This window comes from Paenibacillus sp. LRG-1 (genome assembly GCF_057220305.1).
Genome location: NZ_CM170126.1, coordinates 115,343 through 173,013 on the forward strand (window position 1 = coordinate 115,343; position 57,671 = coordinate 173,013).

Genomic DNA, 57,671 nt, shown 5'->3' on the forward strand with positions numbered 1-57,671 from the left:
AATCGTATTTACCATGTAAATACTAGGTTAAGCTACAAAGAGCACACGGAGGATGCCTAGGCGCCAGGAGCCGACGAAGGACGTGGCGAACAACGATAAGGCCTCGGGGAGCTGTAAGCAAGCTTTGATCCGGGGATGTCCGAATGGGGAAACCCGGCTGTCTTCATCGACAGTCACTTTCTGCTGAATACATAGGCAGAATAGAGGCAGACCAGGGGAACTGAAACATCTAAGTACCCTGAGGAAGAGAAAACAATAGTGATTCCGTCAGTAGCGGCGAGCGAACGCGGATTAGCCCAAACCAAGGAGCTTGCTCCTTGGGGTTGTGGGACGTCTCACATGGAGTTACAAAGGAACCGGTTAGATGAAGAGGTCTGGAAAGGCCCGCCAGAGAAGGTAAAAGCCCTGTAGTTCAAAACTTGTTCTCTCCGAGACGGATCCCGAGTAGTGCGGGGCACGTGAAACCCCGTATGAATCCGGCAGGACCATCTGCCAAGGCTAAATACTCCCTGGCGACCGATAGTGAAGCAGTACCGTGAGGGAAAGGTGAAAAGCACCCCGGAAGGGGAGTGAAATAGATCCTGAAACCGTGTGCTTACAAGAAGTCAGAGCCCGATCTATGGGTGATGGCGTGCCTTTTGTAGAATGAACCGGCGAGTTACGTTCCCGTGCAAGGTTAAGGTGAAGAGCTGAAGCCGCAGCGAAAGCGAGTCTGAATAGGGCGACTTGAGTACGTGGACGTAGACCCGAAACCGGGTGATCTACCCCTGTCCAGGGTGAAGGTGCGGTAACACGCACTGGAGGCCCGAACCCACGCATGTTGAAAAATGCGGGGATGAGGTGGGGGTAGCGGAGAAATTCCAATCGAACCCGGAGATAGCTGGTTCTCCCCGAAATAGCTTTAGGGCTAGCCTCGGAAAAAAGAATCGTGGAGGTAGAGCACTGATTGGGTGCGGGGCCCGCAAGGGTTACCAAGCTCAGTCAAACTCCGAATGCCATAGATTTAGTTCCGGGAGTCAGACAGTGAGTGCTAAGATCCATTGTCGAAAGGGAAACAGCCCAGACCATCAGCTAAGGTCCCCAAGTGTGTGTTAAGTGGGAAAGGATGTGGAGTTGCACAGACAACCAGGATGTTGGCTTAGAAGCAGCCACCATTGAAAGAGTGCGTAATAGCTCACTGGTCGAGTGACTCTGCGCCGAAAATGTAACGGGGCTAAACACACCACCGAAGCTATGGCTTGATGCTTGCATCAGGGGTAGGGGAGCGTTGAATGCGGGTTGAAGGTGTACCGTAAGGAGCGCTGGACTGCATTCAAGTGAGAATGCCGGTATGAGTAACGAAAAGATCTGTGAGAATCAGATCCGCCGAAAGCCTAAGGGTTCCTGAGGAAGGTTCGTCCGCTCAGGGTAAGTCGGGACCTAAGGCGAGGCCGATAGGCGTAGTCGAAGGACAACAGGTCGAAATTCCTGTACCACCGTAATCCGTTATGAGCGATGGGGTGACGCAGTAGGGTAGTGACGCGGACTGATGGATGTCCGTCTAAGCAGTGAGGCTGGTGTGTAGGCAAATCCGCACATCGTAAGGCTGGGCTGTGATGGGGAGCGAAAATTGTAGTAGCGAAGGTCATGATCTCAGACTGCCAAGAAAAGCCTCTAGCCAGGAGAAGGTGCCCGTACCGCAAACCGACACAGGTAGGCGAGAAGAGAATTCTAAGGCGCGCGGAAGAACTCTCGTTAAGGAACTCGGCAAAATGACCCCGTAACTTCGGGAGAAGGGGTGCCTCGGTAGGGTGAATAGCCCGAGGGGGCCGCAGTGAAAAGGCCCAAGCGACTGTTTAGCAAAAACACAGGTCTGTGCGAAGCCGCAAGGCGAAGTATACGGGCTGACGCCTGCCCGGTGCTGGAAGGTTAAGGGGAGTGGTAAGCCTTCGGGCGAAGCTATGAACCGAAGCCCCAGTAAACGGCGGCCGTAACTATAACGGTCCTAAGGTAGCGAAATTCCTTGTCAGGTAAATTCTGACCCGCACGAATGGCGTAACGACTTGGGCGCTGTCTCAACGAGAGATCCGGTGAAATTTTAATACCTGTGAAGATGCAGGTTACCCGCGACAAGACGGAAAGACCCCATGGAGCTTTACTGCAGCTTGATATTGAATTTGGGTACGATCTGTACAGGATAGGTGGGAGCCGTTGAATCTTGAGCGCCAGCTTGAGAGGAGGCATCCTTGGGATACCACCCTGATCGTATCTAGGTTCTAACTTGGTACCGTAATCCGGTGCGAGGACAGTGTCAGGTGGGCAGTTTGACTGGGGCGGTCGCCTCCTAAAGAGTAACGGAGGCGCCCCAAGGTTCCCTCAGAATGGTTGGAAATCATTCGAAGAGTGCAAAGGCAGAAGGGAGCTTGACTGCGAGACCTACAAGTCGAGCAGGGACGAAAGTCGGGCTTAGTGATCCGGTGGTACCGCATGGAAGGGCCATCGCTCAACGGATAAAAGCTACCCTGGGGATAACAGGCTTATCTCCCCCAAGAGTCCACATCGACGGGGAGGTTTGGCACCTCGATGTCGGCTCATCGCATCCTGGGGCTGAAGTAGGTCCCAAGGGTTGGGCTGTTCGCCCATTAAAGCGGTACGCGAGCTGGGTTCAGAACGTCGTGAGACAGTTCGGTCCCTATCTGTCGTGGGCGTAGGAAATTTGAGAGGAGCTGTCCTTAGTACGAGAGGACCGGGATGGACGTACCGCTGGTGTACCAGTTGTTCCGCCAGGAGCACCGCTGGGTAGCTATGTACGGAAGGGATAAGCGCTGAAAGCATCTAAGCGTGAAGCCCCCCTCAAGATGAGATTTCCCAATTAGTAAGACCCCTTGAAGACGACGAGGTAGATAGGTTGGGGGTGGAAGTGCAGTAATGCATGGAGCTGACCAATACTAATCGGTCGAGGGCTTATCCTAAATAAAACGCAAATGAGTTTCGGATCCAGTTTTCAGGGTGTAACCTTGAAAGTATGTACAAGTGACATACAATAAGCGCATGGCTATTCATTCACACGATAAGTGATGAACCGAATAACCATACGGTAGAATTTACGATGTGAATTCATGTTTGGTGGCGATAGCGGAGGGGTTCCACACGTACCCATCCCGAACACGACCGTTAAGCCCTCCAGCGCCGATGGTACTTGGACCGCAGGGTCCTGGGAGAGTAGGACGTCGCCAAGCAACAAGTAAAGAGAACCATGATCTCATTGAGATCATGGTTCTCTTTGGTATATTACGGTACAAACCACTTATATAATTGCTTCCATGCTGCGACTCAAAGAGGAGATATGCTCTTGTAAATAGTTATTACCTTTGGAAACGCTTATTTTTAAAGGTTGTCCTTCGTAGGAGTACAGTTGTTTGTACAGGGAAATACTAAAGGTTAGGGCTATTGATGAAGGCTTGACACCCCTATACCGCTTTGCTAAGATTGCAATAATATATTTTCAGAGAGCCTTGATTTGTCCATGTCGGACAGACAACAAGACCAATACAGACTAAACAATTTGAAGGAGGATCATCTTGGTGTGGGAAGATAAATTCGGTAAGGAAGGCCTTACCTTTGACGATGTTTTGCTGGTACCTCGCAAGTCGGTGGTTCTGCCCAAAGAAGTAAGCGTGGCGACTCGTTTGAGTGATAACGTAAAGCTGAATATTCCTTTGATGAGTGCTGGTATGGATACTGTTACTGAGGCAGTGTTGGCAATCGCGATGGCTCGTGAGGGCGGTATCGGTATTATTCATAAAAATATGTCGATTGAACAGCAAGCGGTAGAGGTGGATCGGGTTAAACGTTCGGAGAGCGGTGTTATCACCAATCCATTCTCATTGACTCCGGATCATTTGGTATCCGATGCTGAAGCAGTTATGGGTAAATACCGCATTTCTGGTGTACCTGTTGTAAACGAAGAAAACAAACTGGTGGGTATTATTACTAACCGCGATCTTCGCTTTATTCACGATTTTAACCTTAAAATCAGTGAAGTCATGACGAAGGAAGAACTGGTAACTGCACCTGTAGGTACGACTTTACAGGAAGCGGAAGTCATTTTGCAAAAGCATAAAATTGAAAAGCTCCCTTTGGTCGATGATGAAAATTATCTCAAAGGCCTTATCACCATTAAAGATATTGAGAAAGCTATTCAATTTCCGAACGCAGCGAAAGATGCACAAGGCCGTCTTCTGGTCGGTGCGGCTGTCGGCATTTCCAAAGATACATTTGATCGGACTGAAGCACTTGTAAAAGCTGGTGTGGATATGATTGTTGTGGACTCTGCTCACGGGCATCATATTAACATTATTGAAGCAGTCCGCAAGCTGCGTGAAGCTTATCCTGATCTGACGATTGTAGCAGGTAATGTAGCTACTGGTGACGGAACGCGCGAATTGATTGAAGCTGGAGCATCGGTCGTAAAAGTCGGTATTGGTCCAGGCTCCATCTGTACAACACGCGTAATCGCAGGGATTGGTGTTCCACAAGTAACAGCAATTTATGATTGTGCAACAGTAGCACGTGAATATAATATTCCGATTATTGCAGACGGCGGTATTAAATACTCCGGTGAAATTACAAAGGCTATTGCGGCAGGAGCTTCTGCGGTAATGCTGGGAAGTCTTTTTGCAGGTACGGAAGAAAGCCCAGGCGAATCTGAAATTTATCAAGGACGCCGCTTCAAAGTATATCGTGGCATGGGATCTATGGCTGCGATGAAGCAAGGTAGTAAAGATCGTTATTTCCAAGATGACGACAAGAAATTGGTACCGGAAGGCATAGAAGGACGCGTTGCTTATAAAGGACCACTTTCCGACACTGTTCATCAGCTGTTGGGCGGTCTTCGTTCTGGTATGGGTTATTGCGGTACAGCTAATATTGAGGAGCTTCGTAACGATACAAGCTTTATCCGTATTACAGGCGCTGGTCTGCGTGAGAGCCATCCGCATGATGTGCAAATTACGAAAGAAGCACCAAACTACTCTCTATAAAGTTCGGCTGTAGTAGACTTGACGACAGGCAGAGCGTATTTCGCTCTGCCTGTCTTTTTTTAGAGATACCCCTGTGATAGAATAGACAAGTGTCCGCCTTTATGACGAAATTAGTGATGAATTAGGGCACGTAGGTCTTTTGGACGATTCCTACCAGTGAAGAAGATTCGAGCAGGAAATGCTCATGACAGGATACAACTAAGAAAACGAAATAAAACTGGATTTTATAACATTAAAACATTAATTACATTGGCCAAGTAGAGGCTGTAACCACCGTCTCGTTATACATAGCGGATCGGGTTGAGGTACGAGAGGAGTTTGTATTCATTTGAAAGCGAACAATTTAAAGCAAAATACAAAACGCAGCATGATTAAAAAGAGTGTGACTGCAGTCATGGTGCTTAATATGATGTATATGTCGGCATTGCCTGTTGTAGGAAATTTTGATCCGAGCGTGGCTACTTTTGCAGCTGGAGCGGCAACACAGGCAACCAATATTACGGGGACAGGTTCTATTAACCCCCCTAGTCTGGCACTACGTTCTGCCATTTTGATCGAGCCTTCCACTGGGCAAGTATTGCTGTCTATGAATCCAGATGAGCCACTTCCACCAGCAAGTATGACTAAAATGATGACAGAATACATCGTGGCTGAACAGGTTAAGCAAGGTAAACTCAAGTGGACGGATAAGGTTACGGTTAACGAGAATGCTTCTAAGAGCATTGGATCACGTATTTTTTTGGCTCAAGGGGATCAACATACGGTAGAAGAGCTTTATATTGCAATGGCGGTAGGTTCTGCTAATGATGCAACAGTAGCACTTGCTGAACGCGTATCCGGAACTGAGCAGGACTTTGTAAAACTAATGAATGAAACAGCTCAGAAAATGGGCATGAAAAATACGTATTTTATCAACTCGACTGGTTTGGACCGTGGTGATATGCCGAAAGGCTTCCAGCCGGATACAGACCGGGAAACTGTGATGACAGCGAGAGATGCAGCGACATTAGCTAGTAACATTATAAAGGACCACCCGGATTATACACGGTTTACCACAATTCAATCTTACAAATTCCGACCGACTGACAAAGCACCAATTATTAACTATAACTGGATGCTAGAAGCAAACAAAAATATTACTAACTTTAGAAAGTTTGCTTATCCCGGCTTGGACGGAATGAAAACGGGCCATACGAGCAATGCTGGAAACTGTTTTACAGGAACCGCTGAGCGCAACGGAATGCGTCTCATCAGTGTAGTTATGGGAGCAGATTCAGAGCCTCATCGTTTCACAGAGACAGCTAAAGTGCTGAACTATGGTTTTGATAACTTTGAAGTGAAGCAGGTTGTTGCTCCAAAGACGGTGGTTAAGGGTGTTGAGAATGTGCCTGTGACCAAAGGTACGGAAACAGAAGTACCGATCGTCACCAAGGATGCAGTAAGCTTTATTGTACCTAAGGGTGCGAGCAATCCTAAGGTAACCTTTACAACGAACATTACACCAGCAAGCTCTCTGGTGGCACCTTTGAAGCAAGGGGCCAAAGTCGGAACAATTACGTACACGTACAAGACAGACGGTGTGGATAAAGGGCAGACAAAAACCGTTGATCTGGTTACTACGACGGCAGTAGAAGAGGGCGGCTGGTTCCGAATGCTTTTCCGGGCAATCGGTGATTTCTTCGGAGATCTGTTCCAAGGAATTAAGAACCTCTTCTAAAAAAGCAAAGCTAGGCGACCTACCTTGTTTTTCATTACTTATTTTGCAGCTTGAAATGATTGTGTATTTGGCATTCGTGCGGTAAAATATTAAGTTAGAATCTAAACGTAACCCTTACAGGAGGCAACGACATGGAAACGGGAACTTCGCGTGTAAAAAGAGGTATGGCAGAGATGCAAAAAGGCGGCGTAATCATGGATGTCATGAACGCTGAGCAGGCTAAAATTGCAGAGGCAGCAGGAGCTACAGCTGTAATGGCTCTTGAACGGGTGCCTTCGGATATCCGTGCAGCTGGTGGGGTTGCTCGTATGGCTGACCCAACGATTGTGGAAGAAGTTATGAAGGTTGTTTCTATTCCTGTTATGGCTAAGGCTCGCATCGGTCACTTTGTAGAGGCAAAGGTACTGGAATCTCTCGGTGTTGACTATCTCGATGAGAGCGAGGTGCTGACACCTGCGGATGAAGTTTTCCATATTGATAAGCGGGAGTTCACCGTTCCATTTGTTTGTGGAGCCAAGGATCTGGGAGAAGCGCTGCGTCGTATTGGTGAGGGTGCATCTATGATCCGTACGAAGGGCGAACCGGGAACTGGGAATATTGTTGAGGCCGTTCGGCATATGCGTTTTATCAATGGTCAAATTCGCAAGGTGCAAAACTTGTCGAAGGACGAGCTGTATGCAGAAGCGAAAAACCTCGGAGTTGCTTATGAACTGCTGTTAGAAGTGCATGAGCTTGGCAAGCTGCCTGTGGTCAACTTTGCAGCGGGTGGTGTAGCGACACCTGCCGATGCCGCGTTAATGATGCATTTAGGCGCTGATGGCGTCTTTGTAGGTTCTGGTATTTTCAAGTCGGATAGCCCTGAGAAGTTTGCACGTGCAATCGTGGAAGCGACCACTCATTATACGGATTACAAGCTAATTGCAGAAGTCTCCAAGAATTTGGGAACTCCTATGAAAGGCATTGAAATTTCCAAACTGGCACCGCATGAGCGCATGCAGGATCGTGGTTGGTAAGAAAGAAGGGACCGGCATGAAAATAGGTGTATTGTCGCTGCAAGGCGCTGTAGCTGAACATATACGAAGCGTTGAACGTGCGGGTGCGGAAGGTATAGCGGTGAAGAAGATCGAACAGCTCGATGAGCTGTCCGGTCTTATCATTCCCGGTGGTGAAAGTACCACTATCGGTAAGCTAATGCGCAAGTATAATTTTATAGAGGCTGTACGTCAGTTTTCCAATCAAGGCAAGCCTGTATTCGGTACTTGCGCGGGATTGATTGTACTGGCTAAAACGATTCAAGGACAGGAAGAAGCACATTTGGGACTCATGGATATTACAGTATCGCGTAATGCATTTGGTCGCCAAAGAGAAAGCTTTGAAACAGACTTGAACATTAAAGGGATTGAGGAACCGGTTCGTGCTGTATTTATACGCGCGCCATTAATACAGTCTGTTGGAACGGGAGTAGATGTGCTGTCTGAGTATAACGGCGAGATCGTGGCAGCCCGTCAGGGTCATTTGCTGGCTTCATCCTTCCATCCGGAGTTAACAGACGATTACCGGTTACATCAGTATTTTGTGGATATGGTCCGCGAATAGGGGAAAGTCAGGTTTGTAGTGTAGGAGGGATTACCTGTGTTAGATATAAAGATTTTACGTAATGAGCTTGGTCGGGTTGAGAAAGCTTTGCAGAACAGGGGGAAATCTCTGGATCTGATTAATGGTTTTACAGATCTGGATGTAAGCCGTCGTGAGTTACTTCAAGAAAGCGAAGGACTCAAAAATCGTCGGAACGTGGTATCCGGTGAAGTAGCCAAGTTGAAGAAGAATAAGGAAAATGCGGATGATCTGATTGCAGAAATGCGTCAAGTCTCCGATCGTATTAAAGAATTAGATGAGCAAGTACGCGAACTGGAAGTACAGATCGACGAACTGGTGATGTCTATTCCGAATATTCCTAGTGAAACAGTACCTGTAGGTGCATCGGAAGAGGATAATGTAGAAATCCGTCGCTGGTCGGAGCCACGCGAGTTTTCTTTTACACCTAAAGCGCATTGGGAATTGGCTCAGGATCTAGATATTCTTGATTTTGAGGCAGCAGCCAAGGTAACGGGTTCTCGTTTTACGTTCTACAAAGGACTGGGAGCAAGATTAGAGCGTGCGCTGATTAACTTTATGATGGATCTGCACAGCAGTGAGCATGGTTATGAAGAAATGCTTCCTCCATACATTGTAAATCGGGATAGCTTGTACGGAACGGGTCAACTTCCGAAGTTTGAAGAAGATTTGTTTAAGCTGCGTGATACTGAGTATTATCTCATTCCTACGGCTGAAGTTCCGGTAACCAACTACCACCGTGAAGAGATCATGAATGCGGAGCAGCTTCCGAAATATTATGTGGCATACAGCTCTTGCTTTCGCTCAGAGGCAGGATCAGCAGGACGTGATACACGTGGCCTGATCCGTCAGCATCAGTTCAATAAGGTAGAGATGCTTAAGCTGGTTCACCCGGATACCTCCTATGAGGAATTGGAGAAAATGACGAATAACGCTGAGCGTGTTTTACAGCTGCTCGGACTTCCATATCGCGTGCTGGCACTTTGCACTGGAGATATGGGTTTTACGTCTGCCAAAACGTACGATCTGGAAGTATGGTTGCCTGAGAGTGGCATGTACCGCGAGATTTCTTCTTGTTCAAACACAGAAGACTTCCAAGCGCGTCGTGCAAACATTCGTTTCCGTCCAGATTTGAAGGCGAAGCCTGAATTTGTACATACGCTGAACGGTTCAGGATTGGCTGTGGGTCGGACTGTGGCTGCTATTTTGGAGAACTATCAGCAAGAGGACGGAAGCATCGTGATCCCAGAAGTCCTGCGTTCATACATGCGAGGTGTTGAGGTTATTGCTCCTAAGCAGTAAGTGTTGCATTCTTAGAAATCCTGTGGTAAAATAATTTTGTTGCGCCTGAGTATGTTAAAAGGGAAGCAGCTTTATCCATTTACCACCTGGAGAGGTACCGAAGCGGTCATAACGGGGCGGTCTTGAAAACCGTTAGAGTGCAAGCTCACATGGGTTCGAATCCCATCCTCTCCGCCATATTTTAAATAAACCAAGTCATTCAAATACGATAGCTGATACATTGGCCTTTATAAGCTAATGATCAGGAATCGTGGAGAATGGCTTTTTTGTTGTATAAAAAGCTCGTTTTTTTCACACGTTATCAGATGTGGAGGTGCTGGCATGAATCGAGAAATGACAGTAGACCAGCAAAAGCTGGTAGAGGCCTGGCAGGAACAACTGCCGATTCTTTTGAATTCAGGGGACAAATCACAGGTACAGGCAGATGAAGCCAATAACCGGGCTATACGAATCCACATCGAGGTTGAAGGCCGACAAATGTACTCCTTTGATTTTGCATGTACTTATGTAGACTCCCGGGAAGTACAGGTTAGCTTAGTCGATGTAGAGCGGGACGGACAGTCTGTGGATGAACGAACAGATATCATTCAGCAGTTAGTGTCCGATTATACTCGGCATATTCACCAATGTGCCCAAACATTACAGTCGTTGACGCATTCGTAGGTCATGAAGGAATGAGGAGGAAGGCTACATGACAAAAGCCAAAAACGGACTGGATAAAAACCTGTCTAACATTGTTGATGATTTGGAGCAACGTCCAGTTAATAGTCATCAGGCACAGCAAGTGCAGCAGGATCGTAATGATCGCCGTCATCAGGATTCACTAAATCACGATAAAACGGAAGATCTACACCATCTATAGTCCTATTTTTAATGGTAATAAACGGATTCGTTGATGTACCAAAAATATAGACTGAGAATGGAGGATGCATAAATGAGCAAGCCTAAAGCCATTCCTGTTCCCGAAGCACAGGATTCTGGTGGAAGTAACGAAAAGCGTGAGCGTAGTCATCAGCAGGAGCCGTTATCCGGTTCCAAGAAGGTGAAACAGCGGAATCACGTGGATCACCATAATAGAGAAGGCTCATAAGCAGGCAGACCTTTCTCCTAAAATATATTGCATAGTGTAAGACACCCTGGTTAGAGAGCCAGGGTGTCTTTGTGCTTATTGTAAGAAAATTTTCCAATAAGTGTTTCGCCGTTTGAGAATATGAGTTAAAATAGAAGGTGTGTATTTTTTTTGTTAGCATAAAAAAGGGGTTAATTACGAGAGGAGAGAATCTACACAATGAGTAAAAAGTTATCCGTCTTGGTACTCACTATGGTGTTGCTTTTGACGGTAGCCCTGGTAGGTTGTAGCAAGAAGTTAGAACCGAAGGAAGCTGTTACGACCGGTACAGCTAATGCAATGAAATTGAATTCTTATGAATCCAAAAGTCAATTCACGATTAAGGAACTGACCATTACATCCGCTTCTGTTCCAAGTGAGCAAAGTGCAATGGTAACTAGCATGCTGAAAAATGCTGATATTACGCTGGATGGTGTATACCAAAAAGAACCTTTCCAATCTGAAATGACGCTCGGCATTCATTTGAAAGGTGATCTTTCCACCAGCTTCACGATTCCAATGGTAATGACTAAAGATAAACTGTACGTTAAAATTCCTAATATTCCATTTTACCCGCTTCCACAGGATGTTGTAGGTAAATTCCTGATCATTGATCCACAAGAACTGGCTAAACAATCAGGACAAGAATTTAATCCTGCAGCCATGGATCAGGAAAAATCGCAGAAATTTGCGAATGAAGTGATTGCTGCTATTATGAACGAGTATGATCAAGCTACGTACTTCTTTGATATTGATCCTAAAGACGCTAAATTGCCACAAGGCGTTGAAGCTAAACAAGTAGTTCAGTTCAAAATAACGAACGACAATGTGAAGCAAGCGACCAATACATTTATCACTAAGGCGCTTCCTAAAGTCCTTGATGTGATGTCTAAAGATGAATATGCTGGCATGCTTCAAGTGAAGAAGGAAGAGCTGGCTGAAGCGAAGAAAGAACTGCAATCCAACACCAGCGAAGTTAGCAAAAAGCTGGATGAGTTGAAAAACTATTTGACGGTGAAACAATTTGACATTAACACAGCTTTGAACAAGGATAACATTCCTGTGTATCAAGACCTGAATGCGAATGTAGAGATGAATGATCCGGCTACAAAAGACAATGTGAAATTGTCCGTAACAGGCTACACGCAATACAGCAAAATCAATGCTAAAGCAGCATTTAAAGTGGGTATTCCAACAGGTGATCAAGTCCTGACTATGGAACAACTGCAACAAAAAATGCAAACTGTTGCTCCTTAATTATGGGATGACATGATTGCAAAACATCATTTTTTTCGTATATGATGTAAGAAAACCGCTCGGCATAAGCCGGGCGGTTTTTTGTTTACTGTTAATGTTGTCCCTGTGCAGTCATTTAGCTCTGCCACACGTCATCCTCAGCCAAAAGTCCAAACATCTGGTGATCCTGCCATGCGCCCTGAATCTGTATAAGCTTGCGAGCAATGCCTTCTGGCTGGAAGCCGCATTTTTTTAATACACGTTGTGAGGGATCATTATGCAAAAGGGTACCCGCTTGGAGACGATGTAGAGATAAGGCACGAAAGGCATATTGTATGATCAACTTTAAGGCAGCGGTCATATGCCCTTTACCCTGTTCATGATGATCCATCATGTAACCGATATCAGCGAATTGTCCAACTCCACGTACTAGATTGGAAATAGAGATATAACCGATGAGCCGTTCTTCCTTTAAGAGAAAGATACCGAACACGTAACCTCGATCCTCTTCGGCCTGACGCAATTTCTGACGGATATAATCCTGCTGTTTCTCTAATGTGAAAAATGAATCCTCGTAAAGCGGCTCATAAGGCGCATGGGAATCCCTATTACGGTGCCTAAGGGCGAGAAGGGCTTCGCTATCCGCCAAGCTAAATGGCCGTAAAAAGATACCTTGAGGCGTATTATACAAGCTCATAGGCATGGGTTGGTCTCCTTCCATGGGGAATTAGCAATGAGATGAAGTGTTTTGGACTTTTCCCCCTCAGGATGAGGATGAGGGAGGAGACAATCTGGCTGCCGCTCTTTTTTGCCGGAGATGCCGAAAAAAGCTCGTTAGCAGCGAGGCGCATTCCTCCTGCAGTACACCACTAGTTACTTCTGTACAGTGATTAAACCGAGGCTCCTGTAATAAATTCATCAGCGTGCCTGCGCAGCCTGCCTTGGGATCTGTAGTTCCGTATATCAAATGGGGAACCCGTGATTGAACAATGGCTCCGGCGCACATTGGACACGGCTCCAGAGTGACATACAGCCTACAATCCAGCAGGCGCCAAGCGCCTAAGTGCTCACTGGCCTGACGAATGGCAACCATCTCTGCATGTGCGGTTGGGTCAGCATCCGTCTCGCGCAAATTGTAACCGCGGCCGATGATTTCATTATCTTTTACGATGACAGCTCCGATGGGGACTTCACCTAACGTTTCTGCCTTATACGCTTCCTGAATGGCTTCTTTCATCCAATAGGCGTGATCCATAGTGGTCACTGGGAAAATGCTCCTTTCAAACGCGGAATTATCCAACGAACAAATATTCCGTTGTTAACATGATGTGAATAAAACTGTGGATAACAAGGCACTTGTCCACAGGTTTATCCACAGTTTATAATAAAATCTGTGTATTTGTGGACTACCTGTGGATGATTATCTTCTTATATTGTAGGCAAACGCCCGTCTATTGACAATACTGTACACAAGGTGTGTATTTATGTATATCCGGTAAATGTAAATGCTGGTATCAGAGGCGCTATTACGGTATCATTGAGTTAGCAATTGCCAGTAATCGCCAGCATACGGCAAGAGGTGAGAAATCAGTGTGTCGATAAAAATCAGAATAACGATCATTTTGTCGGGGTCCGTCTTGTTTATCCTGTTGTTAAACATCGCACTCAATTATTACACGACCCACGAAAATCTAAGAAGTGACAGTGAAACTAAAATGGTTCTGACCGCTAAAATTATCGGAGGAGCTATCGAACAAACCCAACATAGCTGGGAGGCCGTTGACAAACAGCTCGGATATAATCTGTGGCTTTCTGCCACGTTGGCTGCCAATCAGCTCGATCCTGACATCCGAAATATTCAGCAGGAACAGCTTCAACAGATAGCCACACTCCACAGGGATATTAATATTTCTTTGATGATTCGAGACGGGCAGGGGTATAAGGTTGTCAAATCCTCCGATCCTAAAGAAGTAACGCCATCCGATCCATTGACCGGGCATTGGAAAAATGCAGTTGACCAATTATATGAGCATGGACAGGCTGCAATGGCGCAAGGTCAGAAACTGGATCATTTTTGGACCGGATCATTTGACTACACGGGTTCAGACTCCTCACATATTAATAAATGGGGATTTTATTATGACCAAAAACGTAACTACTTAATTCGAATTTCCTTTCAGGATACTTCAGTACAAAATTTCATAACCATCCTGAGTCCCGATGAGATCGTAAAGCAAACCCAACAAGTGGATTATCGCATCATGGAGATTACAGGAATTAACCCTGCAACCTTTGGTGGCGCTACGATGGACAAGAACGGGAACGACTGGAAATACTATTACATGTACAACAAACCGATCCAATTCGGCACGTATCAACTAACGAGAGTGCAGGAGGATCGTTTGGCCGTGTCCAGGGCTATCATCTCGGGGGAGAGTATTGTACAAGACTGCTATATTAAAGGCGAACGGGTTCTCGTCAGTTACATACCTTTTTATCCGGCTAACCGTGATGCCTATGTTATCCGTATTGTTATGAATTATGATACGATCACTTCTGTTATTTCCAAGCAATTGATTAGTTTAATTGCCATTTCTATTGTCCTTTTAGAGGTTGTGATCATTGGAAGCTATGTGCTTGCCAGTCTGTTTGTCCGTCCAATTCAGTCGATTCTGGGCAAAGTGAACGAGATGGCTGATGGTCATTTTGATACACGGCTAGAAATCAAGGGTGGTCATGAGCTTGCACAGTTGGGTGAGCGCATCAATGCGATGGCCTACAATTTGGGGGTGTATACGAGAAGACTCGAACAAATGTATGAAGAGAACCGTTCTGTAAAGGAGCATCTGGAATCGGTTATTAATCAGACAGCAGATGCGATTCATGTGACTGATGAGGAGGATCGTGTCGTTCGGGTCAATCATGCCTTCGAAGCTTTGTACGGCTGGACCAAGAAAGAGTTGGTTGGTCGTAAGCTGGAGTTTGTACCTCCGCAGCAACAGGAGGAGTATGAATTTCAGAAGAAGAGCCTGCTTCAGGGAGAGAGCATCGTATCAAGTGAGTCCCTTAGAATGCGTAAGGATGGAAGTACGGTAGAGATTAGTATGAGCACGTCGCCTATTCTGGATGAAGAAGGCCAGATTTTGGGGTTTATCTGCGTGTCGCGTGATATCACGGGTCGCAACCGGATGGAGGAGCTGTTGCGCAGATCAGAGAAACTGACAACCGTCGGACAACTAGCGGCAGGCGTAGCGCATGAGATTCGTAATCCGCTAACCACGCTACGTGGCTTTCTCCAACTACAGCAGCAAAATCAAGTGTTGAATATGAAACACAACGATATTATGATGTCTGAGCTGGATCGCATTAATTTGATTGTAAGCGAGTTTTTAATTCTGGCGAAGCCACAGGCGGTGCATTTTCAGAAAAAAGATGTTCGCTATATTGTGAGCGATGTGATTTCTTTACTAGATAGTCAGGCGCATCTGCTGGGCATTGTATTCAATCTTCAGGTCACGGACGAGCCTGCCCTGGTATACGCCGAAGAAAATCAGTTAAAACAGGTATTCATTAATTTACTTAAAAATAGCATGGAGGCTATGAGTAAAGGTGGTATCATCACGATTCATTTGTTCTTGGAGGGAGAAAGCGTTAAAATCTTCATACGGGACCAGGGAACGGGTATTCCTGCAGAAATGCTGTCCAAGCTAGGAGAACCTTTTTTCACAAACAAAGAAACAGGGACAGGACTAGGACTTATGGTCAGCCAGCGTATTATACAGAGTCATAAAGGCACACTGGATATTGAAAGCACAGAGGGAGAGGGAACGACAGCCCTGGTGCAGCTTCCGATTGCCAAGCCGGAGTAACGGGCAGGGGCGCAGGAGGAAGTGTGTTAGTAGAAATGGAGGGTACACAGGTTGCGCATTAACAAGTTTATCAGCGAAACCGGTTTTTGCTCGCGTCGGGAGGCGGACAAGCTGGTAGAGAGCGGCAGCGTGACGATTAACGGCGAAGTGGCCGTGCTGGGTAGTCAAGCGGAGGAAGGCGATGATGTTCGCGTGAACGGCAAGCCACTGCGCGAGAAGTCCGATCACGTCTATATTGCATTGAACAAGCCGGTGGGCATTACAAGTACAACGGAGAGCCACATTAGAGGCAATGTTGTTGATTTTGTGGGGCACCCGCAGCGGATATTCCCGATTGGACGCCTGGATAAGGATTCGGAAGGTCTCATTTTACTTACCAATGATGGAGACATTGTGAATAAGATTTTACGGGCAGAAGGCAAGCATGAGAAAGAATATATCGTAACAGTGGATCGCCCTGTCATACCATCTTTTGTGCAGGGCATGTCCAGTGGGGTGAAAATACTCGGCCAGCGAACGCTACCTTGTGAGGTGACGCGTGTATCTGAGTATGTATTCCGTATTATCCTGACTGAAGGGAAAAATCGTCAGATCCGGCGTATGTGTGCTGCCTTCGGTTATGAAGTAAAAAAACTGCAACGGCTGCGAATCATGAATATTCGGTTGGGGTCCCTTCAGAAAGGTGCCTGGCGTGATCTGACAGAGGCTGAGAAGCAGGAGCTTGGCCAGATGCTCGATTATACGCTTAGCTAATGCCAGAGGAGTTTCGTATAGCCTACAGCGTATGATCCTCTTATCAGATAAGGCCAGAGTACAGGAAGCATAAACAAAGAGGCACCAGCTGCATAAAAATGCGGCGGTGCCTTTGTTCATATAACATATGCATAATCAACCTTCACTCGAGCTTGAGGTAGGACTGATGACTTGTGTCCCGTTCTGATATTTGCGGAGAACAGATATTTCAACACGACGGTTTTTGGAGCGTCCTTGACCATCTTGATTGCTTGCCAATGGACGATACTCGCCATAACCGATGGATACAAACTTGGTTGGATCGAGATCTGGATTGAGCAACAAGATACGCAAGAAATTCAGAGAGCGCTTGGCGCTCAAATCAAAGTTGGACGGGAACTGGCTGTTGGAGATCGGTACATTATCCGTGTGACCCGATACGATAACATCATAGCCAGGGAACTGCTGAAGCATACTAGAAATAGACTTGGCCAGCTTTCTTGCTTCCGGCTTTACTTCGGCCTGCCCGGATGAAAACAAGGCATTATCACTAATGGTGATCATCAGCTGTGATTGGTTCAGCTTGGTATTCAGCAACGGGGTCAGGCCGTTATTTTGAATGTATTGATCCATTTGTTTTTTAAGTTTTTTTAAATCTTCTTCTTCCCGCTGGGCCAACTGTTTTTGCAGTTCAGAGGTAGAAGTAGCCTTCGATTTTAAGGGTTGTGATACTTGTTCTTTATTTTTGCCCATATCCATGGATTGTGACGACGGATTCGCGGCCGAGTGATCCAGCACGCCAGTGCCGCCACTAAAAGCTGCACTCAGGGATTGAGCCATAGTTTCAAATTTTTTGGCGTCGAGCGAGCTCATACCGAATAAGACAATGAAAAGAGCCAACAGAAGGGTCATTAAGTCGGAATATGGCAATAGCCAGCTTTCGTCAGCATGCTCTTCATGCGGTTCATGTCTCTTTTTACTCACTGGAATCGCCATCCTTCTGGGTCATCGTAGCCCGTTCGGTCGGAGTCAGGAAGATCGTCAGTTTCTGACTGATGGCAATCGTCGATATCCCCGATTGAATGGAAAGCAGACCTTCGACCATCATTAATTTAAGCTCTACTTCTTTTTTGGATAACCGTTTGAGCTTGTTGGACATCGGATGCCACAGGACATAACCTGTAAAAATACCGAGCAACGTCGCAATGAAGGCTGCTGCAATGGCATGAGAAAGCTTTTCCATGTCACTAAGGTCGGCCAGAGCGGCGATCAGACCTACAACCGCACCGAGTACCCCGAGCGTTGGAGCGTACATACCAGCTTGAGAGAAGATCAGCGCGCCAGAGCGATGTCGGTCCTCGGTAGCATTGATATCCTCCATCAGAACGTCCCGTACGAATTCCTGATCATTTCCGTCAATAATCATTCGCATGCCGCCACGCATAAAGGGATCGTCGATTTCCTCTACCTTAGATTCCAAGGCGAGCAGACCTTCACGACGGGTAATGGATGCCCACTCGGTAAACGTACCGATGAGCTCTTTGCGGTCTAACAGTTTTTGTTCGGTGAAAATAACCTTGAACAGCTTCGGAATCCGTTTGATTTCTGCCATCGGGAAGGCCATAAATATACTCGCTGCCGTTCCGACGAAAATAATCATGTAAGCAGCGGGATTATTGACCAGATTGACGACCGGAGCGCCTTTTAAGATCATCCCGACGACCAGTGACATAATCCCGAGCACAAGTCCGATAATGGTTGAAATTTGCATGATACACCTCATCCATGAGAATAGATTTTGAATCCTTTCATGCCGCCGGGGTCGTCCTTGCCCCAAGCGCGTCATTACAAGACGGATTATAGTATTTATCGACAAAACTCTCTTTTTTGTTAAGTGCGAATTTCCGGTATAATAAGGTGATTATGTATTGAATGGCGGAACCATTGGAGGAAATGGCATGGGAGTAAAGCATGGGCGTGAGTATGAACAAATTTTGAACGATTTGACAGAGGCTGTGGGACGCATCCCAGACAGCTACGAATTTTTTGAGATGGAAGCAGAAGATTGGGACAGGCTGGACCCGGCGGGACGCCAGGAAGTCAATGAAGCTTTGGCAGAAGACTTATTTTATGCACTGGGTACAGAGCCCATAATCACTGTAGGCAGTGGCGTTCTGATCTATGAGCCGGAGCAGCATCGTATCTATGTACTCATTGGAGACGAGGAGCTGACGTCAGTCCCTTTGATTTGAGTTCCGTCTTATGGATTTATCAACGGGGCCGTGGTAATATGTACACCAATATATCGTAGTTTTGGCCGTATTTAAGCGGTCGAAAGGCTTCCGTATAAACGGGGAGGAGTTCGTAACATGCCTTTTACACAAGAAGAGATTGAAGCACATCTGGAGAAACTGGAGGGCTGGGAACTGGAGGAAGGACGTTGGATCGTTCGGAAATATAATTTTTCCAGTTTTATGAAAGGGATTGCATTCGTGGATGAAGTTGCCGCTATATCTGAAGCATTCAATCATCATCCATTTATTACGATTGATTACAAGACCGTGACTCTGCGTTTGACCTCTTGGGACGACGGCGGTATTATGGCCGTGGATATTAAGGAAGCCCAACAATATAATGAAGCTTTTGAAAAAATGCGCAGCAGTCATTGAGCTTGTAATGATCTGTCGTATGATGATAAAAGCGCCTTCGCTATACAACATCGCGGTTGTATGCCGAAGGCGCTTTTATCATAGAACCTGGGTTTGGTGCTCGGGACGATATACCATACAAAAAAACGGTTTTTTGCCATCGGGAGTCTGGCGTTCATAGGTATCTGTAAGCTCAAATCCAGCCGCCTTGTAAGCCCGGATAGCGCGCCCATTCCAAGTGAGTACCTCTAGATCAATTTCATTCTTCGGGTTGCGTCGTTGGGCTTCCTCTGCAATGGCACGGACAAAATCAGAGCCTTTGCCATGTCCGCATCTTTCGGGATGCATTCCAAGACCTAGCCGGGTCACACCGATCATAGGAAAATATTGAGCAAATCCCGTCAGCTTATTCTCTTCATCCAGTACGGCAACATATTGCTCTTGGCGAAGCGTGGGACTTCCAAATTCGACTTCAAGCGCCTTCATTTGTTCCCAGGGGAGCCAACCGTATATATTATAAGGTGGGTCATAGCGCCACTCACAGATTGCAGCCGCTTGATGCTCGTCCATCGGTACGATCCGATAGTTGGATATTGAGGCCGGCATGTGTTTCATCCTCCTTTTACAGGTACTTCAATCATTAACAACAGATTGTAGACAAGTTGCAGGGGAATGGCAAGCGTGTTTATTTCATACTCAAGTCGGGTATACATTCAATAAGAAGGATTTACTGCTCATATGCTCCCCCAGCGCTGACGGTAAAACCGACGATGTTCGCTAAAATTGAAACCTTTTGAGGCTTCAGTTCGTCAGTAATGATAATAATTGCTGATGTTGTGGACATAAAAAACCGCAATTCGATTCCGGCCAGAATCAAATTGCGGCTAGGGTTAGCTTGCTGTGCGTTAGTTATTCTACGTTGTCGTCATCAGGAATTTCTGAAGCTACAGAATGGTAAGCGTCTGTGCTCATAATTCTTTTTGCACCGACATAGCGGTTAGCGTAATAATTTTCGTTCAGTGAGCTAACTACTACACCACGTGAAGTCGAGGAGTGGGCAAATTTCCCTTCACCTACGAAGATACCTACATGGGAAATGCCTCTTCCTGTGGTGTTGAAGAACACCAGGTCTCCAGGTCTCATTTCATCGCGGGATACAGAAGATCCCATTTTGAATTGTGATCCGGATTGATGCGGAAGTTTAATTCCCAGTTTGTTGAATACATACATTGTGAAGCCGGAGCAATCGAATCCCTCGAGTGTAGTGCCTCCGCTTCTGTAGCTCGTTCCTTTGGCATCTTGAATGACCTGGTCCATCTTAGAGTCTGCATATGCACTGCCGCCACCGAATGTAAAAGATGTAAAGGCAATGGCAAGACCCATAGCTGCGATCGTTAGCTTCTTCTTCAAAAAAAATATACCCCTTCCAATGCCTGCGAGGTTAGCTTAAGGATTCGGTAGAAGGTTCCCCTATGACCACTCTGTTGCGAGATCAATTCACCCAAACTGGTTCCCCCGCTTCCTAGGTGCCAGGAATTAGGCTTAACTTAAGATGTGCACCTTGGAGAGCAGTATTCACAATAACGTTATTTTTGAGATAAAGGTTACAATAAAGATTACAAAGTTGTTACTATCAGTTCACTGCGATTATTGTAACAAAGACGGCTGGCTTTGGCAAATGTTTCATTGCAAAAAGTTACAAAAAAAATCTGCTCCTAATGTCCAAGGAACAGATGTTGTTAACAGTATTCAGTTATGTGTCGTTTGCGCGGATATGAATCAAGATTTTTCGACAGACGGAAATGAAGTAAAAAACATAAAGGCAGGGCTTAACTTCTACTGGAGATATCGGTATGCCATAGTCTGTACTGCGAACTGATATGCCACAGCCTGACCAGACTAGTAACAAAATGATACGATTGCTGGAGAATGAGCGCCAGCATGCCAGTCCAAATCATCGCCACGGTGCCAAATAGACCGAAGACCAGCAGCACACAAGCACCAAGCAAAAGAGATATACCGACAGCTGGAAGGAGCTGGCGAAAGAAGGCGAGCAGGGACGATAGTATGGCGTGACCACCGACAGTCCCCAGTTGCATATACAGGATGCACTGCCGAATGAACCATCCGTATGCCATCCATCCCATGACATAGGGCAACAAATGCAGCAGATAAGAGGAAGATTGAAGTGCTCCTGCTACAATAGGGTAGAGTCTCGGTACTACCCAAATGGCGGGAAGCAGCAGCAGTCCCAACTCGATGATGTAATACAACAGCGACGACATGCCATGGCGTTTCATACCCTTGAAAAAGGACAGGCTTTGCGGTTCAGTCGCATCGGTATGCAGGCTTTGATATATTCCGGCTCTAATGAAGGGAGTGATCAGTATGCGTAGTACAGTCGCCCCTAGTAGTATCCACAAATACACATGTACTTCCCGGCTGTCCATCAGAGCAATCTGGCTCTCCATCCAAAACAAGGTCTGTCCCAGCTCGTTTTGACCCTGATCAGGATAACGGAGCAGTAGCGGGATAACGGCAGACTGCACCAGCCGATAGAGAAACACCCCCCACAGTAGTCGATACAGAAATAAAATGATAACGATATAGAATCGTATGCGCACCAGCGCCCAGCCCTCTTTTATAACAGTCCGCATCTATAGACACCTCACCATGACAGACTTCCAAGCAGTGTTTCTAACAGCTTGGTTACACTTACATTCCAACGGGTTTGTTGCTTTTCGTCCAATTCGGCTTTTAGGCTATTGTTAATGTGCTTGTTCTCCAGTGCAATGGTATATAGAGGATCAAGGGTTACATAGGAAACGGGAGAAGTACTTTTGATCCGAAAAGTTGTGCTTTTGCCCGCGCCGTCCCAAGCCTTGAATATCGTGGTACCATCCTTGAAGGTAAATTGGACAGGGATCTTGGGATAATCCGCCCCTTTTTTGCTGACCGTCACGACTGCTTCATATCCATTCTCCAGCTTGTGGTTCGTGATATGATCCACCGAAAAGTCCGCCATCTGGCCGTCATATACATACTGTTCAAAATAGTGGCTCCATGAGCGTCCGGTGGCTCTCTCCACGATACGTTGAAAATCCTGGGAGGATGGATGCTTGAATCGGTACGTCTGGACGTAGGTCCGCATAATCCGATCCATTTTTTTCATACCCACCTGACGTTCAATGCCCCGTAGTACCAGCTTGCCTCGAGAGTAGGCGTTTTGCGCGTACTCAGCAGCCGAGCCGTACTTCCATGACTCGCGGTTTAGCGGCTGTGGGGAGGCTATCTGTCCCGATTGTAATGGCAAGTTGGGGGTAAGCCCATATTCTTGCTCCATAAGCCGCTCCTCTGCATAGGAGGTGAAGCCTTCATCCAGCCACGGCTCCTCAAATTCGTTATTGGCTACCATTCCGTAGAAATATTGATGTCCAATCTCATGAACTAATGTTCGTTCCAGACTATAGCCAGGATTTAGATTACCCGCAGCAGCGGCTGTGATGAGTGTCGGATACTCCATACCGCCGGCTCCATTGCCTGATTTGGGTGGAACCACGATGGATAGGGTGGAATATGGATAAGGCCCGTACCATTTGCTGTAGTACGAAAGAGCGGCCTTCGCTGCGCTCATATAGCGCCCTTTGAGCTCCTTGTGCGACGGGTCAAGGTAGAGCTTGATTTTGACACCAGGGACTTCAGCAGAAGAAAAGGGTTCTTCTACGGTTACAAAGTTGGGTGAAGCGGACCAGGCAAAATCGTGTACATCATCGGCATAAAATTGATATATTTTTTGGCCGTTCTGTCGGACGGCACCACGGGTGGGAAATCCGGTCGCTGCTACGATATGAGTTTCAGGCACCCGAATCCTTACGCTGTAAATTCCAAAATCGGCATAAAACTCGGAGTTACCATGATACTGGTGGAGGTTCCAGCCCTCTTCGGCGCGTCCACGCTGCCCTGCAGTCTCGTAGACGCTGAGCTTCGGGAACCACTGTCCTGCCATTACAAAATCATCTGTCGCACCCATACGAGCGAAGATGGCGGGCAGTTTTACCTCAAACTTCATATATAATGTGATTTCTTCGCCACCTCGTACCGGCTTGGGTAGACGCACCTTCATGAGCGAACGGTCGCCTGCGTTACCGTCATCTGGCTGCACATATTGGATGCGGTGCATGAGAGATAAACCGTCTTCTGTTTTTAGTTCAGTCAGCGTCATGGAGCCAAAGCCGTCTTTGGGCATGGTGTCTCCGCGCAGCTTTCCACCGGATTCCTTCATAAAGGTGGTTTCCATGGAAGAGAAGGCATTCGGGTATAGATGAAGATACAGATCATTCACGGTTTTCTTGCCCGGATGCCTCCAGGTCAGTGTCTCAGTGCCTCGCAAAACCTGTCCTTTTTCCAGAGACACATCAATGTGGTACTCTACCACCCGTTTGCTGAGGATTTCTGTAGCGGGCTGTGGAGGGTTCTTGGGCAGGTCAGGCAGGATGTTTGCCCCTAGAGGCTTGCCCATATTTGGGGCAAGCGCAGACTCAGACAGGGAGCCGTATAGTGGTTGGCCTATGGACTGCGGGTCTGATTGCGATTGGGGCTGCCAGGCAAACCATAACGTCCCTGCGAGGAGACCGAGGGCTAGTGTAGACAATAAAACGATTTTAGTGCGTGCTGGGGTCATACAATGGATACCTCCCGTTGACAAGCATCTACAGCATGTATATGTTTGCTTTCAGGAGATTATTAGTTAAAATATTTATAGTGTAGAATGAGTGTGAAGACGGAAAATGGAGGTCTAGTGACGCATGAGTGAAAATCAGCCGGACGGCAAAAAACAGATTGCACTGAACATTGTCAGTGGCAAGAGTAAACATAAGGGTTTCGGCGCAGGCTCAATCGACCTGAACAGCATGTCCCCGGTCATCATTGACCGAGGAGAAGCGAAAATTGATATCGGTGCCATGCATGCCAAAAGTAAAGTAGAACGTGGTATCAAGTTCTCTACGAATAAAGAGGATGTACCGAATGGACGGCAGGTATGGCTCGTATGGGTAGCCGTGGATCGTACGCCCGAAGGACGTATGTACGGCGGCGCCACCGCCTGCGAGATGCTGATTGACGACGAAGCCAAACGCGGCTGGAAAATCCTCGCCGATCACGTCAACCGTATGGATTACGCGCTCAAGCGTCGTTTCATGCTGGATGATCTCGGCAGCGAAGATAGAGCAGCGCTTAAAAGCCTGCTAATTTCGCATAACGAGGAATGGTGGGACGCTTCGCCTGAGGAATTGAAGCAGGCGCTGGAAGGATAGGCCCAGCGTTAACGCAGTAAAAAAAGCAGCCACTTCTGTGGGCTGCTTTTTTTATTTATCTGAGTTGACACTAACCTTTTAGTAAGTAGTTGTCCTGAAAGTGCATACTTACATATTTGTAGCGCTCACTTTATACTCAAAAATAAATAATACTTAAGGAGGACAATTCTTTGAAAACTCTTGTTATCGTTACACATCCAAGCATCGAGGCATCTGTCATAAATAGGCGATGGGTAGAAGAACTCAAGAAATATCCAGAAAAGTATACTATCCACGAATTGCATAAGGTTTACCCTGACGGGAACATTGATGTGGAAAAAGAGCAGCACTTCATTGAATCACATAGCAATCTCATTTTACAGTTCCCAGTTTATTGGTTTAACAGTCCGCCTCTCCTTAAAAAATGGCTTGACGATGTTTTTGTTTATGGCTGGGCTCATGGTTCAAATGGAGGTGACAAATTAAAGAATCGTAAGGTTGCTTTAGCAGTATCTGCCGGAAGTAAAAAAGAAGATTATAGTGAAGAAGGAAGATATCGCCATACACTTGAGCAGCTATTATCTCCTTTTGAAACAACCTTCCTATATTGCAATGCAGATTATCGTTCGTTCTTTGCGTTTTATGGTACAGAAAAAGAGTCTGGCGAAAATGAGATTGGTACGTCCGAAAGCGAATTGGAGAAAAGCGCACGAGATTATTTGAATTTTATTGACAGCCTGTAATAGGAATGTCTATTGCTGTCCGTCCTCCAGAGCTGGCAAACCATTTTCCTCTCCCCACTCGCACATCATATTTAATAATGGAATGAGAGAAAGGCCACGTTTAGATAGTGAATATTCAACTTTTGGAGGGATCTGGGGAAATTCCTTGCGTATGATAAGGCCATCTGCCTCTAGCTCTTTTAACATGATGCTTAGTGTTTTGAAGGAAATGGTACCGATACTTCGCTTCAGCTCGTTATGTCGCATAACCTTATTTTCAAAAAGCCAATATATAATGATCATTTTATATTTACCGCTTATTAAGGACAACGTATATCCAAAGCCAGTGTCTTTTAGGACCACGCCAGACGGAACACAGGGTTCACTCATAAATTACACTCTCCTTTAGGTAAGTATATAATATGAATGTGCATACTTTACAACTGATCATTATGCAATTTTAGTGAAAGGATGTAAAGTATGCTCGCTATAAAATGTTTCTGTATCTTTAAATGGAGTGATTCTAGAAACGGAGAGGAGCATCTTGACATCCTGGAAAGGCATTCACTATAATTCAGATAGAAATCGCTTCCACTCCTCTTTTTATTCATTTTGTGGAACCGGTTCCTTGAAAGATGTAGTTAAGTCCTATTCACTGTTTATGAATGTAATCTCTAAATAAGGTGGCATCGTTATGTTTAAATGGTTGAAAAAGAAGGCGGCTCCTCGTATTGAAGAATTCGACATGGTAGCACCAATCAAAGGAAAAGTGGTTTCCCTTGAAGAGGTTCCAGATCCTGCGTTCTCTACGAAGGCTATGGGGGAAGGCATCGCTATTCATCCGACTGAAGGTAAAGTGACTGCTCCTTTTACGGGTAAAGTCGTCCACGTGATGGAGAAAAGTAAGCATGCTCTGATCATTGAGCATGAATCTGGTGTACAAATTTTGATACATGTCGGGATTAATACAGTTTCCCTCAAAGGACAAGGGTTTAACCCTCACGTTCAAACAGGAGATAACATTAAAGCAGGGCAATTACTGATGGAGTTTGATCTAGACGCGATTCAACAGGGGGGATTGCCTGTAATTACTCCGGTAATCGTGCCAGACGGGCAAGAGATGATCAGCCATGTGGAAATCTTGGAAGGAACATCTGCCTCTTCAGAAGTACCCGTATTAAGAGTCCACTTAAAAGCCTAGTTCTCATTCAGAAAAGACTAACCAGGAATTCCTGGTTAGTCTTTTCTTTAGATGATTATCTGATCGGTCAAGGATCGGGTATGACCATGTAATCAAAAGCTAGGATTCACATATTTCAGATATCCGCTGATTACAATTGCCTTCGTACAGCCCTCCATGAAAGCAGATCACTTTTTTAATATCATAAGGCAGCAGGTTTTTAAGAGATTCTTTGGCCATATTGAAATCACAGCAGTATTGCGGGTCTGGAGCCAATAATTTGCTGCTTACTACGCGTAGGGCATCTCCTGCAATCAGGGTTTGACTGGATTTATGATAGAAACTTAGGTGTCCTGGTGTATGACCAGCAGTATCTATAACTACGATCCCCCCACAGAAGGACAATTCCTCTCCGGCAACGATGATGGAGTTTACAATAGCCTTTGGGGGATTTTCAAGTGTACGCCGGAATGCATGTCTCCATTCTACCGGAACGGATTCGGGCATGGAGCTTACAGCTTGATCTATTGCTTCTGGAGTCAGCTTTATAAGCTGTTTTTCTCCTTGTATATAAGGCCTTTCGATAGAACTGGCTAATACTTGAACTGGGGATGAGGAAGCCCGGATTATATCTGTTAAACTGCCGATATGATCAAGATCCTGGTGTGTTATTAATATGGAGGTAAGTTTATGGATTGCTAATCCGGTGTCTAGAATAGCCTCATGTAAAAGTGAGAGTTGCCCGGGGTAAGTCGTATCGACTAAAATCATGTTATCTTCGTCCCACATTAAAGTGGGGTGAATACTCTCTATACTTCCCATGATGTTAGCAGAAACCTGGAGTATGTGTATTCCCTTGTCTAATTGCATCGAATCCCTCCCATAAGAGTTGATGTAATACAAAGGAATCGTATCATGAAATCAAAATATGTAAACAAATATTATAACATAAAAATAATTATTTGTAAATATGCAGAATTTTAAATTTGTGTGACAGTTAAGGAGTGATGACGTGAAGAAAATTTATTTTGTCAGACATGCCCAAGCAACCGGACAGGAACCAGATGCCCGACTCACCGATGAAGGTACCCGGCAAGCTGAGCAGTTGGCTGATTTTATGGAGAATGTAGGTGTGGAATATATTGTGTCCAGTCCATGGAAACGGGCCGTGCGAACCATTCAGCCCTTGGCTGAGCGTAGACAGTTGCAGGTATATACTGATCTACGTCTTCAGGAACGTGTATTAAGCGGTGAGCATCTGGATCATTGGCTGGACGTGCTGGAGCAGACGTATTTGGACGAGGACTTGAAGCTGGAGGGAGGAGAATCATCTCGTGAAGCAGCAGATCGAGGAATCCAGCTTGTCCAGGAGCTTATAGAGCGGGCGGAAAAAACGGTTATCATTGTAACTCATGGAGCTTTACTATCTCTTCTCATTCGACATTACGATCCGCAGTTTGGTTTTGAGGAGTGGAAAAAACTTTCGAATCCAGACATATATTTGCTAGAACTGAAAGAAGCAGAAGCCAAGATTCATAGAGTGTGGAATACGGGTTGAAATAAATAAAGCACGTTCACCATAAGTGCAGAATGGAATCGAAAGGGGAGGCGCATGTTGAATGCAAACCGTTTTTTTAGAATTAGAAAAGGCGTTGTTTCAAGCTTGGTCTTTGGAGTCTAGCTCTAAATGGATAGCAAATAATCCTGCGGCTGGACAATGTGGTGTCACAGCGCTTGTCGTTCAGGACAGGCTTGGCGGCGATATTTTGAGGACATGGCTGGATAGTGGTTGGCACTATTACAACCGCATTGGTGAGGACGTTGTAGATTTTACGAGGTCGCAATTTTCAATCCCTCCACAGTATCAGGATGTATACTCCAACCGGGAGGAGGCTTTTTCGGACACCAATGCAGAGCAGTATACAGCTTTAAGTCGGAGATTAGGGGGATTTCTGAACGAAGAAGAATAAGGGGATTTAAATCTGGATGCAGTCATAAAGACGTGATTTTTGAACCTGATCCAATGGAAGGTACTTTTTGTTGCCAAATATACATTAAAGAGCTGAGTAATCAGTAAAATTTTTGAAGATAAAAGCTGTATTTACGTTATAAAATGAGCTATACTGAGGTAAGAATAGTAAAGGAGTCGTGCGCTAACACGACTCCAGTATACAACCACTGCTTAAAGAGCAGTCGGCAGTAGGGTCCAACAATAGACCGTTACCTTGGATCGGGGCGGTCTATTTCTTTTTCATGTAGGTAAGCAATGTTTCTTTAGAAAAAAACTAATGCAGCCAATGACCGGGAATGCTTAGAGAAGGGGGCAGTTTGGTTTTACAATTGCCCTTAGCCGAATTTAATTGCGCTTGTGTAAGGAAAATACTTCCTTCCAGATTAGCTCCACTTAAATCAGCGTCTCTAAAATCCGCACCGATAAGGTCCGTCATTCTCATATCGGCTTCTCGGAGGTCAGCAGCAATAAGTAAAACTCCTCTCAAATTGGCACCCCTAAGATTGGCGCCTCTCAAATTTGCCCCGATAAGGTCTCTACTCCTGATTTTTTTATTATATTTATTGCGCTCTAAGTTTTTCTTACCTTTTTCTCGTACTAACTCACTTGTTTGTAAAAGTAAATCATTGACTAACGCCCTATGGGTTGGTACATGAAGATTTATGAGGGATTTTGGATCTTGATCCGTAAGCTGCTCGGTTTTCGCCATAGCTTTTTGTAAGTCTGTATAGATGGGGTGAGTTTCTTTTAAGTTAAGGGCTTCATTTAGGTAATAAAGCATTTCATGAAGCTGTTGCATGATGGGAAATATACTGAACATTTCCTCAGCTATTGCCGGGTCGTCTCGCCAGCTTTTTCCGTTGTATGTAACTTGGGAAATTTTTTGACCTGCTCCAAAGCAATCATATACCGTACAGCCTCGCAAGCCGTTGTTTCTTAGATTCTTATGAATATCACAACGATAATCCGCATTTAGGTTTTGACAAGGAGTTCCTCCATCCTTATTAAAAGCAAAATCAGCTGATTTTGCATAAGGCAAGGCTACACAGCATAAACCAAAACATTGTTCACAATTTGCACTATACAATAAACGCACATCCTTTTACTGGCACCTATTAAATATAATATTACCAAAAAAAGATGGAGCATGGTCTATTTTTTTTTCATAGACTTCTAGAGTCTGCTGGATCGTTTAGAGAAGAAATTTAGTCTTTTGCCAGGTTCAATTGCCATGAGACTCCGTATTTATCTTCAACCCACCCAAATTGTTGGCTTACGGGAGAGGCTTCAAGGGGCATTAGAACTCGGCCTTCCTGAGATAGCTGGTCAAACACGCTATGGATTTCTTCTTCCGAATCACAAGTGACGAATAGAGATAGAGCTGGGGTAAAAGGGTGTTTGTCCTGATGGTTATAGTCTATAGCCATAAAAGTCTGCCCTTTGAGGTTGAATACGGCATGTAACACGGTCCCATCTTCCTGATGAAAAATGCTCATAATACCAGACGGCTTAAATACAGAGGTATAATATTGCATGGCTTCTTCTGCTTGACCTGAGAACATGAAAAATGTTGTAATTTTTGGACTGGAATCTTGCATGAGATCAACTCCCTAGACTGGATCGTAGATGATAACATCTTTCCTCTTTTTTAATAGAAATATTCAACAGTGGAGAAGTGCTTCATAAAGAAAGGTATGCAAACATGGGAAAGGGGAAAACAGGATGATGGACGCGACAGCAGGGCTTATTGATATGTTCAGCTCAGGCAAGAAGCTGGACGCCAGCATCATTTCCGCTTATACGGATGTGGTTGTCCAATATGGGACCATGGAGGATGCTTGGGAGTTATACAGGCTTTTTGTAGAAGATCCCCATCATTATATCCGGGGGTTACTCCTCCAGCCGATCATGAGATGCGGGGATGTTACTTTGGCGCAGGATATGTACGAGCGTTACGTTCAAAATCAGGCATCCCCAGAACATATACCTGACGGTGTGCTGTATGTGCTAGGTTATTTGGGTTATGTGGAGGCTGCTGCTGATCTTGTCGCTTTGGTGAATGGGCCATATGGAGTTGCGTCTGTGGATGCCTGTTTGGGACTGGTACATCTTCCATGCGAACCGTATCGTGAACAACTGGCGGCTGAATTGGAAAAAGTGTTGGATCAGAATTTGTTTAATGAATTATTACCTCTGTTAAGCTTTAAATGCACTACTGAAGATATGATTCCGCGATTGGTACATTGGGGAGAGCAACATGCTTCCGTAGACTGTAATGCAGGAATTATTGCTGGAATAGCATTGTTTGGAGAAGGGCAGAAGGATACGATTCGCTCTATCCTGTGGAATCCGTTTTGGGAGGCTCATGGAACGGCTACAGGCAGTTGTGTGTGGTCTTATTTTGCTATGCAGCATGTAGGGCTAACCTTTAGGGAGCTCGTTCAGGATATAAAAAGCTACGATGCATCCAAAGAAGATGTACAGGCATTGGAATACCGTTTGGACGTGCTATATGAGATGTTGGAACTCAAGCTAAGCTATACAGCCCGACCGATCCGGTTCGCTCGCAGCAATGAGGAATCATTTGGTCAGCTATATAGCGATTTGTTTAGCTGGTCTAACGAACATCACGATGACTCTATTATAGGCTGGATGAATGAACAGTTGGGGGTTGAGCACCGACTGCTGGAACGGTATTATGAGCTAAGGAAACGAGTCGAGATTAAAATGGTGCATGAAATTGAGCTGGAGCATGTTCAGAAAGGGAGTTAATCGTAACAGGAAATAAGAATTTTTGATGTAAAAGGACGAAATAGCGGAGTTTGGCGGCGATATGGGGATTCGCCCAGTCCGCGGGCTGATGTCCCGCATAGGATACATCAGCCTAGAACACAAGGAGTGAAACACATGTCTTTACTGCCACAAGTTCCTTTCGGAACGCAACCGGGTACTCCGGGTCCATTCACGCCGTCAGGTCCTTCGATTCCACAATTTCCTGATATGCAGGATTCCTTCCCATCTCCGATAGGTCCGCCACCAGGCCCAGGGCCATTTTCGCCACAGCCGTTCTCACCGCCGCCGCAGGGGCCATTCGGTCCGCAAGGTGGGCAGCAAACTCAAGCACCAACTTCCCCACCACCGCAATTTACGCCACCGAAGCCGCTGGTTTCGGCCTATGCGGTTGACCCTGGAGCCATTTTCGGTTGTTTGTTCCGCAACACGTTTGTATGGCTGACGAACGGGGAGCGTTTCTGGATGTACCCTGTCTTTGTAGGCAGGACATCCGTAGCGGGTTTCCGGTGGAGTGGTCGTTTTTGGTTTTATTATGGTGTAGACACTAACCGTATTGAGTCGTTTAGCTGTTATTGGTTATAGCGCAGCTTTAGGGAAGAGCGGGGCTTAACGGGATGATGGCTGATGGCACTGGCAAGAGAGGTAAATAGGTAAATGAGGTAAGTGAAGCGAAAATAAAAAGACTGAGAGAGCGCTCATCGCGTTCTCCCAGTCTTTTTTTGCTATTAATCCATCCACCAACGCTTAAAATTGCCCCACCACGATTTCTTTTCGGCTTGTCGCTCCGCTTGGTCAGTTGGCGTTGCTGCCGGTGGGTTATCTTGCCCCGACAGCGTATCCTTTGGCTCCGTGCCGCTGACGAATACCTCCAGCCGCTTGTCCGGGCTGTCCGATGCAGCCAGCTTGCCGCTGGCCGGATCAATATAAGCGCTGACTACGCCGTCAGGGATAGGGAAGATTTTGGGCGGCACATTCTCCAGCGCTTTCTCCGTATATTGCGCAAAAATCGGAGCCGCCCGTCGGGCATCCTGTGTGCTGATGGCCTTGCCCTTGTCGTAGCCGACCCAGACAGCGGTGGACAGCTCGGGGGTAAAGCCGACCATCCACGCATCGGTGTTGGTCGTGCCGCTCTTGCCGGCGACCGGGCGCTTGATCAGCTTCGCGACCCGGTTGCCGGTGCCGCCTTCTTCAAACACGCCTTCCATGAGGCGTGTGAGGACGTAGGCGGAGGCGGGCTTCACCACCTGCACGGGCGCGGCTTGGGGCGCTTCGTACAGCGACCGCCCGGCCGCATCGGTGATGCGCAGCACTGCCACCGGAGCCACCTTTTGCCCGCCGCTGCCGATGACCGAGAAGGCCGAGGCCATCTCGAACGGGCTGACGGGCGACACGCCCAGCGCCAGCGAAGGTACGGGCTTGAGCTCGCTTGTAATGCCCATTTTGCTGGCGAGGTCCATGACCTTATCCGTTCCCACCTTCAAAATGGTGCTAACGGCATAGATATTATCGGACGCCGCAATTGCGCGCCGAAGATCTATTTCGCCCAAATATTTATCTCCAAAATTTTTGGGCTTATAGGTCTTGCGGTTGTTATCGTAGTGGAACAATGTCGGTCGGCTTTCGAACTTGGACGTACTCGTCAATTCGCCGGAATCCAGCGCGCTCAGATACATAATCGGCTTGAAAGCGGAGCCTGGCTGCCGGGTTGTGGCCAGCGCATGATTATATTGATTCCCGACATAGTTCGTTCCACCGACCATGGCCTTGACATGTCCGTTGCGCGGGTCCATGGAGATTAACGCGGTTTCCAGTCCGTTGCTGCTCTTCATGCCCTCGTTTACAGCCGCCTCGGCTGCTTGCTGCATGTGCATGTCCAGCGTGGTATAAATGCTCAGGCCACCATGCTCAAGCACCCCTTCGCTAATCCCAAGCTGATGAGTCGCCAGTTGGCGGATGTAATCGCGGAACCAGGGAGCGGCTTCCACTGTCCGGCGCTGGCTCTCGGGCCGCAGGGCCAGCATTTCCTCATAGGCCTTGGTGGCTTCGGCCGGAGTAATTTTGCCGGTGAGCGCCATGGAGTCCAGTACAATTTTCTGCCGATCCTTTGCATTTTTCATATGATTATACGGTGAATAGTAGGTCGGTCCTTTCGGAATACCTGCTAACAGGGCGCTTTCGGCCAAATCCAGATCCTTTGCGGATTTACCGAAATACATTTGCGAAGCCGCTTCAATGCCATAGGCGCCGTGACCATAGTAAATTTCGTTCAAATACATTTGCAGCAGCTCATTTTTGGTGTACTTCATTTCAAGCTGTGCGGTATAGATGGCCTCCTTGGCCTTGCGCGTCCACGTTTTCTCATGAGATAAGTACAGATTGCGTGCAAGCTGCTGAGTCAGCGTGCTGGCCCCTTGCGACATATCCCAGCGGGTCAGATTAACGATTACCGCCCGGCCCAGACCTTTGAAATCAAAGCCAAAATGATCGTAAAACTTCCGATCTTCCACAGCCAGGGTAGCTGCAATCAAATCGGGTGAAATGTGATCAAGCTGGACCGGAATGGATTCTTTGCCTCCAGCAGAGAAAGTGGCGATGACTTGTCCCTGACTATCTAGCAGACGTGAATTCCGATCCGTATCCGCGAGCGGAAGGCTGGTCGTGTACAAATAGGCGAGCAGGATGCAGGCGGCGATGACCGTCAGAATAGTGAGAGACATCAGTCCTTGAAAGCATCGAAGCCAAAGCGGTTTACGCTTGGGGGATTGCCCGGTCGTATCGGTCATCATGCCACCTCCTTCCATAGTTGATGTTCTCAGTATAGTCAATCCGAAAGCGTCTATTCATCAGATACACACACGTGTCTATTTTAAACAAGATTAAATCTCCAAATTGCTTTTGCAGTCCATTCAGGTATCACTTATAATGCAAAAAGTGTGAAATTCCAATGCGTTTGGTACAATAAATATAGCAAACTCGGCGTTTGCGTGTTGCTGATATAAGGAAAGTCAACGTTTATGCTACCGGATTGCCGGACACATACTTTGATCAGAAAGAAGGTTGGAATGATGGACTTGTGGTTTACGGAGAAGCAGACTCCCTCTTTCGGCATTACAGCAAAAATCAAACAAACCTACGTCTCTGAGAAAACAGATTTTCAGGATCTGGCTATGATCGAGACTGAGGAATTCGGCAATATGCTTGTTCTGGATGGCATGGTGATGACAACCGTTAAGGATGAATTTGTGTATCACGAAATGGTAGCACATCCGGCCTTGAATACACATCCGAATCCGAAAAAAGTTTTGGTTGTGGGCGGTGGCGATGGCGGCGTTATTCGTGAGGTTATCAAGCACCCTGAAGTGGAGAAGGCTGTATTGGTTGAGATCGACGGTAAGGTGATTGAATATTCCAAAAAATATTTGCCTGAAATCGCAGGAAAGCTGGACGAGCCTAATGTAGAAGTGCTGGTCAATGACGGATACATGCACATTATTGAACACAAAAATGAATACGACGTCATTATGGTCGATTCGACGGAGCCGGTAGGTCCGGCAGCCCCGCTGTTTGAGCGCGGGTTTTACCAAGGTATTTTTGAAGCGTTGAAGGAAGACGGCATTTTCGTTGCGCAAACGGATAATCCTTGGTTCAAGGCAGACCTGATTCAGAAGGTCAACAAAGATGTGAAGGAAATTTTCCCGATTGTGCGTGTGTATGGTGCGAACATTCCGACCTATCCGAGCGGTCTTTGGACATTCACGTTGGGTAGTAAGAAGTATGATCCGCTCGAAGTAGACGAGACCCGAATTCCAGAGATGGACACCCGATATTACAGTCCGCGTCTACACAAAGCGGCGTTTGTATTACCTAAATTTGTGGAAGATTTAACGAAGTAAACATTTTAAGAAGCGCCTTAGTGGTCTTTATTGCCTGTTTTTGGGTGAGAAAGAGCGCTATAGGCGCTTTTTTGTGTTGGATAAGATTTGGAAAAGGCTATGAAAGCATACTGGACACCGGATTTCCTTTTAAGATAAAAGAAGGAAATTTAAGGGTGTGCGTAGAATATACAAAAAACCAGACAATTAACAGATTTGTAATATCAACAAGGGAGGTTTGGTTATGGAAATGCATAAATTGGCGATGTACCAAAGAGGGGGAAACTTTTTTGATCAGACGCTCTTTTTATTACCTGTGGGGGTCTCAGACGATCTCCAACGTAGCAGATATCATCTACATGTTGAGTGTAGTGGTATTGGTGTTCAGTTCAAGTAATTCCTTAATGACGACTATTTTAATCCCGTTGTTCCGATTGTCTGCCCAAGTGCTTAGTGGGCTCGTTGCACCGATCGTCCTCGGCCGATTTCGGCTGACGCGCGTGTTGCTATTTTCCCAGTTTGGGCAGTTTGTCATCTTTACGCTGCTGCTGCTTTATTTGTGGATCGTACCGGAGCAGAGGTCGTTTCTATTTATTTTTGTGATGGTGTTTGGTATGTCTTTTCTGGATGGCTGGACGAATCCTGCGCGTAATGCGCTTGTACCCCGTTTGGCTACGGGTGAAGGACTGATGCGGGCCAACGGCATGGTAGCGGTCAGTGATCAGGTGGTCAGGTGTGCAGGCTGGGCGTTGAGCGGAATTATTGTGGCTTGGCTGGGTTCCCTGAATACGCTTGTGATCGCATCCGGTTGTTATCTCGTAGCTGTAACTGTCACGTCCTTCGTCCGCGATCCACTGGATCAGAAGGAATTAAGTCTTGAAGCTTCGGATTCCTCAACAAATCTAGTAGAACCTGCAAAGGGAAAGGAAAAAGGCTCCCATTGGAAAGAGCTTGGGGAAGGCTGGAAAATCATTTGGCACAACCGTCGTATTCGTTCTCTGATGATCGTCGATAGTGTGGATAGTATTGGGGGTGTCTCCTGGCTCGGCGTATTTATTTTGGCGTACGTCAGTCAAGTGCTGCATCGGGATGCAAGCTGGTGGGGCTTTATGAATGCGTCCTTTTTCTCGGGCACGATCTTGGGTGGATTGATTGTCGTTGGCTTGGTCAAGCGATTGCAAAAGAACAGCTTTTTGTACATGCTCGGAGCGTTACTGGTGTATGTACTGATTACAATTGTATTTGCGCTGAATACAATCCCCGTTGCTGCACTTATTCTTTTTGCTGTATCAGGCTTACCTGTTCAAATGGCTGGTATCATTCGCCGTACCTTGCTGCAAACCAGTGCACCGGCAGCCCAGCTGCCCAAAGTGATGGCGGGAATTGATGTGCTTACAAATCTCGCTTTCGGCCTGTCCTTGTTATTCATGGGCTGGTATGCAGACCGTTTTGGTATGGTGCAGGTGTATTTGTTGGCTGCGATTATGACGACCATTGCTATCTTGATCGGCTGGTTGTATCGCAGGGATTTTCAGGAAAGTGAGCAAATGGACCATCCAACCGCTACGGGCGCTGGGATTTAAAATTGGGGTTCTCGTTAGGCGTGACATCATTCATTGGATGACTACATAATTAAATGCAGTTGTAAAAGTGAACGTGACGATTGGGGAGAATAAAAGCCTGCAATTCTCCTCAATTTTACAGGAACACCACTGGAATAACGTTGACGGTGGTGTTCCTTTTATAACTATTAAATTAATTGGTATATCTGTTGAGCAGTATGTGCCATTCCTAATATCAGGTCCGTTTGCTCGAGAGGTATGTTTTGACGGCAGGAGGAGTGTAATTTGTAAATTGCCGTAGGATTCCTTGCGGAGTAGTATCCGTAATTACCATCGCACGATATTTTTCCTGCATAAATTGTTCCTCAGCCATACGATCAAACAAGGAAATAAGAGGATCGTAATAATGGTTAATGTTTAAAAGACCGCATGGCTTTTCATGCAAGCCTAATTGCGCCCATGTGAAGATTTCAAAGTATTCTTCCATTGTACCTGGGCCACCTGGTAAAACAATGAATCCGTCCGCAATCTCTGCCATTTTAGATTTTCGTTCGTGCATGGAATCAACAATGATTAATTCGCTCAGGCCATTATGTGCAATTTCACGGCTTTGCAAAAAGTGAGGGAGCACACCGATGACGCAACCTCCTGCATGAAGTGCCGCGTCAGCCACTGCACCCATTAAACCAACACTTGCTCCTCCATAAACCAGGCTTATTTCCTGTTCGGCAAGTGCCTTGCCCAGAGCAACAGCATGCTCTCGATAAATCTCAGACGCTCCATTACTGGAACCGCAAAAAACAGCAATGCTTTTCATATGAGATTCTCCTTTATGTATATCTTTTTGCAAGTTTTTGCTGGTGTGTTCGAAATATATCCTCCAAGGTGATGTCATACTTGTTGGCGATCACGATGAGATTACCCAGTACGTCTCCAAGTTCTTCAGTTAAATGGTCCTTGTTCTCCTCGAATGAACCATCGATCTCATCAGGCCGGTCTCTGCCGATCTCCAGGGCGCGAATAGCTCTCGCAACCTCCCCGGTTTCCTCTGCCAAGAAACCAATTCGGACAAAGATATCCAAATCAGACCAGTTTCTCTCCTGATAATATTGCTTGACCCACTTTTGAAATTCATTAATATCCATATTCAGCCTCCCAACTGGAACCCATGCATAGGTGTTGGCTATACACAAACCATAAGGTTTAGATGAAACAGAAACATTTGTTCGTGTTTTATTATATAATAAGGGGGGGATTTATCAAAGAAAAATTTAAAAAGCCGTTTGCTTAAAAAGCAACCGACTTTTTAAAAGAACGTTGACCTTAATGATGCGACCGTATCCGGTCAGTCTTTTAAGCCGTAGTGAACTGGCTGTTATAGAGCGAGGCATAATGGCCGCCGCTGGCAAGAAGTCCCTCATGGGTACCACTTTCGACGACATCGCCGTTTTTCATGTATAAAATTAAATCCGCTTCGCGGATGGTCGATAGTCTGTGGGCGATCACAAAGCTGGTGCGTCCGGCAATCATTTTCATAAATGCTTTTTGGATACGCGCTTCTGTCAGGGTGTCTATGCTGCTGGTCGCTTCATCCAGAATCAGCATAGGTGGATCGACGAGGATCACCCTCGCGATAGTGAGCAGCTGCTTTTGGCCTTGCGACAGGCTATCGCCCGATCCGCTGATGACCGTATCGTAGCCATGAGGCAGTCGTTTGATGAAGCTATGCGCATTGGCAGCTGTTGCAGCCGCGATGACTTCTTCGTCTGTAGCCTCCGGCTTCCCGTAAGCGATATTGTCCCGAATGGTCCCGCTGAACAGCCAAGTATCTTGAAGTACCATACCAAAGTTAGTCCGCAGGCTGTCCCGGCTCATGTCGTTGATATTCACCCCGTCGATGGATATCGAGCCGCTGTCCACATCGTAAAACCGCATGAGCAGATTGACGAGTGTGGTTTTACCAGCTCCGGTCTGCCCGACAATGGCCACACGAGTGCCTGGCTTAACCTCCAGACTAAAGTTCGTAATGAGCGTACGTTCCGGGTTATAGGAGAATTTGACATGATCAAAAAGAATCGTGCCTTTGCTGCGCTCCAGCTGTACGGCGTTCGATTTTTCCGACTGCTCAGGCGGTGAGTCTAAAATCGAAAATATGCGCTGAGCAGAAGCCGTAGCTGCCTGGAACTGGGTCAGCACACCCGTAATTTCATTAAAGGGCTTGGCGAACAAATTGGTATAAATTAGAAAGCTCGACAATCCGCCTACCGAGATCACGCCCAAAATGATGGAGATACAGCCAATCATGGCGGTGACTGAAAAAGTCATGTTGTTCACCAATCGGGTGGAGGGGTTGGACAATGATCCGTAAAACTGCGATTTCACCCCGGCTTGATACAATTGTCCGTTTCTGGCGGAAAATTCCTCAAGCGAGCGGTTTTCATAATGAAAAGCGGTAACTACCCGTTGTCCGCCGATCATTTCTTCGACGTAACCGTTCAGGCTTCCTAAAATTTTGGCCTGTTCGCGGAACATACGCTGCGACCTTGTAGTAATGAACCGTGCCACGCCATATGTGATCGGGGCAGACACCAATACGACCAACGTCATGATCGGACTGATATACAGCATGAGTACAATGGAGCCTATAATCGTAATAATCCCGGTAATCAATGTGGAAAAGCCTTGCAGCAATCCATCTGACACAGCATCCATATCGTTCACAAAACGGCTAATGCTGTCTCCTTGCGGATGAGTGTCATGAAAGCTTAACGGAAGGATATTAAAATGATCAAATAACTCCCGCCGCATATCATTTACAGTCTGAAAAGCAATCCGGTTCGTCAAATACGTGAGCAGCCAGCTAAATAGACTGCCTACAACATATACAATGCCTAATCCAGCTAGAATCTGCGCAATACCTTTAAAATCCACTGCTCCCTTATCCACCATGTGGTCGATAGCTTGACCAATCATGTAGGGTCCGATCAGACTGGCAAGCACGCTGAGAAACGCACTGACGATGACCAAAAATGTTGTTTTTTTATATCGACCCACATAGGTTAACAATCTTCTCCAGGTTTCCTTGCCACTCATTGGTCTACCTCCTGCGTTGAGAGCTGGGAATGATTAATTTCCTGATACACATCTGAGCTGCTCATCAACTGTTCATGTGTGCCGATACCGACAATCCGCCCCTCATCAAACACAATTATTTTATCAGCATGCTGTACGCTGCTTACTCGTTGCGAGACCAGCAGGACGGTCATGCTGGTGCTATTTTCCCGTAGCGATTTACGGAGGGCGGCATCAGTAGCAAAATCAAGTGCGCTTGAGGAGTCATCCAAAATGAGAATTTGCGGATTGCCGACAATAGCTCTGGCAATGGTAAGTCGCTGCTTTTGTCCTCCCGACAGATTAAGGCCCCCTCGGGTGATCGGAGCATCGAATTTCTCCGGCAAGTTGGAAATGAACTCATCTGCTTGCGCGATTGCTGCGGCTTGAGCGACTTCCTCATCGGTGGCGTGTTCATGCCCCCAACGGATATTATCCGCTATAGTTCCAGTGAACAGCAGCGCCTTCTGAGGAACAATACCGATTTTCTGCCGCAATTGCGCAAGCTTATACTGCCGTACGTCAATGCCATCAACCTCTATACGACCTTCTACTACATCATAGAAGCGGGGAATGAGATTCACGAAGGTGGATTTCCCCGAACCTGTTCCTCCGATGATGCCGACCGTTTCACCGGGATAGATGTTTACCACTACATCGCTAATTGCCAGTTGCCCTGTCGTATTGTATCCAAAGGAAACATGATCAAAAGAGATGGCTGGTACAGCGCCATGCTCAGTTGTTCCCTCCCTGTCTATAGGTGTAGAAGTAGCAGCAGTGTCGGAAATCGAAGCTTGCGTGTCTAGGACCTCCTGAATCCGCGCTGCTGAAGTGGCAGCCTTGGTGAACAAAATAATTAAATTGGTCACCACAATCAGAGCCAGTAAAATTTGCGTAATGTAATTAATAAAGGCAATAATCTCCCCTTGTGTAAGAGATCCATATTGGATATGGATGCCGCCGATCCACAGGATTGCAATAATAGCTCCGTTCACCACCAGCAAGGTGGCAGGGCTTAGCAAAGCAGAAATACGTCCGACACGAATAGCGGTCTGAGTCAGGTCATCTGAAGCAGTGTTGAATTTAACTCGTTCAGCTCCTCTTTTGGCAAATGCGCGTATGACCCGTACGCCTGTAAGATTTTCGCTTAGCACCAGGGCGATTTTATCCAATTTTTTCTGATACCGACGATACAGTGGTGAAGCCTTCGTAATGACCACATATAGGATCAAAGCCAGAACTGGTGTAGCCGCCAACAGCACCAAAGCCAGGCGGAAATCCAGAATCATTGACATGATAATAGCCCCGATACAAATAAAAGGGGCACGAATGACCAGACGAATCAGCATCGCTACAGCCGTTTGAAGCTGATTGACATCATTCGTAATCCGGTTGATGAGCGAGGGCGTACCAAACTTATCGAGATCAGCATAAGAAAACGATGAGATATGCTTAAACATCGTGTTACGCAGTGTAGTTCCGAATCCTTGAGAGGCACGGGCTGCATAAAACTGACACACTAATGAACTGCCAAAGCCCAGTATAGTCATGAGTAACATCAAAAGACCCATCTGCCAAACATAATGGGTGTCTCCTTTACCTACGCCATGATTGATCATTAAAGCAACCATAGTAGGTAGCAATAGTTCCAAGATGGCCTCAATCAATTTAAACAGAGGCCCAAGAATCGTTTCCTTTTTATAAGGTTTCAAAAAAACAGCAAATTTCAGCAAATAAACCATCACCTAACCTAAATAATGTATATAGCCTCATGCCGCAATAGCATAACTGAATTTGATTATGGCACATCCCCAACCATATGAATAATATTTAATATATATTAGAGGTATAGGTTTTACATATATCAGTACCGGAGGTCCATAAGGATGGAATTGAGACATCTCAAGTATTTTTTGGCGATCGCAGAGGCCGGACAGATTACAGCGGCAGCCAAAAAGCTGCAAATCGCGCAGCCTCCTTTAAGTCAGCAGCTCATGCAGCTAGAGGAAGAGCTTGGTGTAAAGCTCGTGCATCGAGGCTCACGAAGTATCCAGTTGACGGAGGCCGGCATCATTTTACAGAACAGGGCCAAGCAGATATTGGAGCTGACAGATGCCACAACGAGAGAAATAAACGATTTTGCCTTGGGGATGAAGGGGACGCTCACCATTGGAACGGTCTCCTCTTCCGGCGCAGCCCTGATGAAAGACAGGCTTTCCGAATTTCATAAAACCTATGCGGGTGTAAAATTCGAAATTCATGAGGGAAATACCTTCATGATTCTCGATCTTTTGAACAAAGGAATTGTAGAGGTCGGTATCGTCAGAACCCCTTTTAATACCACCGATTTAGGGTGCAGATATGCGTCCTCCGAGCCGATGATAGCAGTGATGACAGAAGAACATGACTGGAACCCCGAACAGAAGACCATCCCGTTGTCTGATTTGAAAAATAGGCCGCTCATCGTATATCGCCGCTTTGAACAATTGATCCACGATACCTGTATGAAGCATGGCTTTGAGCCAAATTTCTTTTGCAAAAACGATGATGCTCGCACCACGCTTCACTGGGCTAATGAAGGACTAGGGATCGGTATGATTTCGCGGTCTGCGTTGTCACTCGGAAGCAATAACCAGTTAATCATTAAGGAAATTATGTGTGAAGAATTACATACGCGTGTGGCGGCTGTTTGGCTGAAGGATAAATACATGTCTTCTCTAGCCTCTCGATTCATTGAAAGTTTTAGCCAAGCATCCGATGAAGCTGACTTAAGGTAGCTAAATTTTTTGGATGAAAGCATCTTTTTGTAAAAACTCATTTGAATTGCAATCGGGAACTGGATATAGTAGTACAGTAGGATAGCAATAGAATGGAGTTTGAATACATGCCACATAATGCAAAGGTCCGAATCCGTCTTCATAGTCATCATGACGGAGAAGATGTGGTACAGGAACTTCCCGGAGAAGCGATCGTGCGTGGGAAGCATCTATATATAAGGTACGATGAGCCGCAAGAAAGTCCTGAGGGCGGTACGACACGGAACACAGTCAAAATCGGACCGGATGAGCTAAAGCTGATTCGTCACGGTGAGGTACAATCAGAGCAGTCGTTTGCGCTGGGACGCAGGTTGCCTGGATTTTACCGCTCGCCTTATTTAAACCTGAACATGTCTGCGCATACGCAGAAGCTCGATATTCGGATGGATGGATTCACCGGACATGTGAGCTGGACCTATGATCTGTACGTATTTGAGGATTTCTCGGGGCATTTTGCCATCAGTTTGCATATACAGGAGGAGTAATAATCATGACAAGCAATCCACTGGAACTTATTAATCAAAAGGTGACCTCAGCAATTGAGGCGGCGGTGCTGGCTACCGGAATCGTGAGCCGCGAAGAGCTGCCGACCATTACGCTGGAGGTACCGAAGGACAAGTCACACGGTGATTTGGCCACCAACGCCGCGATGCAGCTCACTCGCATTGCGAAGAAGAACCCACGGCAAATTGCTGAAGATTTGATCGCGAATATGGATTTAGCTTCTGCTTCTATTGAAAGTGCGGAAATCGCTGGACCGGGCTTTATTAACTTCCGCCTGAACAAGAGCTACCTTTATGCTGTTATTGGACAGGTGCAGGAGCAGGGGGCAGATTACGGGCGTATACAGGAAGGTGCGGGCAAAAAGGTGCAAATCGAGTTTGTCAGCGCCAATCCGACGGGTAGCCTTCACTTAGGTCATGCACGTGGTGCAGCCGTAGGGGATGCTCTTTGCAACGTGCTTGATTTTGCTGGATACAAAGTAACTCGTGAATACTACATTAATGATGCGGGTAACCAGATTTACAACATGAGCCGTTCTATTGAAGCGCGTTATTTGCAGGAGCTGGGACAGCCTGCGGAGATGCCGGAGGATGGTTACCATGGTGAGGATATCATCGGGTTTGCCAAGGAACTGGTGGCCGAAAAGGGAGATTCTCTGTTGTCTATGGAACCGGGAGATCGCGCTGCTTATTTCCGTGACTACGGTCTGGAAAAGGAACTGAACAAGATCAAGCGCGATCTGGAACTGTTCCGTGTACCTTTTGACTCCTGGTTCAGCGAAACATCGCTGTATGATAACGGTGAAGTGCTTAAAGCGCTGAACGAGCTGCGTGACCGTGAGGAGATTTACGAGAAGGACGGAGCTACATGGCTGAATACGACCAAGTACGGCGACGACAAAGACCGTGTCTTGATCAAAAATGACGGTACATACACGTACCTGACTCCAGATATCGCTTATCATCGCGATAAATATGCTCGTGGGTATGACACGATCATCAACATTTGGGGAGCGGATCACCACGGCTACATTCCACGGATGAAGGCAGCAATGGAAGCACTGGGCAATGACCCGGATAAGCTTAAAGTGCTGATTGCCCAAATGGTCAGCTTGTTCCAAAATGGAGAAAAGGTAAAAATGTCCAAACGTACCGGCAAGGCCGTGACGATGGAAGATCTGATGGAAGAAGTGGGTGTAGACGCGATTCGTTACTTCTTCACGATGCGCAGCATGGATTCGCACCTGGATTTTGACATGGATTTGGCGATTTCCACTTCCAATGAAAATCCAGTATTCTACGTGCAATATGCGCACGCACGTGCATGCAGCGTATATCGTCAAGCCGAAGAGCAAGGTATTGCTGTGCTGCCGTTGGCAGAAGTTGACTTGTCCAAGCTGACGGCTGAGCATGAATACGATCTGCTCCGCAAAATTGGCGAGCTGCCGGAAGAAGTATCGGTGGCGGCTGCAAACTTTGCGCCACACCGTATGATTCGCTATGTCTATGAGCTGGCTTCATTGTTCCACAGCTACTATAAGGCAGAGCGCGTCATCACAGAGGATGCTGCTCAAACGCAGGCACGCTTGGCATTGTTTGGTGCGGTGCGCACGACCATTGCCAACGTACTGAAGCTGGTGGGCGTGTCTGCACCGGAACGTATGTAAGCAAGCGACTTTAATATCATGACCTTGTAGTCATATAAATAATAATAAAAGGAACCGTTCGTATCACCCTCAACAGGGTGGCGCTTCGGTTCCTTTTTATGTTGGATTAGCTTAGTAGCGTTCCAGTACCAAATTCGTTTTCAGGGAATCGGCGGGAACCAGCCATCCTTTGGATTGCAGTAGGTTCATCAGCTTGGTGCGGTTGCTGGCGGCAACATTGTAATCCGAGGTTTTGAAGGAGATTTCGATAATATTTTCTGTACCTGATCCGTTTGCGCTGCGAATAGGCCATACTTCAACGTCGGCATCCAATCCCTGAAAGCTACCCTCGTATTTACTGACCTGTATAGGACCGTGTACTCTGGAGTTTGCCAAGGTTTGTTTACCCCAATTGCTGTTTTTCCAGTTTTGCAGCTTGCCCGGAAGATTATCCTGCAGTTGCTTTAATGCTTGATCTGGGGAAGGCAGAGCCAATCCTTTGGAGGCGTTTGTTTTCTTATCATTGGAAAAGCTTAGTGTTTGCTTGCTGTATCCCCAATCCACCTCAGCCTCATAATTATCATCAGATGCGCTGAACCCTTCTTTATTCGCTTGGGTGAGCGCAGCGTCGATATTTTCGTTTGTGACCGTATAGCGCTTTTTGTAGGTTAATTCATAATTCTTTTTGTCCTCTTTTTTACGAAATCTCACGTTCCAGCCCTCGTCATTCAATTGCAATGAATTTGTATCAAAATACTCGACGCTCAATCGTTGTGCATCTTCGCTAATTTGAAACTCGTTCACGATGCCACTTTTTAATGAGCCATCCGCATTGAGGACCTGAGCCGTATCCAGTAGCAGCTTCACCTCATAGCTTGGTGTGGCATTGGCGGCAGCTTGTACCGGCTCTGCTCCTTTCCATCCTGTTACGAGCAGCACTGCACTTAGAGTTACTACCGACATCAATTTGGTGATACGAAGGCCTGTTTTCATTTCATCCTCTCCTGTTCGTCCGAATAGGTTACACGCTACACTTTACGGGTGTATTGTCAGTCGTATGTCAAAGCAAGAGGGTACTCCGGTTAAAAAATTACATAATTTCTATATGACAGGTAAGATTTAATCTTGGTTCCATGAACAATATTCGGTGAATCTGTGAATGAGCGCCGAGCGATGGCGGTCTTTGTTGCTGACCATATAGATGTACCGCTCAACAGACTGCCCCGGAATAGGTCTTACAACCAGTAAGCCCCGCTCAACCTCTGACTGAACGGCAATGCGAGAGACAAAGGAGATGTGTTCTCCCAGCATAACCGCCTGTTTGATGGCTTCCAGTGAATCCAGCTCCAGATAGGAAGGAAGTCGCCGACTCCCACGCTCCAGCCATTTGTCGGTCACGTGGCGTGTGCTGGATTCCTTGCCATGTAATACGAAGGAGGAAGAAGCGATAAGCTCGGGTGTCAAATCGGTTTCGTTGGCGAGCGGATGAGTGGGTGAGCAGATGAGCATCAATTCATCTTCGCCCAAGGATTCGGAGAGTAGCGTTGGGGATTGAAACGGCTCTGCCGAAATGATGCCAAGGTCAATTTCGTGGCGAGCGAGCATGTCCTTGATCACGGGCGCTGTTTTCACGGACAAGGCGATGTGAATGCCCGGATGCTCACGGGCAAAGCGGTGCAGCACAGCAGGAAGCAGGTAGGTAGCGGGTACATAGCTTGCGCCAATACGTATACTTCCCCGCTGGAGCGTATCGAATTCGCGGACGACTCGCTCAGCTTCAGCAGCCAGTGCATTAATTTTAGTGGCATAGTGCAGCAGCGCATTTCCAGCATCCGTCAGGATGATTTTGCCCATACGTGTGTCAAACAGCTTTACTCCGAATTCACGCTCCAGATTTTTCATATGAAAAGTAACGGTGGGTTGCTTTAGGCCAAGAAGCTCGGCGACCGTGGTAATTTTATGGTGCTTATTCAGCAGCTCTACAATATGTAACTTTAGAAGACTTAAGTTCACTTAGAATGCCTCGCTTTCAGGTTAATCGAACAATCATGCCTACTTCTTTGGGGAGCAGCATCAATCCCCTCTATATAGATTAAATCTATGAGTGTTAACACAATTCATTGAAATAATTAATTTTGTTTTAACTTTCCAATAATACAGGTGGCGAATTCAAGTTTTACACTGGGGTCAGTCAGAAGAACAGGCAGGTAATGCGATGAATCAGGATCTATATATTCACGGATTAAGTAAAACCTTCAGCCAAATAACAGCGCTGCATGAGACGAATCTGGTAGTACGACGGGGCAAATTCACAACACTGCTCGGACCGTCCGGCTGTGGGAAAACAACGCTCTTGCGCTTGATTGCTGGTCTGGAGATACCGGATACTGGCACAATCACGATGGGAGAGGAAATTCTTTTTTCGGCAGAACGCAAAAAGGATATTCCCGCCCATCTCCGCCACTTTGGCATGGTCTTTCAGGATTTCGCGTTGTGGCCGCATATGACGGTGTTTGAAAATGTGGCCTTCGGCCTGCGTGCGGGCAAGCGTGGGAAAGGGTTCGCCAGCGCTCGAGACAAGGAACTGCGGACAGTGGTGCTGGAGGCGCTCGACATGGTCAGATTGTCAGGGATGGAGGATCGGTATCCTCATCAGCTGTCCGGTGGTCAGCAGCAGCGGGTTGCCTTTGCAAGAGCGGTTGCTATCCGGCCTCGACTTGTTTTGTTCGACGAGCCGCTCAGTGCGCTGGATGCGGTGCTACGGGAGGAGATGCGCATTGAGATGCTATCGCTTGTGCGCGATCTGGGGCTGACCGCCCTATATGTTACCCATGATCAGATCGAGGCCATGTCCATGTCTGATGAAGTAGTTGTTATGAAAAGTGGACATATTTTGCAGACCGGAACACCAGAGGTGATCTACGGTTGCCCAGCTCATCCAGAGGTGGCGAGGTTTATTGGCAAATCCAACTGGCTGGAGTCGGAACGGACACTATTCCGTCCTGAACATGTCCGTTGGGAACAGGAGCAAGCGGATCAGCATGCTTTTACAGTAGAGATCCTGCATGTCAGCTATGTCGGCGATCGTTATGAAATTCGTATACTAGCCGAGAACGGCGAGCAATGGACTGCATATCATTCCATCCGCTTGCCCATAGGTCAACAAATGCACATTTGGGTATCATCGCAACACATCCACCAACTTGAAGCATAGGGAAAAGGGGTAAATATAAGATGATGAATAGGCATGTTTTTCGTACAGGATGGAAAAAAGGGACGATGCTCGCATTAACATTGACTTTTGGACTCGCTGTGGCGGGTTGCGGAACAGCAACGCCATCCAAGGGTGGGGCGCCAGCTAATGGATCAGCAGGACAAGCGGAGGCAGCATCCACCGATCAGAAGCTGGTGGTCTACAGCGCAGGCCCGGATGGACTGGCGAAAAAGCTGGTAGCAGGGTATGAGGCGCAGAGCGGAGTTAAGGTAGAGTTGTTCCAGGGAACGACAGGAAAAATTTTGGCCCGCATGGAAGCCGAGAAGACGAATCCGGTAGCGGACGTGGTTGTGCTGGCATCGCTTCCGTCTGTACAAGGCTTGAAAAAGGAAGGACTTACGCTGCCTTACCCGGATGCCAAGAAAGCAGACAAGCTAAATCCAGACTGGTCCGATAAGGAGGGCAACTACTTCAGTACCAGTGCTTCTGCTCTGGGCATTGCGTATAACACGAAGCTGGTGAAAACACCACCAACTTCATGGGCTGATTTGGCGAAGCCTGAGTACAAGGATCAGGTTAATATTCCCGATCCATCCCTGTCCGGCTCAGCGTTGGATTTTATGACAGGCTATCTGAGCGCCAAGGGCGATGGAGGCTGGACGTTGTTCGAGCAGTACAAGGCTAACGGTGTTGCTATGGCTGGTGCCAATCAGGAAGCGCTGGACCCCGTGATTACCGGAGCTAAAGGTATAGTCGTCGCTGCGGTCGATTACATGACCTACAAGGCAAAAGCCAAAGGCGAGCCGATTGACATCGTCTATCCGACAGAGGGGACGGTCATCAGCCCACGTCCTGCCGCAATTCTCAAGTCAACGCAGCATGAGCAGAATGCGAAGGCATTCATTGACTATCTGTTGTCGGACGAGGCACAGAAACTAGTAGCAGATGCCTCCTTACTCCCGGGCCGCACGGATGTCAAAGCCGACAAGCGTGCCAACCTGGACGAGATTCCATTGTTGAAAACCAATTGGGAGTGGATGGGTGAGCACGGATCAGACGTGACGGAGAAGTTCACGCAAATGTTCAAGTAAGCCGATGGGAGGCTTATCCGTTAAACACATCAGAGCGTGGTGTCTGACGCTGGCTCTGATCGCGCTTCTTTTCCTGATTGTGTTGCCGTTGCTGCAAATCTTTATCCAAAGTGTGTATGTTGATGAAAAATTTCAATGGGATGCGCCTTTTCGAACGTTAGCTGCTTCACCATTTGCAGGAGTGCTATTCAGCTCGATTTGGCTAGGCATCTGTGTGATTGCAGGAACGACGGTACTTGCGCTTCCGCTAGCATGGATCATGTCCAACACTCGTCTTGCACACTGGAGCTGGTTGGATGTCGTGTTGCTGATTCCGTTTATGACCCCGCCCTATATCGGTTCCATGGGCTGGATTCTGTTCATGCAAAAAAACGGATATCTGGAGCAGTTGTTCCCGGACCTGCATTTCTTAACGCCGTCCTTCTTCAGCCTTGGTGGCATGGTGATGATCATGAGCCTGCATCTGTTTCCATTCCTGTACCTGCTGCTGCGCGGGGCGCTGGTGAGGATTGGCGGGAGCCTGGAAGAGGCGGGTGCCGTAATGGGCGGCGGCTTTCTGTACAGATTCCGTCGAATCATTTTACCGCTGCTGCTTTCAGCTTACGGAATGGGCGCGTTGCTCATTTTCGTTAAAACGATTGCCGAGTTTGGCACCCCTGCTACCTTTGGGCGACGTATCGGGTATGAGGTCATGACTTCGGAAATTCACAAATATATTTCCAGCTGGCCCATAGATTTTGGCAAAGCGACGTCAATGGCCTCGGTGCTGTTAACCGCCTGCCTGCTCATGTGGTATGCGCAATCGGTGATCAACCGAAAGTTTACGTACAGGCTGGTAGGTGGTAAAGGTTCGCGTCCGTCCCGTCTTCGTATATCCGGCTGGACTACGGGGCTGAGTGTTGCATACATTCTATTGTTGCTCATTGCGTCCATTGGCATTCCTTATTTTTCAATTCTTTCAGCCTCGACGATGAAGCTGAGGGGAATTGGGCTCGCCTGGGATAATTTGACGCTCGACTCTTACAAGGAACTGCTGTCTTGGGGATCAGAGAGCATGGAGGCGCTCCTGAACAGCGTATTTCTCTCTTTGGGCGCTTCGACGCTTGCTGTGGTGCTGGGCACTTGGTTTGCGCTTGTCATTGGCGGCTCACGCACAAGAATCCAACGGACGGTTGATGCATTTAGCTTGCTTCCGAATACGGTGCCGGGAATTGTTATGGTGGTCGGCCTGATTTTGTGGTGGAACTCACCATGGATGCCGATCCCTTTGTATAACACATACGGCATGGTCATTCTGACGTATGTTATCTTGTTTGTTCCTTATACGGTGCAGTATGTCAAAAGCGCCTTTACGCAGGTGGACACTGGTCTTTTTCAGGCGGGACAGGTATTTGGCGGGCGACCGTCTTACATATTCCGCCGGATTGTGCTGCCGCTGATTGTACCGGGAATGCTCGCTGGTTGGATGATGACATTTACCATTGCTTCACGCGAGCTGGTAGGATCGTTGCTGATTTTGCCGCCATCCGTTCAGACGTCTGCAACCTACATATTTGCACAATTTGAGCAGGGACAGGTGTCACTTGGGATGGCGATGGCCGTCATATCGGTCGGAATGACCACACTGCTGCTGATCTTAATGGAAAGCTTAAACTCGCAAAGAAAGTGGAAATGATCATGACCAAGCTTAGGATTTGGGGAGGAGCGGGCGAACATGGCCGCTCCTGCTATGTTTTTGAAGGAACGCAGCATCGCGTCATGCTGGATTGTGGCGTGAAGAAGGAAGGAACCGGACAATATCCGATTTTTCCGCCGCAAAAGGCGGAGGGACTGACCACTGTATTGCTGTCTCATGCACATGAGGATCATTCCATGGCGCTCCCCTTACTGTACAAGTATGGATACCAGGGGGAGGTCTGGACGACCAAGGCCACCGCTGAGCAGCTAGGCTCCTATTTTCGCTCCTGGCATACTTATGTTGAATCGAGAGGAGCCGAATTGCCATACGACGTACAGGATATCCAATCCATTGCTTATCGCTATCTAGAAGATGAAGCGCCAGCAGGAGAATGGCTTGAGGCTTGTCCGGGTGTGAGAATCATGTGGGGACGCAGTGGACATTTGGCTGGTGCAGTGTGGTATGCGGTAGAAATGGAAGGGAAGCGGTTGTTTTTTTCTGGAGATTACAGCCGCGAATCTGAGCTTCTTGCTGCCGATGCGCCAGACTTGGGTGTTGGGGAGGGGCTGCATGACCTGCCTGAATGGAAGTCAGAGCCCAATCTAGCGGACATATCCATTATGGACAATGCCTATGGCATGGATATAGACCCGCAGCCTGTTAAGCTGGAGCGGCTGAGGGTCGAGATGGAGCGGATATTATTGTCTGGTGGTCATGTGTTGTTGCCGGTGCCTGCCTTTGGCAGAGGACAGGACATGATCGTATGGGCTAGCGAGCAATTCCCTACACAGGCAATGATTGTAGAGCACGATATATGGCAGGGATTGAAACAGTTAGACCGCTGGAAAGAATGGCTGCGTCCAGAAGCTCCAGCGCGAATAAAACATGTGCTAAACAGTGACAGGGTCTTCGTGCCTCGTGGTGCTGCTGAACGAGTGAGTCTGCTGGAACAGAACCCAACGGCTATTATCATAACAAGAGACGGCATGATGGATTCCCCACAGGCGCGCTGGTACTATCAGTTTCTATCGGATAACCGCAACATGGGGGAGGGTGAAGATAGCGGAGAAAGCATTAGCAACATTGTTATATTGACCGGGCATGCTCCACATGGTTCTTTTGGCAAACATCTGTTGGAACGTGCAGATCAAAATGACAGCTGTGTAGCTCGGCATTTGATTTACAAGGTGCATCAGGGATTATCAGATGTGCGGCAAATGTTGAAGGAGCTGCCTAGCAAACAGGTTGTACTCGTTCATGCGCCAAAGCTGCAGACTGACCTGGTACGAGATGAGTTGATAAGAGCAGGAAATCGTGGGTGTGAAGGTCCTGCCAGAAAAGTTCATTCTTTGGAGCCGGGCGCTACACTAGAGGTTTAGCATCACATCATCATTTACTTCGTGCCCTCCTGCATCAATCGGAAGGCATCGACTTCGCCAAGTTTAGTGGAGATAGAGCTGCGTCCAGCGCTTTTACGCAGGCGTAGCGGTGTGGCGGTACGCTTAAGCAGCGCTTTGATTTCTCCAGGCTCCAGTTCCGGTCTCAGTGAAAGGAGAAGTGCGATGCTTCCGGTCACATGGGAAGTAGCCATAGAGGTACCGCTCATTTCGTGATGCTTGCCATGGATCCAGGAGGAGGTGATCTTTTCGCCCGGTGCGTACACATCTACAAATTGCCCTCGGTTGCTGAAAGGTGCGATGCGTCTGTATTTGTCAGTAGCACCCACTGAAATCGTCTGGGAATAGCGGGCTGGATAGTCAATACTTCGGCGCTTGCCCTCATTTCCCGAGGACGCTACAATCACGATGCCGTTATGATATGCTTTATTCACCATATCAAGTAGTGCCTTGCTGCGCGACTTCATACCAAAGCTCATATTGATGATATCGACACGATTTAATACACACCAGTCGATACCAAGAATGATATCGGAGACGTAGGCAGCTCCATTATGATCAAATGCTTTTACGGGATGAATTAAAGCCCGTGGTGCTACGCCGACCATACCTTCGTCATAGTTGGACGCCGCGATAGTTCCAGCAATATGAGTACCATGGCCGTTATCGTCATAGGGTAGCATGGTTCGGTTAAGCAAATTAATACCTCTGGCGAGAGAATGACGAAGATCAGGATGTTGAAAATCCGCTCCTGTGTCAATCACACCGATTCTGACCCGATTCCCTGTCGAGGAAGGCCAAGCCTTGTATGCACGTACCTGTTTGACTCCCCATGGCATGGAAAGGTTCTTTTCTGCTTTTGGTATATGAGCAGTTTCAGCGTGGACCTTCATGCGGGTATCTTCTTCAACGGTAACACCGTTGTGATATTTGCCTAGCCTGTCTCCCCCTGAAAGCGGAGCGATTAAAGCGCGGATTAGTCGGGCCGGTTGTACTTGCCGTAATCCCGCAAGCTCGGGTTTCAGCTTCCTGAGATAGGACAGGCATTCCCGGTATTGGTGAGGCTTATCGAACGTGATGATCTGTTTGTTCCGTCCACTGCCGGACGGCTCCGAAATACCCTCATGCAAACGCTGCAAAAAATCCGGATAGTCCATTTGAGACGGTCCCCCTCCGATGAGCCATGCTGAGGTATTGTATGAGCAAGCGTCAGCAGCGGCATGGGAAACCTGCCCCTTTTTTATGGAAATAGGCCTGCTTGTCGTGTCAAAGTGGCCGTGGACACATACGATACATGGAGGGCATAAGCTCTTGTGCAACAACTTTGGGGGGTTCTCCCGGAGCGGGTACAGTCGAAGACGGGGGGGACCCCGTCTTTTTATGTGTGCCGTCTTGTTTAGAGGGATATTACTGGAAATTATGACGATACCCATCTTTAACTTGCAATTTGCTTCCAAATAGGTTTTACTTAGTTTTGATAATGGATATGTTAGTATTGCATGTATCGTGTATGCTCTGAAACATGTTCTTGTGAATTACGTGTGAGAGGAAGTGTCCCTAGGTGAGTACCCCACTCAACTTGAAGATTGACCCGGAGAAAGTCCACGAGACTCCAATGGTGGACTTGGCATTTATGGTATTGAAAGCAGCCAATACTCCGTATTATTACCGTGACCTGATGAAGGAAGTCGCCAAATTGCGTGGCTTTTCCGACGAAGAAATTAATGACGTTATTGCTCAGCTATATACTGAAATCAACATTGACGGGCGTTTTGCCTGTGTCGGTACGAATCTGTGGGGCTTGAAACGTTGGTATCCGGTAGATAAATCCGAAGATGCCCTGACAGGCGCCAAGCGTCCTCGCATTATTAACGACGAAGACGATGACGATGAAGATGACTATCATGAGGAAGAAGAAACATACAACTCTGATGACGACTTCGATGCAGATAGCGAAGACGAGGATGGCGAAGATGAGCTGTTCGACGGAGAAGAAGATGATGATGATAGTGATGAAGACGTGGTTATAGACGATGAGGACCTCAGTGATGAGGAAGATTCAGAAGATGAAAATGACGATGAGTCGACGGAAGACGACGATTCGCTTCGTTAGGAACAGGCTGTAAGGGGAGATGCGTTCTCCCCTTTTTCATGACCGTTTTCTTGAAAACCTCTTCTGATTTAAAGCTTTCAGGTGGATTCTCTCCAATCTGGTTCAATGGACAAATTAACACAGATAACTTCCTTGACAGCGGATTGGACACGGGGTAAACTATTGCTTGGGCTTATGATTGATTCACTTATATGTTTGCTTTTTGTATAAAAGTGCCCCGTACTACGGGAGTGCTTTTTTGTTTTTTATAGGGGTGTTTTCACTCATGAAAGAGGGCTAAGGGCGGCGGACATGGAAAATGATTCCGCTGCCTTCTTCATGGATGATAATCCGTGCAAACGGGTTACGATAACATCATAATGTCGCCTGAATTTTGCATCTTATCTAGGAGGGTTTTGAACAGTGACAAAGTATATTTTTGTGACAGGCGGGGTTGTGTCTTCCTTGGGCAAAGGGATTACGGCAGCTTCACTGGGGAGGCTTTTGAAGAACAGGGGACTGAAGGTAACGATTCAAAAATTTGATCCTTACCTGAATGTCGATCCGGGTACGATGAGTCCTTACCAGCACGGTGAAGTGTTTGTAACGGATGATGGTGCGGAAACGGACCTTGACTTGGGACACTATGAGCGCTTTATTGATATTAATCTGTCCAAGAACAGCAATGTCACAACAGGCAAGGTATATTCCAGCGTAATCAGCAAAGAACGTCGCGGAGAATATTTGGGCGGTACGGTGCAGGTTATCCCTCATATTACGAACGAAATCAAGGAGCGCGTGTACCGTGCAGGCCGTGAAGCAGGTTCGGACGTAATTATTACAGAAATCGGCGGTACTGTGGGCGATATTGAAAGCTTGCCATTTTTGGAAGCTATTCGTCAGCTCAAAAGCGAAGTTGGGCGCGAGAATGTAATGTACATTCACGTAACGCTCATTCCTTATATTAAAGCTGCTGGTGAGGTTAAAACCAAACCAACTCAGCACAGTGTAAAAGAATTGCGCAGCATCGGCATCCAACCGAATGTCATTGTTTGCCGTACAGAGCATGAACTGTCCTCCGATATGAAGGCAAAAATTGCATTATTCTGCGATATTGATGCGAATGCAGTGGTAGAATGCCGCGATGCATCAACCCTCTACGAGGTTCCGTTGAACCTGCGTGAAGAAGGCTTGGATGAAATCGTAGTTAACCACCTCAAGCTGACAACACCTGCACCAGATATGACCGAATGGGAAGGGTTAGTTGATCGAATCAGCAAGCTGGATAAAACGGTTGAGATTGCTATTGTTGGTAAATATGTTGCATTACATGATGCGTATTTAAGTGTGGTTGAATCACTTTCCCACGCTGGATTTGATGCGAATGCAGACGTAAAAATCCGTTGGGTGAACGCTGAAGAAGTGACGGACGAGAACGTAGCTGACATGCTGGGCGGCATTGGCGGCATTCTCGTACCGGGTGGCTTCGGCGATCGCGGAATTGAAGGCAAAATCAGTACCATTCGTTATGCACGGGAGCAAAAAATTCCGTTCTTCGGCATTTGTCTGGGTATGCAGGTATCTGTCATTGAGGTTGCCCGTTCCCTGGCTGGTCTCGAAGGAGCCAACAGTTCGGAAATTAACCCGGCTACGGATTATCCTGTCATTGACTTGCTTCCTGACCAAAAAGACATCGAAGATTTGGGCGGTACGATGCGTCTTGGCTTGTATCCATGCAAACTGGCGGAAGGTTCCTTGGCTTCGGCTTGTTACAACGACGAGCTGGTGTACGAAAGACACCGTCATCGGTACGAATTCAATAACGAATATCGTGAAGTTATTGAAAAAGCAGGTCTTCGTATTTCCGGTACTTCACCGGATGGACGCTTGGTGGAAATTGTGGAGCTCCCTGAGCATCCGTGGTTTCTGGCGGTACAGTTCCACCCAGAATTTACTTCCCGTCCGAATCGTCCGCAGCCTTTGTTCCGTGAATTTGTAAAGGCAGCATTGCAGCTTCAAGGTTAATGTTTGGGCTTGTAAGACCTCCTCAGGGAGGTCTTTTTTTATCCCATGCTTCCTGATTATGAAAGAATATTCCACAATTATGTATAAGAGCAGGATTTTCTTTTTGCAGGAGCGAATATAGTTTTAAGTATGGGACGGATATTGTACGTCATCGGACGCTGTTATGGCAATAGCTGCATGATCCTCGTTTTAAGATCTTAGGAGGTTAAAACATTGGAAAAGAAGAAAGTATTAATCGTCGATGACCAGAATGGAATACGGATTTTATTGATGGAAGTGTTCGGAAGTGAGGGTTATGAGACCTTTCAGGCGGCGAACGGAAAAATTGCACTTGAAATTGTTGAGAAGGAACCACCTGATCTGGTTCTGCTCGATATGAAAATTCCAGGTATGGACGGACTCGAAATTCTGAAACATCTAAAAACCATGAATCCTGATATCAAGGTTATTATGATGACAGCATATGGAGAACTGGACATGATTAAAGAGGCGACGGAGCTAGGTGCGCTAATGCATTTTACCAAGCCCTTTGATATTGACGAAATGCGGATCGCTGTGAACAAACAACTCAGAGGTGATTAGGTGAGTCACTATGGTTGAGAACTCTGTTAACACAACAGGGTTTTTTGTTTGTGATTATGGGAAATACTGAAAGTAAATCCTCTCCTTATACAATTCTATGGAAAAACGGCGTCCTGGGCGTGATTTTTGTATGTGTTGATATGCAAAAGCTTGTTTAGTATTTAACATGGGTTGTGGTATAATAAGCCCGTATGTGATGTCGGCTAAAATATAGACAAACCCAAACACCTTTAGGAGGACTGTAACCATGCCATTGGTATCTATGAAAGACATGTTGAACAAAGCACTCGAAGGAAAATATGCAGTAGGTCAATACAACATTAATAACCTGGAGTGGACTCAAGCTATTTTGGGCGCTGCTGAAGAAGAAAAATCCCCAGTAATCTTGGGTGTTTCTGAAGGCGCAGCACGTCACATGGGCGGATTCTACACTGTTGTTAAAATGGTAGAAGGTCTTATTCATGACATGAAAATCACCGTTCCAGTTGCGATCCATTTGGACCACGGTTCCAGCTTTGAAAAATGTAAAGAAGCTATCGACGCTGGTTTCACATCCGTTATGATTGACGATTCCCACAGCCCGATCGACACAAACATTGCTACAACCAAAAAAGTGGTAGAATATGCTCATTCCAAAGGCGTTTCCGTTGAAGCTGAAGTTGGAATGGTTGGCGGTCAAGAGGATGATGTTGTCGGCGACGTAATGTACGCTAAGTTGGACGACTGTCTGCGTATCGTTAACGAAACAGGTATCGATACACTGGCACCTGCACTGGGTTCCGTACACGGACCTTACAAAGGTGAGCCAAACCTCGGATTCAAAGAAATGGAAGAGATC

Annotated in this window: 53 protein-coding genes, 1 tRNA gene, 2 rRNA genes and 1 riboswitch (1 of these 57 cut by a window edge); of the genes, 36 read left to right on the forward strand and 20 right to left on the reverse strand. The window is 46.9% G+C overall.

From position 1 onward, the window contains the following. Window positions 1–25 precede the first annotated feature (25 nt). The 12 genes from ACUUJN_RS00435 (at window position 26) to ACUUJN_RS00490 (ending at window position 12,019) form a co-directional block, all read left to right on the forward strand. A 23S ribosomal RNA gene (locus tag ACUUJN_RS00435) occupies window positions 26–2,951 on the forward strand. A gap of 150 nt (window positions 2,952–3,101) precedes the next feature. Continuing rightward, window positions 3,102–3,218, forward strand: a 5S ribosomal RNA gene (rrf, locus tag ACUUJN_RS00440). Window positions 3,219–3,563: 345 nt separating this feature from the next. Beyond that, window positions 3,564–5,021, forward strand: coding sequence for an IMP dehydrogenase (gene guaB / locus ACUUJN_RS00445; RefSeq protein ID WP_013308172.1), 1,458 nt, complete (start codon window positions 3,564–3,566; stop codon window positions 5,019–5,021). A 328-nt stretch (window positions 5,022–5,349) separates the two neighbouring features. Further along, on the forward strand, window positions 5,350–6,738 hold the full coding sequence (locus ACUUJN_RS00450; protein ID WP_053324338.1) for a D-alanyl-D-alanine carboxypeptidase family protein: 1,389 nt from the start codon (window positions 5,350–5,352) through the stop codon (window positions 6,736–6,738). Between the two features lie 131 nt (window positions 6,739–6,869). Then, window positions 6,870–7,751 carry a pyridoxal 5'-phosphate synthase lyase subunit PdxS gene (gene pdxS / locus ACUUJN_RS00455; RefSeq protein WP_025720037.1) on the forward strand — a complete coding sequence of 294 codons (882 nt, stop codon included), beginning with the start codon at window positions 6,870–6,872 and terminating at the stop codon, window positions 7,749–7,751. Between the two features lie 16 nt (window positions 7,752–7,767). Then, the gene (gene pdxT / locus ACUUJN_RS00460) at window positions 7,768–8,334 is read left to right on the forward strand and encodes a pyridoxal 5'-phosphate synthase glutaminase subunit PdxT (protein ID WP_053324339.1); all 567 of its coding nucleotides are present in this window, start codon (window positions 7,768–7,770) and stop codon (window positions 8,332–8,334) included. Between the two features lie 36 nt (window positions 8,335–8,370). Next, entirely contained in the window at window positions 8,371–9,654 is a 1,284-nt protein-coding gene (gene serS / locus ACUUJN_RS00465; RefSeq protein WP_484669143.1) for a serine--tRNA ligase, read from the forward strand. A gap of 88 nt (window positions 9,655–9,742) precedes the next feature. Beyond that, window positions 9,743–9,831, forward strand: a tRNA-Ser gene (locus ACUUJN_RS00470). Between the two features lie 144 nt (window positions 9,832–9,975). After that, window positions 9,976–10,317 (forward strand): hypothetical protein, encoded by a 342-nt coding sequence (locus tag ACUUJN_RS00475; RefSeq protein ID WP_013308177.1) that lies wholly within the window; start codon window positions 9,976–9,978, stop codon window positions 10,315–10,317. Window positions 10,318–10,345: 28 nt separating this feature from the next. Further along, complete coding sequence (locus tag ACUUJN_RS00480; protein WP_007428073.1) at window positions 10,346–10,516, forward strand: hypothetical protein; 171 nt, start codon at window positions 10,346–10,348, stop codon at window positions 10,514–10,516. Window positions 10,517–10,588: 72 nt separating this feature from the next. Continuing rightward, window positions 10,589–10,744 (forward strand): small acid-soluble spore protein P, encoded by a 156-nt coding sequence (locus tag ACUUJN_RS00485; protein WP_025720032.1) that lies wholly within the window; start codon window positions 10,589–10,591, stop codon window positions 10,742–10,744. A gap of 198 nt (window positions 10,745–10,942) precedes the next feature. Then, the gene (locus ACUUJN_RS00490; protein ID WP_028542606.1) at window positions 10,943–12,019 is read left to right on the forward strand and encodes a hypothetical protein; all 1,077 of its coding nucleotides are present in this window, start codon (window positions 10,943–10,945) and stop codon (window positions 12,017–12,019) included. Window positions 12,020–12,134: 115 nt separating this feature from the next. Here the strand turns inward: ACUUJN_RS00490 and ACUUJN_RS00495 are convergent, their stop codons facing one another. After that, window positions 12,135–12,701: a GNAT family N-acetyltransferase gene (locus ACUUJN_RS00495; protein WP_053324342.1), complete on the reverse strand. Its 567-nt coding sequence runs from the start codon at window positions 12,699–12,701 to the stop codon at window positions 12,135–12,137. 60 nt (window positions 12,702–12,761) lie between these two features. Then, complete coding sequence (gene tadA / locus ACUUJN_RS00500) at window positions 12,762–13,262, reverse strand: tRNA adenosine(34) deaminase TadA (RefSeq protein WP_068939350.1); 501 nt, start codon at window positions 13,260–13,262, stop codon at window positions 12,762–12,764. A gap of 328 nt (window positions 13,263–13,590) precedes the next feature. Between tadA and ACUUJN_RS00505 the strand changes: the two genes are divergently transcribed. Both ACUUJN_RS00505 and rluF read left to right on the forward strand, forming a co-directional pair. After that, window positions 13,591–15,867 (forward strand): PAS domain S-box protein, encoded by a 2,277-nt coding sequence (locus ACUUJN_RS00505; RefSeq protein WP_028542603.1) that lies wholly within the window; start codon window positions 13,591–13,593, stop codon window positions 15,865–15,867. Between the two features lie 51 nt (window positions 15,868–15,918). After that, window positions 15,919–16,620, forward strand: coding sequence for a 23S rRNA pseudouridine(2604) synthase RluF (rluF, locus tag ACUUJN_RS00510; protein ID WP_028542602.1), 702 nt, complete (start codon window positions 15,919–15,921; stop codon window positions 16,618–16,620). A 135-nt stretch (window positions 16,621–16,755) separates the two neighbouring features. On the opposite strand, the gene motB is transcribed toward rluF, so the two are convergent. Together motB and motA are read right to left on the reverse strand one after the other, a co-directional pair. Continuing rightward, on the reverse strand, window positions 16,756–17,583 hold the full coding sequence (gene motB / locus ACUUJN_RS00515; protein WP_025723781.1) for a flagellar motor protein MotB: 828 nt from the start codon (window positions 17,581–17,583) through the stop codon (window positions 16,756–16,758). Beyond that, window positions 17,576–18,370: a flagellar motor stator protein MotA gene (gene motA / locus ACUUJN_RS00520; RefSeq protein ID WP_013308185.1), complete on the reverse strand. Its 795-nt coding sequence runs from the start codon at window positions 18,368–18,370 to the stop codon at window positions 17,576–17,578. The genes motB and motA overlap by 8 nt, the downstream gene beginning before the upstream one ends. A 187-nt stretch (window positions 18,371–18,557) precedes the next feature. Here motA and ACUUJN_RS00525 point away from each other — a divergent pair, with 187 nt between their 5' ends. Both ACUUJN_RS00525 and ACUUJN_RS00530 read left to right on the forward strand, forming a co-directional pair. Continuing rightward, entirely contained in the window at window positions 18,558–18,851 is a 294-nt protein-coding gene (locus tag ACUUJN_RS00525; RefSeq protein ID WP_338533056.1) for a hypothetical protein, read from the forward strand. 117 nt (window positions 18,852–18,968) lie between these two features. Next, entirely contained in the window at window positions 18,969–19,268 is a 300-nt protein-coding gene (locus tag ACUUJN_RS00530) for a 4a-hydroxytetrahydrobiopterin dehydratase (protein ID WP_007428083.1), read from the forward strand. Window positions 19,269–19,346: 78 nt separating this feature from the next. Here ACUUJN_RS00530 and ACUUJN_RS00535 read toward each other — a convergent pair whose 3' ends face one another. The 4 genes from ACUUJN_RS00535 to ACUUJN_RS00550 form a co-directional block, all read right to left on the reverse strand. Next, on the reverse strand, window positions 19,347–19,853 hold the full coding sequence (locus tag ACUUJN_RS00535; protein WP_068939352.1) for a GNAT family N-acetyltransferase: 507 nt from the start codon (window positions 19,851–19,853) through the stop codon (window positions 19,347–19,349). 303 nt (window positions 19,854–20,156) lie between these two features. Beyond that, window positions 20,157–20,657: a C40 family peptidase gene (locus ACUUJN_RS00540; RefSeq protein WP_025723776.1), complete on the reverse strand. Its 501-nt coding sequence runs from the start codon at window positions 20,655–20,657 to the stop codon at window positions 20,157–20,159. 5 nt (window positions 20,658–20,662) lie between these two features. Beyond that, window positions 20,663–20,800: riboswitch (cyclic di-AMP (ydaO/yuaA leader) on the reverse strand. A 276-nt stretch (window positions 20,801–21,076) separates the two neighbouring features. Further along, window positions 21,077–21,904: a hypothetical protein gene (locus ACUUJN_RS00545; protein ID WP_028542598.1), complete on the reverse strand. Its 828-nt coding sequence runs from the start codon at window positions 21,902–21,904 to the stop codon at window positions 21,077–21,079. Between the two features lie 11 nt (window positions 21,905–21,915). Continuing rightward, window positions 21,916–23,928, reverse strand: a complete 2,013-nt coding sequence (locus tag ACUUJN_RS00550) for a M1 family metallopeptidase (protein WP_075153526.1) — start codon at window positions 23,926–23,928, stop codon at window positions 21,916–21,918. A 124-nt stretch (window positions 23,929–24,052) separates the two neighbouring features. On the opposite strand from ACUUJN_RS00550, the gene ACUUJN_RS00555 reads away from it, so the two are divergent. Continuing rightward, complete coding sequence (locus tag ACUUJN_RS00555) at window positions 24,053–24,559, forward strand: YwhD family protein (protein ID WP_028542596.1); 507 nt, start codon at window positions 24,053–24,055, stop codon at window positions 24,557–24,559. 170 nt (window positions 24,560–24,729) lie between these two features. After that, complete coding sequence (locus ACUUJN_RS00560) at window positions 24,730–25,281, forward strand: NAD(P)H-dependent oxidoreductase (RefSeq protein WP_028542595.1); 552 nt, start codon at window positions 24,730–24,732, stop codon at window positions 25,279–25,281. A 9-nt stretch (window positions 25,282–25,290) separates the two neighbouring features. Here the strand turns inward: ACUUJN_RS00560 and ACUUJN_RS00565 are convergent, their stop codons facing one another. Continuing rightward, window positions 25,291–25,650: a winged helix-turn-helix transcriptional regulator gene (locus tag ACUUJN_RS00565; RefSeq protein WP_025723772.1), complete on the reverse strand. Its 360-nt coding sequence runs from the start codon at window positions 25,648–25,650 to the stop codon at window positions 25,291–25,293. A gap of 304 nt (window positions 25,651–25,954) precedes the next feature. Between ACUUJN_RS00565 and ACUUJN_RS00570 the strand changes: the two genes are divergently transcribed. Beyond that, window positions 25,955–26,461 carry a PTS sugar transporter subunit IIA gene (locus ACUUJN_RS00570; RefSeq protein WP_025723771.1) on the forward strand — a complete coding sequence of 169 codons (507 nt, stop codon included), beginning with the start codon at window positions 25,955–25,957 and terminating at the stop codon, window positions 26,459–26,461. 99 nt (window positions 26,462–26,560) lie between these two features. Here the strand turns inward: ACUUJN_RS00570 and ACUUJN_RS00575 are convergent, their stop codons facing one another. Further along, window positions 26,561–27,310, reverse strand: coding sequence for an MBL fold metallo-hydrolase (locus ACUUJN_RS00575; RefSeq protein ID WP_053324346.1), 750 nt, complete (start codon window positions 27,308–27,310; stop codon window positions 26,561–26,563). A gap of 142 nt (window positions 27,311–27,452) precedes the next feature. On the opposite strand from ACUUJN_RS00575, the gene ACUUJN_RS00580 reads away from it, so the two are divergent. Both ACUUJN_RS00580 and ACUUJN_RS00585 read left to right on the forward strand, forming a co-directional pair. Further along, a complete protein-coding gene (locus ACUUJN_RS00580) occupies window positions 27,453–27,998 on the forward strand; it encodes a histidine phosphatase family protein (protein WP_028542593.1) in 546 nt (181 codons plus the stop codon). Window positions 27,999–28,059: 61 nt separating this feature from the next. Continuing rightward, the gene (locus ACUUJN_RS00585; protein WP_484669144.1) at window positions 28,060–28,410 is read left to right on the forward strand and encodes a YunG family protein; all 351 of its coding nucleotides are present in this window, start codon (window positions 28,060–28,062) and stop codon (window positions 28,408–28,410) included. 315 nt (window positions 28,411–28,725) lie between these two features. Here ACUUJN_RS00585 and ACUUJN_RS00590 read toward each other — a convergent pair whose 3' ends face one another. Both ACUUJN_RS00590 and ACUUJN_RS00595 read right to left on the reverse strand, forming a co-directional pair. Continuing rightward, window positions 28,726–29,538: a pentapeptide repeat-containing protein gene (locus ACUUJN_RS00590; RefSeq protein ID WP_053324349.1), complete on the reverse strand. Its 813-nt coding sequence runs from the start codon at window positions 29,536–29,538 to the stop codon at window positions 28,726–28,728. Between the two features lie 118 nt (window positions 29,539–29,656). Beyond that, complete coding sequence (locus ACUUJN_RS00595) at window positions 29,657–30,049, reverse strand: VOC family protein (RefSeq protein ID WP_484669145.1); 393 nt, start codon at window positions 30,047–30,049, stop codon at window positions 29,657–29,659. A gap of 124 nt (window positions 30,050–30,173) precedes the next feature. Between ACUUJN_RS00595 and ACUUJN_RS00600 the strand changes: the two genes are divergently transcribed. Together ACUUJN_RS00600 and ACUUJN_RS00605 are read left to right on the forward strand one after the other, a co-directional pair. After that, the gene (locus ACUUJN_RS00600) at window positions 30,174–31,223 is read left to right on the forward strand and encodes a hypothetical protein (protein ID WP_430182489.1); all 1,050 of its coding nucleotides are present in this window, start codon (window positions 30,174–30,176) and stop codon (window positions 31,221–31,223) included. A gap of 135 nt (window positions 31,224–31,358) precedes the next feature. Next, on the forward strand, window positions 31,359–31,826 hold the full coding sequence (locus ACUUJN_RS00605; RefSeq protein ID WP_484669146.1) for a transporter: 468 nt from the start codon (window positions 31,359–31,361) through the stop codon (window positions 31,824–31,826). 143 nt (window positions 31,827–31,969) lie between these two features. On the opposite strand, the gene ACUUJN_RS00610 is transcribed toward ACUUJN_RS00605, so the two are convergent. Continuing rightward, complete coding sequence (locus tag ACUUJN_RS00610; protein ID WP_484669727.1) at window positions 31,970–34,027, reverse strand: transglycosylase domain-containing protein; 2,058 nt, start codon at window positions 34,025–34,027, stop codon at window positions 31,970–31,972. 282 nt (window positions 34,028–34,309) lie between these two features. Here ACUUJN_RS00610 and speE point away from each other — a divergent pair, with 282 nt between their 5' ends. After that, window positions 34,310–35,137, forward strand: a complete 828-nt coding sequence (speE, locus tag ACUUJN_RS00615; protein ID WP_053324352.1) for a polyamine aminopropyltransferase — start codon at window positions 34,310–34,312, stop codon at window positions 35,135–35,137. A gap of 269 nt (window positions 35,138–35,406) precedes the next feature. Beyond that, window positions 35,407–36,699, forward strand: coding sequence for an MFS transporter (locus tag ACUUJN_RS00620; protein WP_053324353.1), 1,293 nt, complete (start codon window positions 35,407–35,409; stop codon window positions 36,697–36,699). A 214-nt stretch (window positions 36,700–36,913) separates the two neighbouring features. Here the strand turns inward: ACUUJN_RS00620 and ACUUJN_RS00625 are convergent, their stop codons facing one another. From ACUUJN_RS00625 to ACUUJN_RS00640, 4 genes are all read right to left on the reverse strand, one after another. Continuing rightward, the gene (locus ACUUJN_RS00625) at window positions 36,914–37,495 is read right to left on the reverse strand and encodes an LOG family protein (RefSeq protein WP_076265412.1); all 582 of its coding nucleotides are present in this window, start codon (window positions 37,493–37,495) and stop codon (window positions 36,914–36,916) included. A gap of 13 nt (window positions 37,496–37,508) precedes the next feature. Then, the gene (locus ACUUJN_RS00630; protein WP_025718465.1) at window positions 37,509–37,823 is read right to left on the reverse strand and encodes a MazG nucleotide pyrophosphohydrolase domain-containing protein; all 315 of its coding nucleotides are present in this window, start codon (window positions 37,821–37,823) and stop codon (window positions 37,509–37,511) included. Between the two features lie 208 nt (window positions 37,824–38,031). Next, on the reverse strand, window positions 38,032–39,771 hold the full coding sequence (locus ACUUJN_RS00635) for an ABC transporter ATP-binding protein (protein WP_484669147.1): 1,740 nt from the start codon (window positions 39,769–39,771) through the stop codon (window positions 38,032–38,034). Beyond that, window positions 39,768–41,522 carry an ABC transporter ATP-binding protein gene (locus ACUUJN_RS00640; protein ID WP_484669148.1) on the reverse strand — a complete coding sequence of 585 codons (1,755 nt, stop codon included), beginning with the start codon at window positions 41,520–41,522 and terminating at the stop codon, window positions 39,768–39,770. The genes ACUUJN_RS00635 and ACUUJN_RS00640 overlap by 4 nt, the downstream gene beginning before the upstream one ends. Before the next feature lie 153 nt (window positions 41,523–41,675). Between ACUUJN_RS00640 and ACUUJN_RS00645 the strand changes: the two genes are divergently transcribed. From ACUUJN_RS00645 to argS, 3 genes are all read left to right on the forward strand, one after another. Further along, window positions 41,676–42,566 carry a LysR family transcriptional regulator gene (locus tag ACUUJN_RS00645; protein WP_068939376.1) on the forward strand — a complete coding sequence of 297 codons (891 nt, stop codon included), beginning with the start codon at window positions 41,676–41,678 and terminating at the stop codon, window positions 42,564–42,566. Window positions 42,567–42,658: 92 nt separating this feature from the next. Then, window positions 42,659–43,090 (forward strand): YwiB family protein, encoded by a 432-nt coding sequence (locus ACUUJN_RS00650; protein ID WP_484669149.1) that lies wholly within the window; start codon window positions 42,659–42,661, stop codon window positions 43,088–43,090. A 5-nt stretch (window positions 43,091–43,095) separates the two neighbouring features. Beyond that, window positions 43,096–44,775: an arginine--tRNA ligase gene (gene argS, locus ACUUJN_RS00655; protein WP_484669150.1), complete on the forward strand. Its 1,680-nt coding sequence runs from the start codon at window positions 43,096–43,098 to the stop codon at window positions 44,773–44,775. Window positions 44,776–44,886: 111 nt separating this feature from the next. Here the strand turns inward: argS and ACUUJN_RS00660 are convergent, their stop codons facing one another. Then, window positions 44,887–45,747, reverse strand: coding sequence for a hypothetical protein (locus ACUUJN_RS00660; protein WP_484669151.1), 861 nt, complete (start codon window positions 45,745–45,747; stop codon window positions 44,887–44,889). Between the two features lie 126 nt (window positions 45,748–45,873). Further along, the gene (locus ACUUJN_RS00665; RefSeq protein WP_075153535.1) at window positions 45,874–46,767 is read right to left on the reverse strand and encodes a LysR family transcriptional regulator; all 894 of its coding nucleotides are present in this window, start codon (window positions 46,765–46,767) and stop codon (window positions 45,874–45,876) included. Between the two features lie 202 nt (window positions 46,768–46,969). On the opposite strand from ACUUJN_RS00665, the gene ACUUJN_RS00670 reads away from it, so the two are divergent. From ACUUJN_RS00670 to ACUUJN_RS00685, 4 genes are read left to right on the forward strand one after another with little or no spacing between them, the layout of a single operon-like run. Next, the gene (locus ACUUJN_RS00670) at window positions 46,970–47,968 is read left to right on the forward strand and encodes an ABC transporter ATP-binding protein (protein ID WP_484669152.1); all 999 of its coding nucleotides are present in this window, start codon (window positions 46,970–46,972) and stop codon (window positions 47,966–47,968) included. A gap of 20 nt (window positions 47,969–47,988) precedes the next feature. After that, window positions 47,989–49,059, forward strand: a complete 1,071-nt coding sequence (locus tag ACUUJN_RS00675) for an ABC transporter substrate-binding protein (protein ID WP_484669153.1) — start codon at window positions 47,989–47,991, stop codon at window positions 49,057–49,059. Between the two features lie 4 nt (window positions 49,060–49,063). Continuing rightward, window positions 49,064–50,734, forward strand: a complete 1,671-nt coding sequence (locus ACUUJN_RS00680; protein ID WP_484669154.1) for an ABC transporter permease — start codon at window positions 49,064–49,066, stop codon at window positions 50,732–50,734. Further along, window positions 50,731–52,116 (forward strand): MBL fold metallo-hydrolase, encoded by a 1,386-nt coding sequence (locus ACUUJN_RS00685; RefSeq protein WP_053324365.1) that lies wholly within the window; start codon window positions 50,731–50,733, stop codon window positions 52,114–52,116. The genes ACUUJN_RS00680 and ACUUJN_RS00685 overlap by 4 nt, the downstream gene beginning before the upstream one ends. Window positions 52,117–52,130: 14 nt before the next feature. Here the strand turns inward: ACUUJN_RS00685 and ACUUJN_RS00690 are convergent, their stop codons facing one another. Further along, the gene (locus ACUUJN_RS00690) at window positions 52,131–53,291 is read right to left on the reverse strand and encodes a S8 family peptidase (protein WP_053324366.1); all 1,161 of its coding nucleotides are present in this window, start codon (window positions 53,289–53,291) and stop codon (window positions 52,131–52,133) included. A 404-nt stretch (window positions 53,292–53,695) separates the two neighbouring features. Here ACUUJN_RS00690 and rpoE point away from each other — a divergent pair, with 404 nt between their 5' ends. The 4 genes from rpoE to fba all read left to right on the forward strand — a co-directional run. Then, window positions 53,696–54,247, forward strand: a complete 552-nt coding sequence (gene rpoE, locus ACUUJN_RS00695; protein WP_013308216.1) for a DNA-directed RNA polymerase subunit delta — start codon at window positions 53,696–53,698, stop codon at window positions 54,245–54,247. Between the two features lie 402 nt (window positions 54,248–54,649). Continuing rightward, window positions 54,650–56,251 (forward strand): CTP synthase, encoded by a 1,602-nt coding sequence (pyrG, locus tag ACUUJN_RS00700; RefSeq protein ID WP_028542570.1) that lies wholly within the window; start codon window positions 54,650–54,652, stop codon window positions 56,249–56,251. A gap of 213 nt (window positions 56,252–56,464) precedes the next feature. Then, entirely contained in the window at window positions 56,465–56,833 is a 369-nt protein-coding gene (locus ACUUJN_RS00705) for a response regulator (protein WP_013308218.1), read from the forward strand. A gap of 247 nt (window positions 56,834–57,080) precedes the next feature. Beyond that, window positions 57,081–57,671 carry the 5' portion of a class II fructose-1,6-bisphosphate aldolase gene (gene fba, locus ACUUJN_RS00710; protein ID WP_013308219.1) on the forward strand. 264 nt of this gene lie beyond the right edge of the window, so the window shows 591 of its 855 coding nt (coding positions 1–591); it begins with the start codon at window positions 57,081–57,083; its stop codon lies beyond the right edge, outside the window.

What these genes read in the sequence shown, in the direction of transcription:
- ACUUJN_RS00670 (WP_484669152.1), top strand. Translation starts at nt 46,970, where the DNA reads ATGAATCAGGATCTATATATTCACGGATTAAGTAAAACCTTCAGCCAA.
- ACUUJN_RS00645 (WP_068939376.1), top strand. Translation starts at nt 41,676, where the DNA reads ATGGAATTGAGACATCTCAAGTATTTTTTGGCGATCGCAGAGGCCGGA.
- ACUUJN_RS00650 (WP_484669149.1), top strand. Translation starts at nt 42,659, where the DNA reads ATGGAGTTTGAATACATGCCACATAATGCAAAGGTCCGAATCCGTCTT.
- ACUUJN_RS00570 (WP_025723771.1), top strand. Translation starts at nt 25,955, where the DNA reads ATGTTTAAATGGTTGAAAAAGAAGGCGGCTCCTCGTATTGAAGAATTC.
- ACUUJN_RS00555 (WP_028542596.1), top strand. Translation starts at nt 24,053, where the DNA reads ATGAGTGAAAATCAGCCGGACGGCAAAAAACAGATTGCACTGAACATT.
- ACUUJN_RS00600 (WP_430182489.1), top strand. Translation starts at nt 30,174, where the DNA reads ATGATGGACGCGACAGCAGGGCTTATTGATATGTTCAGCTCAGGCAAG.
- ACUUJN_RS00525 (WP_338533056.1), top strand. Translation starts at nt 18,558, where the DNA reads ATGGGAGTAAAGCATGGGCGTGAGTATGAACAAATTTTGAACGATTTG.
- speE (WP_053324352.1), top strand. Translation starts at nt 34,310, where the DNA reads ATGGACTTGTGGTTTACGGAGAAGCAGACTCCCTCTTTCGGCATTACA.
- ACUUJN_RS00630 (WP_025718465.1), bottom strand. Translation starts at nt 37,823, where the DNA reads ATGGATATTAATGAATTTCAAAAGTGGGTCAAGCAATATTATCAGGAG.
- ACUUJN_RS00605 (WP_484669146.1), top strand. Translation starts at nt 31,359, where the DNA reads ATGTCTTTACTGCCACAAGTTCCTTTCGGAACGCAACCGGGTACTCCG.
- ACUUJN_RS00625 (WP_076265412.1), bottom strand. Translation starts at nt 37,495, where the DNA reads ATGAAAAGCATTGCTGTTTTTTGCGGTTCCAGTAATGGAGCGTCTGAG.
- ACUUJN_RS00530 (WP_007428083.1), top strand. Translation starts at nt 18,969, where the DNA reads ATGCCTTTTACACAAGAAGAGATTGAAGCACATCTGGAGAAACTGGAG.
- ACUUJN_RS00675 (WP_484669153.1), top strand. Translation starts at nt 47,989, where the DNA reads ATGATGAATAGGCATGTTTTTCGTACAGGATGGAAAAAAGGGACGATG.
- pdxS (WP_025720037.1), top strand. Translation starts at nt 6,870, where the DNA reads ATGGAAACGGGAACTTCGCGTGTAAAAAGAGGTATGGCAGAGATGCAA.
- ACUUJN_RS00550 (WP_075153526.1), bottom strand. Translation starts at nt 23,928, where the DNA reads ATGACCCCAGCACGCACTAAAATCGTTTTATTGTCTACACTAGCCCTC.
- pdxT (WP_053324339.1), top strand. Translation starts at nt 7,768, where the DNA reads ATGAAAATAGGTGTATTGTCGCTGCAAGGCGCTGTAGCTGAACATATA.
- ACUUJN_RS00545 (WP_028542598.1), bottom strand. Translation starts at nt 21,904, where the DNA reads ATGCGGACTGTTATAAAAGAGGGCTGGGCGCTGGTGCGCATACGATTC.
- ACUUJN_RS00610 (WP_484669727.1), bottom strand. Translation starts at nt 34,027, where the DNA reads ATGACCGATACGACCGGGCAATCCCCCAAGCGTAAACCGCTTTGGCTT.
- ACUUJN_RS00575 (WP_053324346.1), bottom strand. Translation starts at nt 27,310, where the DNA reads ATGCAATTAGACAAGGGAATACACATACTCCAGGTTTCTGCTAACATC.
- ACUUJN_RS00565 (WP_025723772.1), bottom strand. Translation starts at nt 25,650, where the DNA reads ATGAGTGAACCCTGTGTTCCGTCTGGCGTGGTCCTAAAAGACACTGGC.
- ACUUJN_RS00495 (WP_053324342.1), bottom strand. Translation starts at nt 12,701, where the DNA reads ATGCCTATGAGCTTGTATAATACGCCTCAAGGTATCTTTTTACGGCCA.
- ACUUJN_RS00490 (WP_028542606.1), top strand. Translation starts at nt 10,943, where the DNA reads ATGAGTAAAAAGTTATCCGTCTTGGTACTCACTATGGTGTTGCTTTTG.
- ACUUJN_RS00595 (WP_484669145.1), bottom strand. Translation starts at nt 30,049, where the DNA reads ATGCAAGATTCCAGTCCAAAAATTACAACATTTTTCATGTTCTCAGGT.
- ACUUJN_RS00475 (WP_013308177.1), top strand. Translation starts at nt 9,976, where the DNA reads ATGAATCGAGAAATGACAGTAGACCAGCAAAAGCTGGTAGAGGCCTGG.
- ACUUJN_RS00635 (WP_484669147.1), bottom strand. Translation starts at nt 39,771, where the DNA reads ATGAGTGGCAAGGAAACCTGGAGAAGATTGTTAACCTATGTGGGTCGA.
- argS (WP_484669150.1), top strand. Translation starts at nt 43,096, where the DNA reads ATGACAAGCAATCCACTGGAACTTATTAATCAAAAGGTGACCTCAGCA.
- motA (WP_013308185.1), bottom strand. Translation starts at nt 18,370, where the DNA reads ATGCAAATTTCAACCATTATCGGACTTGTGCTCGGGATTATGTCACTG.
- ACUUJN_RS00685 (WP_053324365.1), top strand. Translation starts at nt 50,731, where the DNA reads ATGATCATGACCAAGCTTAGGATTTGGGGAGGAGCGGGCGAACATGGC.
- ACUUJN_RS00480 (WP_007428073.1), top strand. Translation starts at nt 10,346, where the DNA reads ATGACAAAAGCCAAAAACGGACTGGATAAAAACCTGTCTAACATTGTT.
- ACUUJN_RS00585 (WP_484669144.1), top strand. Translation starts at nt 28,060, where the DNA reads ATGCAAACCGTTTTTTTAGAATTAGAAAAGGCGTTGTTTCAAGCTTGG.
- ACUUJN_RS00680 (WP_484669154.1), top strand. Translation starts at nt 49,064, where the DNA reads ATGGGAGGCTTATCCGTTAAACACATCAGAGCGTGGTGTCTGACGCTG.
- ACUUJN_RS00660 (WP_484669151.1), bottom strand. Translation starts at nt 45,747, where the DNA reads ATGAAAACAGGCCTTCGTATCACCAAATTGATGTCGGTAGTAACTCTA.
- ACUUJN_RS00690 (WP_053324366.1), bottom strand. Translation starts at nt 53,291, where the DNA reads ATGGACTATCCGGATTTTTTGCAGCGTTTGCATGAGGGTATTTCGGAG.
- ACUUJN_RS00535 (WP_068939352.1), bottom strand. Translation starts at nt 19,853, where the DNA reads ATGCCGGCCTCAATATCCAACTATCGGATCGTACCGATGGACGAGCAT.
- ACUUJN_RS00485 (WP_025720032.1), top strand. Translation starts at nt 10,589, where the DNA reads ATGAGCAAGCCTAAAGCCATTCCTGTTCCCGAAGCACAGGATTCTGGT.